General features: G+C 59.9%; 24 protein-coding genes (1 of these 24 running past the window's edge). 12 read left to right on the top strand and 12 right to left on the bottom strand.

Going from position 1 to position 57,671, the window contains the following annotated elements:
* Together EOA13_RS11110 and EOA13_RS11105 are read left to right on the top strand one after the other, a co-directional pair.
* On the top strand, positions 1–10 hold the end of the coding sequence (locus tag EOA13_RS11110) for an ATP-dependent helicase (protein ID WP_164780052.1). It extends 2,093 nt beyond the left edge of the window; 10 of the gene's 2,103 nt are visible here — the last part of the coding sequence; the start codon falls outside the window, past its left edge; its stop codon occupies positions 8–10.
* A gap of 257 nt (positions 11–267) precedes the next feature.
* Entirely contained in the window at positions 268–1,614 is a 1,347-nt protein-coding gene (locus EOA13_RS11105; RefSeq protein WP_127292443.1) for an IS5 family transposase, read from the top strand.
* Between the two features lie 6 nt (positions 1,615–1,620).
* Here EOA13_RS11105 and EOA13_RS11100 read toward each other — a convergent pair whose 3' ends face one another.
* The 5 genes from EOA13_RS11100 to zorA are packed head-to-tail and all read right to left on the bottom strand — an operon-like array spanning position 1,621 to position 9,879.
* The gene (locus EOA13_RS11100) at positions 1,621–2,484 is read right to left on the bottom strand and encodes an ASCH domain-containing protein (RefSeq protein ID WP_164780051.1); all 864 of its coding nucleotides are present in this window, start codon (positions 2,482–2,484) and stop codon (positions 1,621–1,623) included.
* A gap of 31 nt (positions 2,485–2,515) precedes the next feature.
* Entirely contained in the window at positions 2,516–5,500 is a 2,985-nt protein-coding gene (locus tag EOA13_RS11095) for a DEAD/DEAH box helicase (protein WP_127292437.1), read from the bottom strand.
* Positions 5,497–6,882, bottom strand: a complete 1,386-nt coding sequence (locus EOA13_RS11090; protein ID WP_127292435.1) for an EH signature domain-containing protein — start codon at positions 6,880–6,882, stop codon at positions 5,497–5,499. Before EOA13_RS11090 ends, EOA13_RS11095 begins: the two co-directional genes overlap by 4 nt.
* Positions 6,879–7,745: an OmpA family protein gene (locus EOA13_RS11085; protein WP_127292434.1), complete on the bottom strand. Its 867-nt coding sequence runs from the start codon at positions 7,743–7,745 to the stop codon at positions 6,879–6,881. Before EOA13_RS11085 ends, EOA13_RS11090 begins: the two co-directional genes overlap by 4 nt.
* A 10-nt stretch (positions 7,746–7,755) precedes the next feature.
* On the bottom strand, positions 7,756–9,879 hold the full coding sequence (zorA, locus tag EOA13_RS11080) for an anti-phage ZorAB system protein ZorA (RefSeq protein WP_127292432.1): 2,124 nt from the start codon (positions 9,877–9,879) through the stop codon (positions 7,756–7,758).
* 341 nt (positions 9,880–10,220) lie between these two features.
* On the opposite strand from zorA, the gene EOA13_RS11075 reads away from it, so the two are divergent.
* The 9 genes from EOA13_RS11075 to EOA13_RS11035 all read left to right on the top strand — a co-directional run bounded on the left by EOA13_RS11075 (position 10,221) and on the right by EOA13_RS11035 (position 22,178).
* On the top strand, positions 10,221–13,298 hold the full coding sequence (locus EOA13_RS11075) for a DEAD/DEAH box helicase family protein (protein WP_127292431.1): 3,078 nt from the start codon (positions 10,221–10,223) through the stop codon (positions 13,296–13,298).
* A gap of 3 nt (positions 13,299–13,301) precedes the next feature.
* The gene (locus EOA13_RS11070; protein ID WP_206535272.1) at positions 13,302–15,212 is read left to right on the top strand and encodes a DUF262 domain-containing protein; all 1,911 of its coding nucleotides are present in this window, start codon (positions 13,302–13,304) and stop codon (positions 15,210–15,212) included.
* 7 nt (positions 15,213–15,219) lie between these two features.
* Positions 15,220–15,648: a hypothetical protein gene (locus EOA13_RS11065; RefSeq protein ID WP_127292428.1), complete on the top strand. Its 429-nt coding sequence runs from the start codon at positions 15,220–15,222 to the stop codon at positions 15,646–15,648.
* The gene (locus EOA13_RS11060; RefSeq protein WP_127292426.1) at positions 15,645–16,646 is read left to right on the top strand and encodes a hypothetical protein; all 1,002 of its coding nucleotides are present in this window, start codon (positions 15,645–15,647) and stop codon (positions 16,644–16,646) included. Before EOA13_RS11065 ends, EOA13_RS11060 begins: the two co-directional genes overlap by 4 nt.
* Positions 16,643–17,080 (top strand): hypothetical protein, encoded by a 438-nt coding sequence (locus tag EOA13_RS11055; RefSeq protein WP_127292424.1) that lies wholly within the window; start codon positions 16,643–16,645, stop codon positions 17,078–17,080. The genes EOA13_RS11060 and EOA13_RS11055 overlap by 4 nt, the downstream gene beginning before the upstream one ends.
* A gap of 27 nt (positions 17,081–17,107) precedes the next feature.
* Positions 17,108–17,446 (top strand): hypothetical protein, encoded by a 339-nt coding sequence (locus tag EOA13_RS11050; RefSeq protein WP_127292423.1) that lies wholly within the window; start codon positions 17,108–17,110, stop codon positions 17,444–17,446.
* Positions 17,447–17,467: 21 nt separating this feature from the next.
* Positions 17,468–20,443 carry a site-specific DNA-methyltransferase gene (locus tag EOA13_RS11045; protein WP_127292420.1) on the top strand — a complete coding sequence of 992 codons (2,976 nt, stop codon included), beginning with the start codon at positions 17,468–17,470 and terminating at the stop codon, positions 20,441–20,443.
* Between the two features lie 6 nt (positions 20,444–20,449).
* Positions 20,450–20,986: a GIY-YIG nuclease family protein gene (locus EOA13_RS11040; RefSeq protein ID WP_127292418.1), complete on the top strand. Its 537-nt coding sequence runs from the start codon at positions 20,450–20,452 to the stop codon at positions 20,984–20,986.
* A gap of 91 nt (positions 20,987–21,077) precedes the next feature.
* Positions 21,078–22,178: an HNH endonuclease gene (locus tag EOA13_RS11035; protein WP_164780050.1), complete on the top strand. Its 1,101-nt coding sequence runs from the start codon at positions 21,078–21,080 to the stop codon at positions 22,176–22,178.
* A 21-nt stretch (positions 22,179–22,199) separates the two neighbouring features.
* On the opposite strand, the gene EOA13_RS38625 is transcribed toward EOA13_RS11035, so the two are convergent.
* The gene (locus tag EOA13_RS38625; RefSeq protein ID WP_245490357.1) at positions 22,200–22,523 is read right to left on the bottom strand and encodes a hypothetical protein; all 324 of its coding nucleotides are present in this window, start codon (positions 22,521–22,523) and stop codon (positions 22,200–22,202) included.
* Between the two features lie 63 nt (positions 22,524–22,586).
* On the opposite strand from EOA13_RS38625, the gene EOA13_RS11030 reads away from it, so the two are divergent.
* Positions 22,587–24,386, top strand: a complete 1,800-nt coding sequence (locus tag EOA13_RS11030) for a 3'-5' exonuclease (RefSeq protein WP_245490356.1) — start codon at positions 22,587–22,589, stop codon at positions 24,384–24,386.
* An 81-nt stretch (positions 24,387–24,467) separates the two neighbouring features.
* On the opposite strand, the gene EOA13_RS11025 is transcribed toward EOA13_RS11030, so the two are convergent.
* From EOA13_RS11025 to EOA13_RS11000, 6 genes are all read right to left on the bottom strand, one after another.
* Positions 24,468–26,429, bottom strand: coding sequence for a DEAD/DEAH box helicase (locus EOA13_RS11025; RefSeq protein WP_127292410.1), 1,962 nt, complete (start codon positions 26,427–26,429; stop codon positions 24,468–24,470).
* A 37-nt stretch (positions 26,430–26,466) separates the two neighbouring features.
* Positions 26,467–28,614, bottom strand: a complete 2,148-nt coding sequence (locus EOA13_RS11020; RefSeq protein ID WP_127292408.1) for a peptidase M50 — start codon at positions 28,612–28,614, stop codon at positions 26,467–26,469.
* A 21-nt stretch (positions 28,615–28,635) separates the two neighbouring features.
* Positions 28,636–30,522: an HlyD family efflux transporter periplasmic adaptor subunit gene (locus EOA13_RS11015; protein WP_127292405.1), complete on the bottom strand. Its 1,887-nt coding sequence runs from the start codon at positions 30,520–30,522 to the stop codon at positions 28,636–28,638.
* Between the two features lie 31 nt (positions 30,523–30,553).
* Positions 30,554–31,531, bottom strand: a complete 978-nt coding sequence (locus tag EOA13_RS11010) for an efflux RND transporter periplasmic adaptor subunit (protein ID WP_127292402.1) — start codon at positions 31,529–31,531, stop codon at positions 30,554–30,556.
* A complete protein-coding gene (locus tag EOA13_RS11005) occupies positions 31,515–31,817 on the bottom strand; it encodes a DUF3467 domain-containing protein (protein ID WP_127292399.1) in 303 nt (100 codons plus the stop codon). Before EOA13_RS11005 ends, EOA13_RS11010 begins: the two co-directional genes overlap by 17 nt.
* Positions 31,818–31,903: 86 nt before the next feature.
* Positions 31,904–57,568 carry an Ig-like domain-containing protein gene (locus EOA13_RS11000; protein ID WP_206535271.1) on the bottom strand — a complete coding sequence of 8,555 codons (25,665 nt, stop codon included), beginning with the start codon at positions 57,566–57,568 and terminating at the stop codon, positions 31,904–31,906.
* Positions 57,569–57,671: the final 103 nt, after the last annotated feature.

Here is a 57,671-nt window from a genome sequence, read left to right as displayed (position 1 = left end):
TCTCTTGTAGCGATCCGCGTTCAAGCGACCTCAACAGCTTGAAGGATGGCTGCGAATGCGGATTCCGCGCGGAGCGCGGACACAAACCAGTCGGCCGTGAACTATCCGCAAGTCATTGATCTGGCCTCCTGATTAAGGTGGGCAGCGGCTTTGGAATTGCAGGATTTGCGGTGCTTGAGAGCTATTTTCTTGCTTTCGGTTTTGCGATTCCCTTGTGCTGCAGAGCGTGATTCACTCGTTTTGGCGGGGCGAATCGAGAGGATGGCGGTGTCCAGGCCACGCGAGAAGCGCGAGACGGGAGAACAGGACTTGTTCCGCTCCCGGCTCGATCAGATCATCAACCTGAAACACGAGCTGGTGCGGCTGGCGCAGGCGATCGATTGGCCGGTGCTGGAGGAGCGTTTCGGCGCGGTCTATTCGGACGGCCCTGGCATGCCGCCGCTATCGACCCGGCTGATGGCGGGGCTTGCGATCCTCAAGCACACTTTCAACCTGTCGGATGAGGTGCTGTGCGAGCGCTGGGTGGAGAACCCCTATTTCCAGTATCTTTGCGGCGAGGAATTCTTCTGCCATGAACTGCCGTTCGATCGCTCGTCGATGACGCGTTGGCGGGACCGCATGGGCGAGGAGCGGATCGTGGCGCTCTTGCAGGAAAGCCTCAGCATCGCGGTCAAGACCGGGGCGATGAAGCCGGCCGACACGCGCCAGGTGATCGTCGACACCACCGTGCAGCCGAAGAACGTCATGTTCCCGACCGACGCGAAGCTCATCCACCGGGCGCGTGAACGGCTGGTGCGGCTGGCCAGGAAGACGGGGCTCAATTTGCGCCAGACCTATGTGCGGGTCGGCAAGCTGGCGCTGATCAAGCACCAGCGCTATGCCCACGCCAAGCAGTTCAAGCGGGCCAACAAGGCGCTGCGCAGGCTCAAGACCTATCTCGGCCGGACCATTCGCGACATCTCCCGCCAGGTCGCCGACGATGCGGAGCTGGACGCGCTCTTCAAATGGCCGCTCTACCAGGCCTCCACCGTTCTCGAGCAACGTCAGCGCCAGCGCGGCCGCAAGATCTACAGCCTGCACGCGCACGAGGTGGAATGCATCGGCAAGGGCAAGGCGCATGCCCCTTACGAGTTCGGGGTGAAGGTGTCGCTCGCCACCACGCTGAAGCGCTCGAAGGGTGGCCAGTTCGCCCTGCATGCAAAAGCGCTGCCCGGCAATCCCTATGACGGCCACACGCTGGCAAGCGTCATCCCCGATATGGAAGAGACCATCGGCAACGAGATCGGCCGCATCCTCGCCGACGCCGGCTATCGCGGCCACAACGCACCGCAGAGCCACAAGTTCAGGGTCTTCACCAGCGGCCAGAAACGCCGCGTCACCCCGGCCATCAAGCGCCAGATGCGGCGGCGCTCGGCGGTCGAGCCGGTGATCGGCCACATCAAGGCCGAGCACCGGATGGGCCGCAACTACCTCGCCGGCCAGCAGGGCGACGCCCTCAACGCCATCCTGGCCGCCGCCGGCTACAACTTCTCCCTCCTGCTCAGGTGGCTGAAGGCTCTTTTGTGGCTGCTCATCGCCGCCCGCCAAAGTCAGCCGAACGAGATCGAAGCCTGATCCCTCTCATTGTTCACGGCCGACAAACCAGCCATGCGCTTCAGGCTCCTGTCCCTCATATGAGGCGAATGCGCGAAAAGCGCTGTGTCTGAACACATAACGGCCCGATCTACCATTCCTGAATCGCTCAACGCCAGGAATTCCAGCGATTGCGGTTTCAGCCTTCTTGTCCACCTCCGGCGGGAGGAAAACCCTGAATAGCGGTTCGGACTTCGGCATCCGGTCGACGAAGACAAAGCGCTTGCCGCTCCGTGTAGTGACCGACAGTTCAAGCATCTTGGTCTGCGAACTTCTGCGCGGCTTGACGGCGAAGCCGAGCTCTTCAGCCTTTAGCACGAGCTTGGATTCGAGGGCGGGGGAAATTTGCGGTTCCTTGCCAGATGACCTCAGGGAAGAATCGAATTTCTCCTCTGCATATCGGCGAGACGTTGAAGGGGGCAATGCAACGGACACCGCCTGCACTGTCGCGGCGTTCGACCGATTTAAGATAGCCGAATGCTGCTGCACGGCACGCATGGTTTCGACATCCAGATCGACCCAGGTAACGGGTCCGGAGGGACGCGTGAAAGGAACGGGCGCAGAAAACCGGTGGGCGTCCACCAGCACCCATGGTGTCAACCAGCCAGCTTGCGTCACCTCTTGAAATCTGCTCGACGGGACACCGTGAAACTCTATGGAATCTGCCAAGCCGGACGCTGACAATTGCGGCAGGACATCGACGAGTTTAACTACGCCTTCGATTTCTCGGCTGCCTTTACGAATGAGTGCGATCCGCCCGCGGATCGAGGTGGGCTGGGTTCGCAGCTCCCACGTCTTGTGGCCATCAAGGATCAGATCGATCCATGGCTCTCGAACGATGAGCGCTTTCATTTGCTTACTCTGATGTGAGGGATCGGATTGATCAATGCGTCGAGATGGTGGCCCCGAAAAGAGCGCCCAAATCTCCATCCGACACCGGCGGCGCCAGCATGTTGCGCGAAAGCGAACGCTTTCGGCTCAGGAGACGGTCCAGAGTGACATCGAAGGACGCGTCGCCCAATACTGGGTGAATCGCTATCGGCAGATGGATAGTCACCGGCTTGTCCTGCCCGATGCGATAGCAACGGTCATTGCACTGATCCTCAACCGCCGGGTTCCACCAGCGGCTAAGATGAATGACGTGGTTCGCGGCCGTGATGGTGAGGCCGATTCCCGCCGCCTTCGGGGACAGCACCAGTAGATCGAAGCCCTTTCGCGCCTCCTGAAACCGTTTGACATATTCCTGCCGCCGATGGCCGGAAACTTCACCGTTGATGATTGTCGGTTCGGCGTGAAGATCGAAGAGAGTGACGACAACTCCAGCGAAGGCTTTCTGAACGGCACGGTCTTCGATGAAGATCAGCGCCTTATCGCCCCCTGATTTGACTTGCCGCAAGATTTCGATCGCCCGTGTCAGCCGTGCAGATTGCCCGAGCCAAGTCGCTGCCGATTGGGTGTCATATGGATCGACCTCCCTGGCGCCTTCTGGATGCAGGGAAATCCCGCGCAATGCGTGAATCGCCTTAAGCATCGCTCCATGCGAGCGCTCGCCTGCCTGGGCGGAGCGAACGGCATCCATATAGGCCTCCGCTTGCGCGCCGGGCATGTGCGTCTGGTAGGACATGATCTTCTTTTCAGGCAACCCCTCTATGTGGTTTTCCTTCATTCTACGAAGCATCATTGGTGGCCCGTCGGCCTGCGGCTCGTCGAGCTTGTACTTGAGCGCCTTGAGATTGTCCGGCTGGTCCTCGGTATGAGCCTCGGAAAATCTCTTGAGGTCGCCTAGAAATCCGGGCGCCACTCGATCCATGATACACCACAGATCCTCGAGCCGGTTCTCGATGGGCGTTCCCGTCAGCCCCAACACGAAATCGGCGTTCATCGCCTTGGCGGCATGAGTGTTGATCGTGCGCGGATCCTTCACCTTTTGCATTTCGTCGAACACCGCGACCGAATAGCCAACCCGCGCGAAAGCGCGATGATTGTCGGCAAGGGTTTCGTAAGTGGTCAGGATCCAATCGGCGCGCTTCAAGGCGTCTGTGTCGAGGGAGTCCTCGGGAGACCAGGATTCCGATCGGGGCCGCTTCAGCCTCTTCAATCCCGGTCCGAACGCATCCATCCTGTCTCCCAGCGCATCCTGCGCAAGATGCTGTTCTGACTCGGCGATCCAGTTGTTCAGAAGCGCCGTCGGCGCGACGATCAGGATCGGGCCTCGCTGCAGCGGCGTCAGTGGTGCTGCTTGAGATTTCCGGTTCGCCCTGGTCCAGGCCAGGAAGCGTAAAGCTTGAAACGTTTTTCCCAAACCCATGTCGTCGGCCAATAGCACACCCGGTCGCCCCGCCACCCATGCATTGAGCAACCATGACAATCCCGTTTGCTGGTGCGGCTTTGCCCTGGTGCTCCCCATCAGTGCTGATGGCACTTCAAGCGGAATGGATGCAATCCGCCTAGGAGCAGCAAGCACATAGTCGGCGTCTTCCAGATTCTGCCGGATGAGAAGGACGCGCCTGTCGTCTTCTGCCAGTACCTCATCGCTTGCGGTCTGGCCGGGTTCTTCCCCCGTTTGGTCGATGCCGACCGGGGCAGAATCAACTGGCGCAATGTGAGCAAGCGCGCCCTCGACCTCGGATACGGAATAGTCCGTCCCCATAACGGCGACGGTCTCGTGTCCTTCGACCTTGGCGGCCTGAACCTGGTGCGACAGCTGCTCCACGCCCTCCTGGCTGAAGATGAGGGTCTTGTCGCGCAGCTTCAGCGCGAAACCTTCGGGCAGCCACTGACCCGCCTCGTTTTGCAACCAGGGAAGCGCTGGCCTTTCCCACACGCCAAGGCCGAGAACGCGTTCGGAATATTGTTGTGTCTCGACAAAAAGCGACGCGGCGACGGCATCGGCCGCCTCCCCGCCCAGCGCTTCCGAGAGCGCCGGCCGAGGGTTGCGGATAAAGGCCCGTCGCGCTTCCCGTGGAGCGGAGCGCATCTTTCGGACCACATCCAGTGCCTGCTTCAGGTCAGGATCAAGGACGACGAAGACGTTGCGCCCAAGGACGTAGGCATTGTGGGTGCGGCCGCTGGCCTCGTAACGCTCGGAAACGAATTTCTGTTGCAGTTCCGGCGGCAGAAGCGCGTCGGCAATTTCGTCGCGAAGCTTCCCCGTTGGTTCGTCCTCATCGCCTTCGACGGCGGGCGCCACGTCCTCGAGAGTAGCCGCCTTGCCTCGGCTCATCAGGACGGGCGTAAAGTCGGGGCCGTTTGACGTTTCCCTGACATCGAGCGCGAAGGACCCTGCCTGATAGATCGTAAGGCTGGAGAGATATTGGTCGGATTTGACCTCAAGTCCCGTGCTCTCGCGCAACGCTTCCTGTACCGGTTGCCATAGACCGATGCGAACTTCGATCGGTTGCCCTGCGCTCGCATTGTAGGATTCGATGGCCTCCGTCAGCCGGAACAACGCACCGGTCAGCCTTCCGGTGTCTTCACCGACCGTCACGAAAGCTCCGGCGCGGATTCCGAGAACGGGCCGGGTATTCGCGTCGTACCAGCGAACGCGGATTCGTCCGGTCGCCGAATCAATCCTGTCCTCGAAAGAGAGGGTTGCCGAGAGATGGGCCAACGGAGCTATTCCAAGCGTGCCGGCAATCGATGCCGGCAATCCCGTTGCGGCAGCGTGGGACAAAACGACGGAAGCCGGCTCTTGGCGAGCCTCCTGGGTGGCCACAGCCGATAAGATCACGCGCGCCGCGACCGCCTCAGCCCCGTCGAAGGTTTCCCACTGCGTTATCGGGACAGTTCGTCGTCCAAGAAATCCCTTCTGCTGCGCTTCTATATGGACGCCATCCGGTGCAACGCGCGTACGGAAGACAATGCTCATCCGCTAACCTTGTAGCTCGACGAGGGGATGCGAATGCCGTTCATCTGGTGAAGCTTGTTGGCCACTTTTGTTTGCCAGCTACTTGGCCCGTCAAGGGGCCAGTGGGTGACTGCAAAAACAGAATGATGGATCGAATCGCTCGCATTTGAACGGAGACGGTGCGGCCTATAAAGTCCCTCATACAATTGGGGCGCGTCGGCAGCTTCAGCATCATTCCAAATTATGCATTTACCCATATGACTCCATTCAGCAACAACGCCGCGGCCGACGCGTAGGATTAGGACACATTGGCCACTTTGCACGGAGCCATCAAATCTCCCATAGCGGAGCTCCTTTCCAAACGTATGGAAAGCGAGCCGGCTGGCAGCCGTATCAAACACAACCCATGCAGCGTGGATCAAGCCAAGCTGATAAACCGCCTCCCAAAATTTGCGTCGGTAAAGGAACATCCGTTCCAGCGCCACCTGATCAACAATGTCCAAAAACTGTCGCAACGTTTGCTTGGTGAGCCATCTTTTCGCGATGCCTGCCGCCTCTTCCATCCGGGTCCAGTTCCCAGGACGAAGCCGCGGATCATCGAAAAGGGCCAAAAGCAAATCAAGATATTGCTGTTTCAGGTCATCATCAGGTTCCCTGTCACCAAAAGCCAGCAACAAGGCGTTCGCGACTAGCGGTCCATGCGGCTCGAAAATTAGCTTGCGCTTGCCGTTGAGCGCGATGGCTTCAACAAGAGAAAGTCGTTCCACTGTTGATATAGCTTTGGTATTCGCGAGGCGTAGCAACAACTCACCTCCGCATGCTTGAACATAACCCGATAGCGAATCTTGAGCCCTTAACCCGGCTTTGGCGAGAATCTCGGTCGGCGATTTTCGCAGATCGAGTGCACGACCGGCTACGCTAGGAGGTCCCTTCTTCCAATCGAGCAAGGCGAATTCAGTCTGTAGTTCGGCCCAAGGCTTGCCGAGACGTTCGGCGATCCGGCAGAGCGTGGCGGAGGCTTCAGGCATACCAGGGCGTTCTGGCGCGAAGGAGTAGAGGAATGAGGATGCTAGCGCTCGCCCCGGAGGCTTGCGACCGCAACTCTCGATTCCGCCGAGGGCACTGCGCAAAGCGACGGGAACGTCGGCAAGCGGGGTCCGAGTCTGCCAAAGGCACCAGGCGGTGTCCTGCAATTCGCGGCTGGTTAGCGAATCGCCTTCGATGAGCCGCAGCAGAAGCTCACCCGCAATCTTGTCGTAATCTTTTCCATTGCGTTGCAAATCCATGCCGTCGCCACCGATGATACCTTGGGCGGCGCGCACTACGGCGGGTTCGTCTCGCAACTTGGGCGGCATCAACGGACGAGACGCAATCTGGCGGATGGCTTCCTTGAGAAGGCTCACGGCCGACCACCAAGCGCGTCGATCAGCGCCTCGATCTCGCCGCGCATGTCTTCAGTTTGGCCCAGCAACTGCTCCAACCGTTCACGACTGTCGTTTTCCATGACAAAGCGAAGATCAATGCGCCTGTTGGCGGCCCATGCGTCCGGCGTGTCGTCGAAGTTTGCCGGTCGTGTCGACGAATATCCCGATACCGACAAGATTTCTTGGCCTTCTCGGTTGAAGTACGTACGCAATTCCTTGGCGCTGTTGACCAATTGCTGAAACGTCTCCGCGGCGCGCGCTGTCGAGAGACGCCAGTTTTCGAGATCTGGCCCGCTCTTGTCGGTGTGGCCTTCGATAAAGACCGTTTCGATAACCGGTCTATCGTCTTGCACGCAATTCCTCGTGCCATCAGCAACTCTACAGGCGACATAGTTCCTAAGCACGGCGCCCAAGACCTGCGCAATGGCCTCAACGTTGCGCTGCGCTTGGCCTTCCAGCGTCCAGGAACTTGTTCCGAAGAGCACTGCATTTTCGGTGATGCGTAACACGTCGCTTTTCGGACTGATCACCACCTCGATGTTTTTTGCGGCTAGTTGGTCACGAATCTCCGTTAGAAGCCTTCGCCTCACCTCCGACGCCTCATCCATCTTCTTGATGTGGCTCTCGACTTCTTGGCTCAAGATCTCGATCTTCTGGGCGGCGTCCCGTGCCTTATCCAGCGCGGAGGTTTGGTCATCCGTCTTCGTCCGGAAATCGAGAGCAAAAACCATCAGCATGATGATGAAGATGAAGAGCACGCCAACCATCATGTCGGTCATCGAGACGAAGTAGTTTTCGCCTTCTTCGGCGGCTGCGTGATGTTCTTCCTCAACGGCCATCATGGGGCAGACCTCACTCGGCTGCTTGCGGGAGGAGAACGATACGCAGGTTTTCCACTCCCTCACTCAAATCCTTGGTATTTTCGTCGATTCCTGACAGCAATCCATTTAGCTTGCCTATCGCGTCGGCAAAACCCTGATCGACCTGCTGCACTCTCTTGGCGATGATCTCTCCTTGATCCTGCGCAGCCCTCGCAAGGCCTTCGACGGCGCCGGCCAAGCTTTTGTCGACGTTTTCGAAGCGTTCGGCATAAGATGCCCAAGCTGATGCCAGATGATCGTGATGCTGAATCAGCGCGTCGGCCAAGGAGCGCGAGGCGGTCTGGCCCGCCTGCAGAGCAGCTACCGAGGAAGTAACGGCTTCTCCCATTTTGTCGGTCGCGCCCGCGATACGCTCGCCGGACTGGAGCAGCGGTGCGGAAGCCGTGCGAACATCCTGGGCGGTACGCTGGAAAGCGTCGGCCACGGCGCGAGATTGGTCGGTCGTCTCCCGCATTGCATTGCCTTGAGCGACAAGCGTGGTTTCGGTTCCACGCATTGCCACAGCGAAGCGCTCGATCTCTTCGCGGATGGTGGCAAGGGCTCCTCCAAGGCCATCGCGCAATGCCTTGGCGGCTTCTGCAGATGCACCGCCAATAGCTTCCGCTGCGCCTGCCTGAGCCGCCGCGACGCGCTCGCGCGTTTCCTCGAGCTGTTTCGACAAGCCATCCTGGAAGCCACCGAGCCCGTTGTTGAACGTCGATACCTGTGCTTCCAGCCGTTCGAATACTCTCCCCATTGCTTCTTCGAGCCGTGCCGATGCGCCGGATGCCGCTTGGCCAAGGCTCTCGTCGACCTTGCGGTTCGCCTGCTCCATCGTCTCTCGCAGCGCAGCAACGACCTCGACCATTGCGACACGGCTCTGTTCGGAACTTGAACCGAGCTTGTCACCGGCATCCGAGACGAGCCGATTGAGGTTCTCAGCTGCCTCCGACAGTCGTCGGCCGAAATCGGCGCCGCTGCCGTGGATTCCGCGCTGCGCCTCGACCAGCGCGCCTTGCATCGACTGGAGTGTGGAAGCCAATTCGCGCAGTTCAGTTCCGGCGCCCCCCTGCACGCTCTCGCTGAACCGAGTAACAAGTTCTGCGACGCCAGATTGGCTATTAGTGGAAAGCTTTCCAACAGCCTGATCGATGCTTGCCGTCACAGGCGCCATGGCACTCGCAAAGGCAGTCTGGATCTGCGGCGAGAGGTTTTCGCCCATGCGAGCGAAGAAGTCAGCGGAATTAATCTGTTTCAACTCCGTGAGTTGGCCCGCCAGCGTTTCGTTCATCTCCGCAGTAATGGCCTGAGGCGCGGTGTAACGAAGTTTTCGCTCCACCGCTTTGCAGAATTTGTCGAAAACCGATTCGATGACTGAAAGATTGAGCTTGAACCAGAAGGACAAGAAAATCGACGCGCCAAGACCCGCGATCGAAGTCGAGAATTTGAATGTTGCAACCTGGAGCAACTCGCGCGTCGCAACCTGCATGCCTTCTGCATCCACGCTGTTGACGGCAGTTGCAGCTTTGTTGAGTGCGAGCACCAAACCCACAAAAGTCAATAGCAAGCCTATGCCGACAAAATACCCAGGGATGCTGCCGACGAGCTTCAACCCGAGCAGATGCTCACGCGCGACCGACATGTTGACAAAGGCCTGGGGACGCACGGTATTGCGATACACGCCCCCCTCCTCCTTTGGCGGAACAAGGGTCTCATCGAACTCTTTCCAAGCGTGGCCTAAGAGTGGATGCTGTTCAAGCCGCTTGTGCATGGACGGATATGATGTGGCAAAGTCGACCATATCCTTCGTCTTCTGCACGCGGCGCCTTATGCCGAAGATAGAAAGCGAAATCAAAATCGTGTGCATGACAGTGAAAGCGATAGCCAAGGCCGCTGCGAACGCCACCAAACTGCTAGCTATGGCGAACGCGAAACCTTGAGTGCTCACGCCTCTCAGGTCTCTATTTCCCACTTCTATGAGGGTCGCCCAAATCAGATCGACATCCAACCAGGCGAATGTCGAGGCAAGCGTCCATAATACAGCCGCAACAATGACCCAAAAAAAGATAAAGCGGATGGTGCCGTTCCACAGCAGCTTCGATGCGAAAATAGACATTTGAATCCCCGAGCCCTTCGCCTGTCAATACACCCCTCTCTTTAGAAGTTCTAGCTTACCTTGCCATGCTGGGAGTGGAGACACGAAATTTGATCGCGTAGTGCAGGACCCTGGCCCCCTGGCTTTCTGGGCTGCAATTCACTGGCTCACTGGAATGTCTCTTTTTCGCTAATTCGGTAATTCGTGAGGGTCAGCAAAGGATTTCACTGCCTTCGTCAAACGGCTGCCTTCGATCCATTTGCCCATTTGGCAAACGACATATCGGAATAACCACCACCTCAAGGTTGATAAACGAATTTCATCCCGTACAAGATACGCAAGATTCGCTCTGGGGGGCGGCCATGACTAAACCTTTTTACGCGGAGCCGATCCTTAATTCTCCATACTTGCCGCCGACGCGGCATCATGCGCTGGGGGATGACGGTCAACCGTTGGAACATCCGCCGATCGAAGGGCGGAGACGATCGAAATATGTGACGCCGGTGCCAAAGGCGCGGCGCTCGAGGTCGGGTTCGGCGCACGGCCAGACCTCGCTCGGCTTCGATGCCGAGGAAACCAGCGAAAGCGGCTACAACCCCACTCCGATCATCAACGAGATCCGAGGCCACATCGAATCCTGGCGCGCACTGCCGAATCCCAACGACTGGGGCGTGACGCCGGTGACCCAGCGTCTGCTGCAGCATTGGCGGCATCACGAATTCTCCAACCAGCAGCCGTTCTTCTGTCAGACCGAGGCGGTCGAGACTGCGATCTGGCTGGCCGAGGTTGCGCGCGGGCGAAAGCAGTATGCGCACATCTTTCGCCACCTGCAGGAGGCCAATCGCGATGCAAACCCGGAACTCTTTCGCCTTGCCCTGAAGCTAGCGACGGGCGCCGGCAAGACGACTGTCATGGCCATGCTGATCGCCTGGCAGTCGATCAACGCAGCGCGGCAGCCGAACTCGTCGCTCTTCTCGCGAGGGTTTCTGCTGGTGGCGCCCGGCATCACCATCAAGGATCGGCTGCGCGTGCTGAATCCTTCAGACACGGACAATTACTACCGCACGCGCGAGCTGGTTCCGGCCGAACTGATGACCGATCTCGGCAAGGCCAAGATCGTTATCACCAACTACCACGCCTTCCAGCGCCGCAAGGCGCACGACCTCAATCCCGTCGGCGAACGGCTGATGCAGGGGCGCACCGGCCAGCCGATCGAGAAGCAGGAAAGCGAAGGCGAAATGCTCGCCCGCGCTTGCGGCGAGCTCCTTCACCTGAAGAATATCGTCGTCATCAACGACGAGGCCCACCATTGCTACCGCGAGCGGCCAGGCACGGACGAGGAGTCAGAGGCGAAGGGCGAGGAAAAGGAAGAGGCGAAGAAGAACAACGAGGCCGCGCGGCTTTGGATTTCCGGGCTGGAAGCGCTTAAGCGCAAGGTCGGCCTGCGCGCTGTCTACGACCTTTCGGCCACGCCGTTCTTCCTGCGCGGCTCGGGCTACGAGGAAGGCACGCTGTTTCCGTGGGTGGTGTCGGACTTCAGCCTCGTCGACGCGATCGAATGCGGCATCGTCAAACTGCCGCGCGTGCCGGTCTCGGACAACGCCGTTAACGCCGAGGCGCCAGTCTATCGCAATTTGTGGGACCATATCGGCAAAGCCATGCCGAAAAAGGGGGCGGGCAAGTCCGGCGAACTCGACCCCCTTTCGATCCCCGCCCAGCTCCAGACCGCGCTGATCTCCCTCTATAGCCACTACAAGACTGAATATGACGAATGGCAGCGCGCTGGAATTTCGGTGCCGCCGGTCTTCATCGTGGTCTGCAACAACACGGCAAGCTCCAAGCTGGTCTATGAATGGGTCTCTGGATGGCAACGCGAGCGCGAAGGCCAGATGCAAACCATCCATCATGGGCATCTTGAGCTGTTCAGCAATTACGACAAGAACACGGGCGAGCCACTGCCTCGCATGAACACTCTGCTCATCGATTCCCAGCAGATCGAATCCGGCGAGGCGCTGGATGCTAGTTTCCATGAAATGGCAGCGGGCGAAATCGAGCAGTTCCGGCGCGAGAAGCAGGAGCGCGAAGGAGCTGCCGCCGGAAACATTTCCGATAGCGAGCTTCTACGTGAGGTGATGAACACGGTCGGTCAGAAAGGGCGCCTCGGCGAGCAGATCCGCTGCGTCGTTTCCGTCTCCATGCTGACCGAAGGCTGGGACGCCAATACCGTCACGCACATTCTCGGCGTCCGCGCCTTCGGAACCCAGCTTCTGTGTGAGCAGGTGATCGGCCGCGGTCTGAGGCGCCAATCCTACGAACTCGGCGACAATACCGACCCTGCTGGAAACCGACTGTTCGATACCGAATACGCCGACATCCTGGGCATTCCCTTCGACTTCGCCACCGAACCGCAGAAGGTCACGAAGAACCCGCCCAAGCCCGTCACGCGCGTTGCCGCCGTTCGGGAGCGCGAGCGCCTCGCTATCCGCTTTCCCCGCGTCGCGGGTTACCGGACGGAGCTGCCGCCGGATCGCATCTCTGCAACGTTTACACCAGACTCGACATTGACGTTGACGCCGGAGTTGGTCGGCCCCTGCGAGACCCGCCTTGAAGGACTCGTTGGCGAAGGCCACGACATCTCGCCGGATGCGCTTGATGACATGCGGCCGAGCGAAGTGGGGATGCATCTGACCAAGCGGCTGGTGGAACGGTACTTTCGCGACGGCGACCAGGACCCGCCCTACCATCTGTTCAATCTCGTCCAGCCGATCACCCGGCGCTGGATTCAAAACCACCTGAAGACTTCCGGCGGCACCAAGATTGGCATGCTCACCTATGCCGAGATCGCCGAAAAAGCCGCAAGCCTCATCTATTCGGGCATCGTTCGCGAAGCGAGCGCCGACGGTGCGCCGGTCGTAAAGGCGATGCTCGACCCATACAATCCACACGGCTCGACCAATCATGTCGCCTTCAATACCACCAAGACGAATCTGTGGACGACTTCACCCTTGAAGAGCCACATCAACTACGTCGTCTGCGACTCTGACTGGGAGGCGGAGTTCGCCCGCGTCGTCGAGGGTCACCCTTCAACCCTCTCCTACGTCAAGAACCAGGCACTGGGCTTCGAAATTCCCTATCTCAACGGCTCCGTCACGCGCCGCTATCTGCCGGACTTCATTGTCCAGATCGATGACGGGCGCAGTGCGGACGACCCGCTCAACCTCGTCGTCGAAATCAAAGGGTTTCGCGGTCTGGATGCGCGGCTCAAGGCACAGACCATGGAAAATCTCTGGGTGCCGGGCGTGAACAATCTGAAGAATTTTGGACGATGGGCTTTCGCCGAATTCCGCGATGCGTTCGCGATCCAGGAAGAATACGGAAAGCTGATGGATAGCCTCATCGCCTCCAGCACAAACAGGAATCAATTAAGGGAGATCGCGTAAATCATGGCGGGGGCCGCATTCCAGACCAATCCTTATAATCTCCATAACCTCCTCCAGAGCTGTCACAGTGGGGCGCTTCAGCTCCCCGATTTTCAGCGAAGCTGGGTCTGGGACGAAGACCGCATAAAGAGCTTGATCGCCTCCGTATCGCGGGCATTTCCAGTCGGCGCCTTGATGACGCTTGAGACGGGCGGAGAGGTTGACTTCAAGCCACGTCCTGTCGAGGGAGCGCCCGATCAGGCCAAGAATGCTCAGCCCTCATCCCTGCTATTGGACGGGCAGCAACGGATGACGTCGCTTTATCAGGTCACAATTCGCAATTCGGTCGTGGAGACCGTGACACCGAAAAAGAAAAAAGTCCGGCGTTGGTTCTACATCGACATTCTGAAGGCTCTTGATCCAGCGGTCGACCGCGAGGACGCCATTATCGGCGTGCCGGAAGACAAAATCATTCGCGAGAACTTCGGCAAGGAAGTGGTTCTTGACCTTTCGTCCCGCCAGGCCGAGTTCGACAACCTGATGTATCCAGTTGCCATGGTGTTCCACTGGAACGAGTGGCAGATGCAGTTTATCGGACACAGCAACGCCAAAGGCGACTTTCAGGAGAAATGGCCGATCATCAACCGCTTTCACGACGAGATCGTCGCCAATTTCGCCAGCTATCAGGTTCCGGTTATCGCGCTGGGGAAGAACACCTCGAAAGAAGCCGTCTGCGTGGTCTTCGAAAAGGTGAACACTGGTGGGAAGCCGCTCGACGCTTTCGAACTCGTGACGGCCATGTATGCCGCAAGCGGCCACGAGCTTCGCAAGGATTGGTTTGGCGGCGATGGCACAAAGGGGCGACATCGGCTGTTCGCCGAAACCTTGCACCCAGCGGGTCACGAAACCGGCATCATCGCCAACGTCGCCAACACGGATTTCCTGCAGGCAATCTCGCTCTTCCACACGCGCGACCGCCGACGTGCCGCTGAGGCTGCGGGGAAGCATGGCAAGGAATTGCCGCCCGTCACCGGCAATAGACAGGCGCTGCTGAGCTTGCCACTCGAGTCCTACCAAAAATACGAGAAGCAGGTGGAGCGCGGTTTTCTGCAAGCGGCAAAATTCCTGCACATGCTCCATATCTACCGGATCTTCGACCTGCCCTATCAGTCGCAGATCGTGCCGCTCGCTGCGATCCTTGCCGATATCGGGGACGCGTGGGAGCACGAGGCCAATCGGGCCAAGCTGGTTCAGTGGTACTGGAGTGGCGTGTTCGGCGAGCTGTACGGCTCGGCCGTGGACACCCGCATCGCTCGGGATTTCACGGAAGTCCCGGCCTGGCTGAAAGGCGGCGATGCTCCCTCGACTATCAGCGAGACCATGTTCCGTTCGGATCGCCTCAAGACTATGCGCATGCGCCTGTCGGCGGCGTATAAGGGGGTCAACGCCTTGCTGATGAAAGAAAGGGCTCAGGATTTTCGGTCCGGCCAGGAATTCGACCACACCGTCTTCTTTGGCGAGAACGTCGACATCCACCACATCTTTCCGCAGGACTGGTGCCGCCGGCAGTCGATCAAGCCTGATGAATTCGACTCGATCATCAACAAGACGCCTCTTTCGTACAAGACCAACCGGATCATCGGTGGGGTCGCGCCGTCGCAATACCTGACGCGTCTCGAGGCTGGCAGCGAAACGAACCCTCGGATCGAGCCAGCGAAACTAGACGCCTATCTTGCCTCCCATCTGATCCAGCCGGCGCTCTTACGCGCCGACGACTTCAAAGGATTCATGGCCGAACGCCAGAGGCGCCTTCTCGCGTTGATCGAAACCGCAATGGGCAAGGAAGCCTACAAGGGCGACGTTCCCGAGGAAGGTGAGGACGACGAGCGTGACGATGACGGTGTCGAAGCCGAAATGACCATCGCGGCGGAGTGAACGGGCGATGATCTACAATGACCTCAAGACAGATGTGATCAAGCGCTTCTGGCTGCATATGTTCGGCCGTCACAAGGGCGAGATGCTGCATGGCAAGGCGCAGCCTGTCGGCGCGCGCTGGCACACCATGCCGGAACTGGGTCTGGCGATTAGCATCACCACCGGCATCGACTTTGTCCGCGTCTTCGTCCGGACGATGGAAGGCGGGAAAGCGTCGAAGCTGCGCGAGCGCCTGACACACTGGCAGGACGAACTGCTTCCAGCACTTGGCGCTCCTCTGAAAAGCCCAGGCGAGAGCGACAGGTTCTTCTCCATCAGGCTTGATCTCGACATGAACGACGAAGGCAATTGGGACGCCGCGGCCGATTTCCTGTGGGACACCTCGCAGCGCTATGAAAAGGCCCTGCGCGAAACTCTGGGTGGGACCGACGCATGACCGACCCCCGCGAGCCCCACTTCGTGGCACAGGAACGCACGCGTCAGGCGGCTTTCTTTGAAGCGTATCTTCCCGGCGAGGGCGGCTTTGAGGGGAGCGGCTATCGCCTTGCTCCTGCGAACCGCCTTTCGAACCTCAACCCTGCGATCCGCGACATTGCCGCCCGCTATTTCTCTGACAACGCCATCGCCTGGCATCAGCACGCCGCTCATGGGCTTTCCTCGCAAGTCTGCTGTCTGAACTTCCTGATGCCTCTCGCGACGCGCCCGGAATTGTTGGCGCGTCTGGTCCAGCAGGCCATCGGCGGCGAACTTCCGGAAATGCTGGAGGTCGAGAAAGGACCGGACGGCGAACCTTGGTTGGTCGGCTTCGAATGGATCGGCCGCAAGGATCACCTCAACGAATGGCCCCGAACTGGATCGCCGAAGCGCGGCGTCAATGTTACCAGCGCAGATGCCATTGTGCGCTTCCGACAGGCGGGCCGCGTCGAGACCTTGCTGATCGAGTGGAAGTACACTGAATCCTATGGCGCTCCGCCCGAACCAAAGCGCGAAGCGGAGCGTCTTCGCCGATACCAGAACATTGCCTTCGCGCCGTTCGGCCCGTTGCGCAGCAATGCCGACCTGAAACTTCCCGACCTGTTTTGGGAGCCGTTCTACCAGCTCTTTCGTCAGCAAATGCTGGCGTCACGTACGCAGGCAACGAAGGAAGACGGCGCGGAACGCGTCCGCGTGCTGCATATTGCGCCGGCCGGCAATCGGCGGCTTTCGCGTGTCACGTCGCCCGCGCTGCGAGCGCTCGGCGACAATGCCTTCACGGTCTACCGCACCTTGCTGGTCGATCCCGAAGACTTTTTTAGCCGCTCGACCGAAAAGCTATTCAGCCCGCTGATAGCCAATGTGCCCGCAGACGATTCCTGGGCGAACTATCTCAGCAAACGCTATGCCTTCCTGGCCGATACGGCCGCCCCTTCTCCAAGCGAAATGACCCCAGCATGAACACTATTTTCGACATCAGCCCCCGCACCGCCGCCGAATTCGACGACGATTCTTTCTGGAAGGTGCTGGAAGAACGGCACCCGGAGGAACGAGGCAGGCGGGCTGCAAAGTCAAAATTCTACTGGCAGCGCTCGCTGCCACAAGTCGATCTGGTCGTCACCATGTACGTCTCGCCGGACAAGGATCGCTGCGGGGTTTTCCTCGGCCGCAACGAGAAGCTTGGTGCGGTTGACGTCGCGGAGCGAGTGCGTCCGCATGCCGTTCGCCTTTCCGAGATGCTGAAACTCGATCCGGCGGTCAGTTCGGCGGAGTTTCCGTTCATGTCGGAATGGCAGGTCAACTGCTTCGCGGCCGACAATTGGCCAGCCATGAGCGACTGGCTTACCACGGAGGCATCGCGTTTCGAGCGCGCTTTGGTCGGGCTCGCCGTCTAAAAACGTTGACAAGCAAAGGGGGAATGCATGGCAAACTACAAGGACGGCGTGATCCGTGACGGGTCCTCTATCGGGCTGGGCAATGCTCTTGGAAACCTCAAGAACGGAATTATTCGAAATGGCTCCTCGCCCGGTTTGGGATCCGCCCTTGGCAACGTCAAGGATGGGGTTATTCGAACCGGTTCCTCCGTTGGGCTGGGATCAGCGATCGGGAATGTGAAAGCCGGTGTGGTTAGGGATGGTTCCAGCGCCGGATTGGGAAAAATTGTCGGGAAGGTCTCAGATTTCACCATCAAGGGGATCGAGCGTGAGCGCGACGACGAGATCGTTGCCGTCTATCACTTCCTCATAAAGAAATTTCTCTGACGATCCTGATTGGACTGCCCGATGGCAAAGACGCCGACGCAGAAGAATATCGACGCGCTGACCCATGACCAGGCGCGGCGGATCAACAATCCGACCGCCGAAATGGCCTCGCTGTTCGAGCAGCAGGAAGAGATCCTGGGCAGCGCGGATCATTCCATTTCGCTGCCGCGCGCGCGGCCGCTGGCCAACGGCGAAACCAGGCAACGCGACGGCGATCTCGACCCGCAGATCATCTGGAATGGCGTCAAGATCAGGATCACGAAGGACCAGATGCGTAAGCTCGCCGAGACCGGCGAGATCGAGATCGGCGACGCCCAACTCGTCTGGAAGGGCAAGGATTCGCAGGACTGGTCCGACCTCGTCGTCAATGCGCCACCGATCTATCGTCAGGAAGCGATCCACCCGAGGCACCTGATCGACGATCTCAGGCGCAGATCCGACAGGGCACGTGAAGAAAAGACCGACGCCCCAACCTTCTTTTCAGACTTCAACGGCATCACCGATCCGGAGGCGCGCGCCGAATTCTACCAGCATCCGCAGCACTGGACGAACCGCTTCATTCTCGGCGATTCTTTGCAGGTGATGGCGAGCCTTGCCGAGCGCGAGGCGATGCGCGGCAAGGTGCAGTGCATCTATTTCGACCCGCCATACGGGATAAAATTCAATTCCAACTGGCAAGTCTCGACGCTGTCGCGCGACGTGAAAGACGGCAAGGCGACCGACGTTTCGCGCGAGCCGGAACAGGTCAAAGCCTTTCGCGATACCTGGAAGGACGGCATCCACTCCTACCTCACCTATCTGCGCGACCGGGTGACGGTCGCGCGCGAGCTGCTGTCGGAAAGCGGCTCGGTCTTCGTCCAGATCGGCGACGAGAACGTGCATCGCGTGCGAGCGCTTATGGATGAGGTGTTTGGTGAGGAGAATTACCAAAGCACTATTTATTTCGTCACAACTGGAGGCCTCGCAACTGACGGGCTCAGCAGAGTCGGCGACTACGTCATTTGGTATGCGAAGAACAGCAGGCAAAAGAAGTTTAGACCCCTCTATCATAAGAAGCGTGGAGCCGACGAGGACGGTAGCGCCTACAAAAGCGTTGAAGTTGGGATCGGCAATCGAAGGCGGCTGTCGGCCATCGAAATCGCGAACTTGGACGCACTGCCTTCATCCGCCCGGATATTCAGAATTAGCGATCTATGCGGGCAAGGTGCTGCAAAGGTGCCTACGCCCTTTGATTTTCAAGGACGCACATATCACCCGACCAAAAGTAGCCACTGGAAGCCTAGGTATCCTGATGGGCTGCGGCGGGCCGCTCAAGCCGATCGGATATATGGAACGGACAATACACTCAACTACGTTCGCTTCTTGGATGATTACCCCGTTTCGCCCTATTCAAATTTTTGGGACGATACGGGGCATTCCGGTTTCGCCTACGACAAGTTGTATGTTGTGCAGACCGGCACCAAAGTAATCGAACGTTGCATCCTGATGACCACCGACCCAGGCGACCTGGTGCTCGACCCGACCTGCGGCTCCGGCACAACGGCGACGGTCGCCGAGCAATGGGGCCGGCGGTGGATCACCATCGACACGTCTCGCGTGGCGCTTGCGCTCGCCCGCACGCGGCTGATGTCGGCGCGCTATCCCTACTACCATCTTGCCGACAGCACGGAAGGCCGCGCGCAGGAGCAGAAGGTGTCCGGTAAGATCCGGCCGCAAGGAACGAACTCGGGCGACATCCGCCAGGGTTTCGTCTACGAGCGCGCGCCGCACATCACGCTGAAATCCATCGCCAACAATGCCGAGATCGATGTGATCTGGGAGAAGTGGCAGGCAGTTCTGGAGGCGCTGCGGACTGAGCTGAACGCGAAGCTGTCGACCGGGTTCGAAGAGTGGCAGATCCCGCGCGATCTCGACGGGTGGTTGGACACCAAAGAAGGCGCCGCCAAGGCCGCGCTAGTCAGCGCCCGCGTGCGCGAGTTGCACAAGTGCTGGTGGGAGGGCCGCATCGCCCGCCAAAAGGAAATTGACGCCTCGATCGCCAAGGCGGCAGATGTCGAGATGCTCTACGATCGTCCCTATGAGGACAAGTCGAAGGTGCGCGTCGCCGGACCGTTCACGGTCGAGAGCCTGTCGCCGCATCGCGTCGTCACCGCCCGTGACGACACGCTTTCCAGCGAAATCCGCGCCGGAGAAGGCGGCATGCAGCCCGACCCGAAAAATGTCCCGGGGGCCGATTTCGGCCAGATGGTGCTCGACCATCTGCGCAGCGCCGGCGTGCATCAACAGGAGAAGCGCGACACGATCCATTTCAATTCGGTCGAACCCTGGCCGGGCAATTTCCTTGCCGCGGAAGGCCGCTACAATGACGGTGATGGCCGAGAAAAACGCGCGGGAATCCTGATCGGTCCGGAATTCGGCACGCTGACGCGTAGCCAGATCACGGCCGCCGCCCGCGAGGCTTCCGATGCCCGCTTCGACGCGCTGATCGCCTGCGCCTTCAACTTCGAAGCCCAGGCGAGCGACCTGAACAGGCTCGGCCCGCTGGCCGTCCTGAAGGCGCGCATGAATCCCGACCTGCACATGGCTGAGGATTTGAAGAACACGGGCAAGGGCAACCTCTTCGTCGTATTCGGCGAGCCGGATGTCGACCTGATCGAGACGGCGCAGGGCGAATTGCAGGTGAAGGTCAACGGCATCGACATCTTCGATCCCTCGACCGGCGAAATCCGCTCCGACGACGTCAAGGGCATCGCCGCCTGGTTCATCGACACCGACTACAACGAAGAGAGCTTCTTCGTCCGCCACGCCTATTTCCTCGGCGCCAACGATCCCTACAAATCGCTGAAGACGGCACTGAAGGCCGAGATCGACGAGGAAGCCTGGCAAACACTCTATTCCGATATATCCCGGCCATTCCCGCGGCCGAGCACAGGAAGAATCGCGGTGAAGGTGATCAATCATTTTGGTGATGAAGTGCTGAAAGTGTTTGGGGTGTGAGGTGCGATGGAAGAGAGCGGACGCTTGATCCGAAATTACGGTCTCTTCTGGCGCAAGCACGAAGTGGACTGGAAGCAGCGACGGCACGGACGGCTTATTGGACTCGGCGTGCGCAAGATAAACGGCGGCCGTGTGGATTTCTCCCAGCAACGAGGCATCTACGCTCTCTACGATGACACCTTCCGGCTGATTTATGTGGGTCAGGCCGGCGGCAAGGACCGACGCCTCTATCCTCGGCTCCGCAAGCACGCGCATAGCGTTCTTTCTGAACGATGGACACGATTTTCATGGTTCGGAATCTGCGATGTCGATTGGGAGACCGCGGTTGATATTCGCGGCTTACGCGAGGTTCCCGATGAGATTCGGACCGATCGCGTCAACGTGCTCAATCATCTCGAAGCCATCCTCATCATGGCGGGCGAACCTATCAAAAACTTGAAGGGTGGCATCTTTGGCAAGGATGTTACGCACTTCCGACAAGTGCCGTTGAATCGCCAGCACCAAAAACCGGATGAAGAGGACTTTTCGGAGGAAGAAGAATAGTCTGCTCATTCATTGCTGAATTGCCATGGATTGCGGTCAAGGTGATCGGGGACGAAGTTCTGAAGGCGTTTGGGGTATAGGCGGGGGAATCATGGCGCTTTATTTGCTGAAGCCGGTAGTGTGGAATTCTAACGCCTATCTCCAACCCAGTGGAGCAAGAGTTCATTCCGGCTATCCCAAAGAAAATGGATATGGGCACGAGGAGTGGAATAACTCAAAACAATTAGAGTTCACCGAGGATGGCAAACGATGCAAAGCCTTCCACACGGAGGGCTTTGGGAATCAGCCTCTCGAGGCACATGATGGCCGAGTTTTTGTTTTCATGATTGCCGCGCATTCGGGGCGACAATTTCTCATTGCAGTCGCAGGAAATGCGACATCTCTTCTCGACGAGACGCAAAAAAAGCGACGCCTTTCAATAGTGAAGAGGCTCGGAATTGGCGACCAATTTCGTCAGGACGCCTGGTCGGTCGCGCGTGTGAGGAAGTTGTTCCGGGATGATGAAGACCGGTTCACGCGGCATTGGAAGGACGAAATCCACTGGGTGCCCAACTGGATATGCCCTGCAGAATCCTACGTGCCATTTGCGGAACCGCTCCAACTAGATCCCCAGTCAATTTCCGGAAAGAGTTCATTGGTCAGAATGTTCGGGTCTTATCAGGAGATCTCGCGCCAAACCGCACTTCGAATCCTTGACCTGTCGCCCACAAATTTGTCGGCTCAGCAGCTGAAACGGAACTGCACAGATGAGTCCGATATTCAAGAAGATCTCGCAGATCTAGACAAAACTGGACCCGCCGCTTCAACAACGAGAGCTGCGTTGATCGACGCCAGGCTTGGGCAAGGGAGATTCCGAAATGAAACGCTCGCCTTCTGGGATGGGAAGTGCGCCATCACTGGCTGCGGTGTAGGTGAAGTCATTCGCGCTTCGCATCTAAAGCCTTGGCGCGACTCGAGCAACAAGGAAAGGCTCGACCCGCGAAACGGACTGCCCCTCGTTGCACATCTCGACGCTTTGTTCGACCGAGGTTTGATCTCATTCGGCGAGGCCGGTGATTTACTGATATCGGGCCTAGTTTCGGATGACGAGCGATGCATACTGCATCTATCGGACGGTTTGCAGAAACCGCCGCATAGCGGGACTGCCCCATATTTAAAATGGCATCGCGACTATGTTTTTCGAGCGGGTTGAGATCGAAAGTTTGAGATGCTCCTAGGCGCGAAGCACAGCGACAAAGTTCGTATACGCGCGGAAGTATCCCGTACGCTCGTCATCACCGATCAGAGACGTTAGTCCATGGCCACCATTCTCGCCGACAGTTTCACGTCGTCCCTCGCCAAGCTCTCCAATGACGAGCAGAAGCAGGCGAAACTGACGGCGTTCGACCTGCAGGCGAATCCCGATCAGCCGGGTCTTCAGTTCCACCGGATCGACAAATCGAAGGATCCGAATTTCTGGTCGGTGCGGGTTTCCCGCGACATCCGCATCATCGTGCACAAGGCTGGCGGAAGCTTGATGCTCGCCTATGTCGGCCATCACGAAGACGCCTATTCCTGGGCGGAACGACGGCGCATCGAGACTCATCCGACGACTGGTGCGGTGCAGATCGTCGAGGTGCGAGAACTGGTCGAGCAGATCGCGCCGCCCTCAACGACCGCGTTTAAACAGGCCGACCTGCCCTTCGATGTCGCCCCTACAGAAGAAGAACCCGCTGCATCCGCCGCACCGATCTTCGAAAAACTGGCGCAGGACGAGCTGCTCTCCGTCGGCGTTCCAGCCGACTGGCTTTCCGACGTCGCCGTGGCTACCGAAGATTCCTTTTTCACGCTTGCTGCCCGCCTGCCACAGGAGGCGGCCGAGGCACTGCTCGAATACGCCGCGACTGGAATCTTGAAACCCGCAGCGGCACCCGTCGAAGACCCGATGGCGCATCCAGACACGATGCGCCGCTTCCGCGTTCTAGAAGGACTTGAGGAACTGCAGGCTGCCCTCGACGCGCCGTTTGAGAAATGGGCGGTTTTCCTGCACCCTCTCCAGCGCGGCGTCGTCGAGCGCGACTATTCCGGCCCAGCGCGCGTCGCCGGATCGGCCGGCACGGGCAAGACGGTCGTCGCGCTTCACCGGGTAATGCGGATTCTTCGCCTCGATGCAGATGCTCGCGTGCTCTTGACCACCTTCTCCGATCCGCTGGCAGCCGCACTCCAGCGTAAGCTGGCGGTGCTCTCCGGCGGTCGCGCCGAAATTGAGAACCGCGTCACTGTCGCCTCCTTCCGCAGGATCGCAGAGGAACTGTTTGCGCTCTCTACGGGGCGCAAGGCGCATATTGCAAGGCGCGATACGGTACGCGGGATGATCGAGAAAGCGGCGGACGATGCGGGCGTGCGGGAATTCTCCCTGCGGTTCCTGATCTCCGAATGGGAGAACGTGATCGACGCCTGGCGGATCGGCAGCGCCGATGCCTACGCCGAGGTGCCGCGCATGGGTCGCAAGAATCGCCTGGGTCAGAGGCAACGCGAGGTGCTGTGGCAGGTCTTCTTGCACGTTCACGATGCCCTCAGGCAGCAGGCGCTGTTCACGCCCGCTTCGCTGTTCGCCGCCGTGACAGAGACCTATTCCGAAAGAACCGAAAAACCCTTCACCCACATTGTCGTCGACGAGGCACAGGATCTCGGCGTGCCGGAACTACGCTTCCTCGCGGCTGTCGCACCCGACAGGCCTGACGCGCTCTTCTTTGCCGGCGACATAGGCCAGCGGATCTTCCAGCAGCCGTTTTCCTGGAAAGGACTGGGAATCGACGTGCGCGGCCGTTCATCCACTTTGAAGGTCAACTACCGCACATCGCAGCAGATCCGGGCGATGGCCGATCGGCTCATCCCGAAGACGATCCGCGATATCGACGGGCTCGAGGAAGACCGCCGGGGCACTGTATCCGTCTTCGAAGGGCTGGAGCCGACGGTCGAGATCGCCAATGATCAAGATGCTGAGCGAAAGGCGGCTACCGCCTTCATCCGCGAGGCGCTCGACGACGGCATGACTGCAGATCAGATCGCTATTTTCGTCCGTTCGGCCGCCGAGCTTCCGCGCGCTCGTGCCATCGCCGAAGCTGCAGCGTTGCCGTACCGGACGATCTCTTCCGGAAAACCTGGCGAAGACGCAGCGGCGCTGGTCGGGACCATGCACTTGGCCAAGGGGCTGGAGTTCCGGGCTGTGTTGGTCGTCGCCTGTGACGAGGGCGTTTTGCCGCTCGCGGCCCGGGTCGCGGACGTCGCCGACGAGTTCGAACTCGACGAAGTCATCGCGACGGAGCGGCAACTCCTCTATGTGGCCGCGACGCGGGCGCGGGATCGCCTGTTTGTGTCCGGTGTTGCGCCAGGGACCGAGTTTCTGGACGACATCTAGCCCCAAGTCCATCTACGATCCTACTGCTGAACCGGCAACTACAGATCCGCTTACGCCCAAGGAATGCAAATTCCGAACCGGCTATTCTGGATCCCCGGCGAACGCCAGCGCCTTCTCCAGCTTAGCGTCCTGCTTCATGGTTAGCCTGCGAGCGGTTAGATTTCTGTTTTCCGCAGAACGCTGTGCAGACCAGCGCAACAGACGACAGAAGGGTTCAGACGCCAAATCCGGTCTGCCTAGAGCAATCGCGTACAGAATTCGAGCAAGGACTCTGGCGTAGCGGCGAAACAATTCGTCCTCCAGGGAGACGATAGCCTCGAAACTGCCTGGGTCGCCCTGACGTGCGCATCGCCCGAAGAGCTGACGATCGATGCGGGCAGATTCGTGGAATTCCGTCAAAACGACATGTAATCCGCTACTTTGGACGATGCTCTGCGAGAGCCGAATGTCAGTTCCTCGACCGGCCATGTTTGTGGCTACGGTGATGCGCCCTGCTTCTCCAGCAGCCGCAATGACGGCGGCCTCCTCCGCGTCCTGACGGGCATTCAGTACAGTGTGGCAAAGTCCATGCGAACTGAGCAATGCACTGAGCTGCTCAGACGCTTCGACCGATCGAGTTCCAATAAGGACTGGTCTACCGAGCTTACTTAACTCGCGCACATGGTCGGCGACTTTGCGCCACTTTTCCTCTGCGGTCCGGCAGAGGTGTGATCCCAAGTTCTGTCGCCGGACCTGTCGATGCGTCGGAATTCTGACGACCTCAAGCCCATATACTTCCTGCAACTCCGTCGAGATCTCCGAAGCTGTCCCCGTCATCCCGGCCAGCCACAAATATCGCCTGAAGAACCGCTGATACGTAATTTGAGCAAGTGTTTCTCGGCGGCCCGTTGTCTTACAGCCCTCTTTCGTCTCTACAAGCTGGTGCAGGCCGCGTTCCCAGGATCGATCCGCCATGACCCGCCCGGTGTACTCGTCGACAATCTGTACTTTCCCCTCTGTCACAATGTAGTGGACATCCCGTTTGAAGAGGTGAAGGGCGGACAGGGCCTGCTCCACCAGTTCTAGGCGCACCCTTCGTGACGCCCAAAGCCCGCCCACGGGCGAGGCCTCAGCGACGGCGACCGTGGCCCGCCCCCGCTCGGTCAGCCGGACTGCCCTCTCGGTGCCCAACAACCGATAGTGCTCACCGGCCGTGAGATCTTTGGCCAGATCCAACGCTGCCTTGTAAATCTGGGTCGCAGTCGGATCGTCAGTCTCGCGCGAAATTATGAGGGGTGTCCTGGCTTCGTCCACCAACACGCTGTCGGCCTCATCGACAATTGCAAAATGCAAACCACGCAACAGGAGTTGGGAACCCTGCTGTCCGTCGCCGATCGTCTTGTCTAGCAAGACACGAGCACCACTTCGACGCCCGCGCAACGCGATCGTATCCCGCAGGTAGTCGAAGGTAAGCTCCTTGTTGGTGCAGTAGGTGACGTCGCATGCGTACGCAGCGCGACGAACCGACGGATCTTGCCCATGCAGCACCAGCCCTACGGTTAGTCCAAGGTTCTCATAGACGGGCCTGAGTTGATCAGCATCCCGCTGTGCAAGGTAGTCGTTCACTGTGACGACGTGGACTGGAACTCCAGCAAGCGCCGCTGTAGCCGCCGGCAAGAGCGCGGTGAGCGTCTTGCCTTCACCCGTTTCCATTTCCGCGAGTCGGCCTTTTAGAAGTGCAAACCCGCCGATAAGTTGCACCGGATGATAATGCATGCCGAGGAGACGCTGCGAGCATTCTCCTATCAGCGCAAATGAGCGAGCGACGACGCTTTCTGCTAGTCCTTCACGCGAGAGGGCCAGCTTGATCTCTTCAGCGGCTAAGCCAATGCTGTGGTCGGCGAGCGTTCGATACTCTTTCCCAAACCTTTCGACGTCTTCCAGAAATGTTCTGAAGCCGCTCAACGTCATACTTGGTCGGCGCTTCACCTTTGCCTGGACTCTGGTGAGAGCATCGTCGAGAGAGCTCGCGGACTCCCGCCGTCTTTCGGGAAACGGCACCATTCGGAGGTCAGCGATCCTCCAAGGCCTGATCGTGTCCTCACGCATGGAACTGGGACAGAAAGAGCTGCCGCAGTCGGCGCGCCATCTGCAGGCCAACCGGTTCCCATTCGTGCTCGAACCGAACATAGACGCGGCTCCCAAAAGCTGGTGGGAGAACGTCAGCGGAGGTCTTCAGATCGAATTGGAACCAGCGTCTTAGGGAGTTGAGACCCTCGGCGTCACGCGGATCAACGGCAATGGCGCCACCACCGCCTGATGTCAGAGCCTTACTCGGAAGCTTGTCGTAGGCGGCAGGCACTTCACGCAGAATTTCCGCCGGAAGCGCCGCGCCACTCTGTCCCGGCATGCGCACAGTGACCCGAAGCAATCGCTCTCGCACCAGATCGATATCATCCTGAGAGACCACAACGCGGATGATACTCGCCGCAGTTGGCGTTACATAACCGAGGACAGATCCCTGGCGGAAGAAGCGCTCAGGCATGTCCTGGCTCTGTTCAACGACAAGGACTCCTGCGGCGGTGCTGGTTGCCACAAGGTGGAGAAACCGATCCTGGGTCCTATCAAGTTCAGCCTGGGCCTCCTCCAGTTCCTTCCGTGTCACCTCGGCCTGCGAACGATCGGCAAAACGTTCCGCACGGAACTGAAGGTCAAGTTCCCTGACGCGGACCTTTAGGATTGAACGCTGCATCTCCAGAACCGGATCGACACTTTCGAACAGGGGCTGGCCCGGTTCGACTGGTGAGCCAGGTTGGCGCTTCAGTTCGCGTAGGAATCCATCAGCGCCGGCGCGGACGTAGGCTTCCTCCGGTAGCCAGATCACCCCTTGTGACATCGTCTGGTGCGGCGCCGGTACAGCAAAGAGGAGCGCTGTTCCAGCGAGCAAGGTGAGGGACGTGACTATGACTGCCCGCGCCCGATGACGGCGCAAACGAGGGCTGGCGATGACGTGCCACAACATCTTGGCGGCGGGCAGTGCTATACCCGAAACGATTCCCCACAGTGCCACAAGTACGCCAAGGATCAGGTAGTGCGTTGCGACAAACAGCGAAATGCCCAACAGGATGAGCATTCGATAGATGAATGACGCGGGCGCGAAAGCAAGCAACCAGATTCGTTCTCCCGGCCCGAGCGGAAGCGCGCGCTCCTTCTCGACACCGAAGGCATAACGCTCGACCAGGCGGCCCCAAAATTCGGATGAACGCTGTGCGAGATTGGGCATCTCGACAAGATCGGCCAGTACGAAGTAGCCGTCGAACTTGAGCAGCGGGTTTCCGTTCACCAGCACGGTCGAAACGCCGGCAACGAGCATCACGTCGAAGGCTATTGCCCGCACGACGCCGGTCTCCACAGTCAACCACACATAGAGCCCAATGGCCGCAAGTAGCGTTTCAACCAGGATTCCGGCCCCGGCCACAGCTGCACGCTGATACTTGCTGCGAAATCCGGCCGATGCCGAAGCATTCACATAGGGCACGGGAAAGAAAACCAGGAACATCAGCCCCATTTCATGGACTTCGCCACCGAAGGCCCGCGTCGTCAGACCGTGCCCCAGTTCATGCAGCACTTTGACGGCAGGATAGACGAGAGCAATCAAAAGCAGGCCTTGCGCCGCGAAGACCCGGTCCGAGATATTTTCCGTCAGAGTGTGTGAGTGAAGGCTCGCCAAGTACAGCGCAGGTGCAACAACGACAACCCACAGAACCAGGCCGGTCTTCCCAAAAAGCCCGCGGCAAAACGGCAGTGCTCCCTTTAGGAAGCGATCGGGATCAAAGAGTGGTAGAGTCAGGGAGAGCGGGCTCTTGAGATTGCGCTTCAACAGCGCCTGACTTTGCTTGGAGAACCGATCGAAAGCTTCTAGTGCGTCCGGCTGAGTGCAGTGGCGAATGAGATCCGCGCTATGAAGCTGCGTCAGCAGTCCAATGATCTCATCCTGGCTCGGCGCGCTGTCGCCGAACATATCCACCATACTGTTCCAGACGGCGTCGACGGTTTGCCGCCCGTCGAGATTGGCAATGAAATAGTATGCGACCGGCGTGAATCGGTGGGACTTGCCGCTGGCGGCGTCCTGAACAACGTACCAGGCGCTGCCGCGATAGCGATGACGATGGATGCGCGCGTGAAGCCGAAGCATCGGCTTCAGGCCGCAAACCCTATACCAGTTTGAGCTCAGGAACGGTTCAACCATCACGTGCTCCCAGGTCCGGCATTAGGGGATCCAAGCCCAGATAAGGAGCCTGGTACGTTCGATCAGGTTCCGTCCCAACACCCAAAGGAGCCGGCGCTCGCCAATTTGGATCTTACCGATGCCCTCCATACCCGGCCGGAGAGGAAGGTCGTTGGAGAGCAGGTCCGCTTCAACACGAAAGAAGTTGCGACCGTCCTCGGCGGTCGCCACTGAAGTCAGCCGGGCGATACGGAATGGGACTGTCTGGCCGGCAGCCCCAGTGAGGGCGAGGGTACCCTTTTGTCCAATGGCAATGTGCCGGATGTCCTCCTCGTCGACATGCAACACGACCCGATACGAACTCAACGGCGCGACCTCGAACAAGACCTTGCCTTGCTGCACAGGTGCGCCGAGCATCTGACTTAGATCCCCGGAGACAACGAAGCCGTCGACCGCGGCAACAATCCTGCTGCGCGCCAGTTTGTCCCTGGCGAGGCTCGCTTGGGCCTCTGCCTGATCAATCTGCGCCTGCAGCACCTGCATATTTAGCCTGTCATGCTTCGCCTGCGCGTCTCTATGTTTCTGCTGGAGTTTGCGAACTTCCATCTCCCACCGCGTGCTCTCCAGCACGAGATCGCGATCGTCGAGGGAAGCAAGAACGTCACCTTGGTGTACGATGTCGCCAGGTCGCACATTTGCCCGGGCGATGAACCCGTCAAAGGGCGCTACGGCGGCTCGCTGTATCGAGCCCTCCAGTACGGATTTGGCTGATACCCGAAATTCCGTGTTGGCAAACGCGAGAAACCCGAACAAAGCGAGCGCCGACAGGACTGCGAGCTTGAGCGCGGGTCGGCGCGGTCCGAAGATCGCCGTAACGGTCGACCGAGCGTTTGTGGCAACTCTGCCAGCGATCCAGCGCTCGGACCCTCGCTGTAGTTCCAGCACAGGGCCTGCAAGGGTTCCAAGGAGTTGGAGGGTCTGGACCGCCTCGGGGTCAAAAGGATCGCTGGCCTGACGCTCCAGCGTCATCACGCCGATCGGTCCGTTGGCGGCTGAGAGCAGCACCGACAGAACGCTCCTGATCCGACCCGAGCAGGCAAGCTCCTTGTGAGCTACCGTGATCCGGCGTTCGGTTCCGGCCACCACGGGATAGGAGACTGGTTGTCTCTGATCGAACGCCTCGTCCATGGCGTTTTCCAGCGTATCGACCAACTGCGACTTCCGTTGAAACCAAGCCGAATGCGACATCGCCCGCATCCGGATTCCGCGCCGCTCGTGGAACCCGAGTGAAACGCGCTCGCAACCGAAGCGCGCCGCAACCTCGTTCGTCAGAGCCAGCGCCGCGGTCTGGAGCCTGGAATGTTCCTCGACGACTGCAAGCATGTGGAGGGTAGCATTTGCGCGAGCGAGCAGCCCTATCTCGCCTGTGGCCCGCTGCCGCAGCAACGCCGCTTCGAGCCATCCGGTCCCCCATTGCAACTGCCGGAAAACGGTCTTGAGATCGAATCCCGCATGGGAGACAACGTCAAGCACGACGACGCCTACCGCGTTTCCCTGCACGTCGATTGGAAATGCGACATGCACACGCGCGGTAGGCCCCGTAATTGCCGGGATTGATCGTACGACACCACGGCGTTCTCGGATTGCCTGCTCTGCTCCAGGGCTCAGGTACGAGACATCCTTTTCGGCGTCCGGCCAAATGGCGGCGGGCCGGTACGAACCTTCTGGGCTCTGAAGCAGAAGCAGGCCAGCCCCCGTTTGCTGGATCTGGCTGCACTGGAGAGCCAGCCAACAAGTGCAAAACGTTGCCAGGTTGTCGGCTGTCGCGAGGGATGCCCAAAGCGCGGCATCTTCCGCCGCCGATACTTTGCCAGAATCCGCGGTGCGGTCTCTCGTCGCGTCCTTTTCGGATTGATCAAGGGTCTCCATCGATCACCTCGAGATCCGTGCACCCTCTGGCCTAGTCGATTTCATAACGCCGGCCAAAACTCTGTCCTGTTCCAAGCATTCGCGCTTTTCCATCTGCGCCCGTCGCGCGCGCTAATCCCGCATCGTGCCGCTGGGTTGCAACGCGTGTGCGAAACCTGATCGTGCAACGCACGCCTGCCGGCACCCTCCCGTCAGGGTTGTCGAGTGTAAGCCTCACGCCGAAAGTTGCGCTGGGGGCATCGATGAACCGGTCGACCACCGACACCTTGGCGGTAAGACTGCCTCCGACGGGACCTTCCGGAAAAGAAACTTCGGCAAGATCGCCGATCTGGATCCGCCCGTAGCGTCCAAGCGGCAGATACGCCTCCACAAACAGCGGATCGGTCTGAAGGATAGTCAGCACATGAGCCTGGTCGTGAAGGTACGCTCCTGCCGAGAGAGCGCGCTCTATGACAACACCGTTGTAAGGGCTGCGTATCATACGCTGCTCCAACAGCGCCTCTGAACGCCTCAACTCGAGCTGCGCCATGCGGAGGCTGAGTTCGGCCTCGCGCAGTTCCTGCTCCGCTTGTTTCAGGTCGGAGTCGCTTTCGTCGCGGCTCGCCTCGGACGCTGCCTTCACCTCGGCGAGCCTCGTTATCCGCTTGGACTTCTTCGTGAGGTATTCCAGTCGAGATCTTTTGGAGAGCACCTCATGGTCGTTTTCTGCCCGAGCGCGGGCCACCTCGAGCGAAGCTCGTTCGACACCCGAGTCGAGCTCGGCCACGATTTGACCTGCTGTAACGGCGTCGCCACGATCGGCAAGCACGTCTTTCACGAGCCCTGAAACGGACGCGCCGAGCTCGACCCTCGCGCTGGGCTCAATCAGACAATCGGCATCGAAGGCAGCTGGGCTCTCTTGTGCAAGAGTGGGCTTCGAAGGAACGGCGAAGGCAAGCGCCGCAAAGGCGCCTATCACCAAGGCGCGAAGAGATGGGTGCGATAATCGCAGCCTAGCGCAGTTCGCCATGACGATTTTCGTGCTCCTGGATGAGCTTCGTGATGAGCTCCTGCAAGCGCTTCGGCGCGAATGGACTCAGAATAATGCGGTGGTGCAACTCGATCTCAAGATCTCGCTGCTGAAGATCCCAATTCTGGTTGATGCCAAAATTGAGGACCACCTCTTCTCGCGTGCTGGTGGCGTTGCAGACATTGCAATAGGTGCTTTTCAAGTTCGCCGTGTTCAAACGTACAGGAGGCTGCGTCTTGCCCGCTGTAGTCGTTTCTGAGCCGTTCTCTGGCTTGCCACTCGCCATCCCGTCACCCCTTCTCCCTACCTGCAATCTTTCGTTCTTCGCCGAAGTCTGCCAAGCCAGTCCCAATGCTGGCTCGCCACGCTCGGCTAATTTCTTTTGCCCGGCCCTGTGGATGCCGAAACCCGGATGCCGGCGTTCGGGTTCTGAGCCGCAAGTGCCTGCGCGACGAATGGGAACTTCCATGCCACCTGATCCGTCGACAGCGACCACTTGTCGTTTGCGAATGCCGTTATCGGCATCGTCAGATCGAGAGCGAAATCGCGATCGCCCGGCGAGGCTCGTCTCACAGCGCCGGCAAATTGCCAGTCCGGAACTTCCGACTGTGAAGCCTCAGTTCTCTCCTCCGGAGCGCGGGCAAGAGGGGCCGAGTTTTTGTTGATCGCAAGCGTGGGTTCTACTGCCTCTCCGAGCGTCACCTGCGCCTGAGATGTCGTCGTGTTGGCTGAAGTCGGGGTCGGGCTAAGAGGCAAAGCGCCTAGTGCTGAGAACTCGCTCTGCAGCCCGGACCCAGTGCTATGGAACTGAACCTGGATGCCAGCGGGAATCGATGGGATCTCCGCTTGGTCGCGACCCGCTATCTCCGACTGCAGAATGTTGGCGTCCTGGTTGGTCACCGCCCCGCTGAGGTCGAAATCCGCAATCGAGACCGGATCGATCAAGGACCAGGCCGAGAAGCCCTGCCCAGGATTTGCGGCCGCGCCGGAGATCAGCTTCACATCGGCCTTGGTGTATGCCGCATCTCTGTTTGCGTCGCCGATATAGCCCACAACCTGTAGGGCATCGTCGCTGGTCGTTGTTGTCGCCTTGCCGTTTACGCTTGCAACCGCAACATGCAGGACCTGGGTATCTCCATAGATCGCTGTGCTGGGCACCGACGCAATGAGGGAGACGATGTTCAGGGTGCCGCTTCGCAGCGCGCTACTGCTGGAAACGGTCACGGTGGCCTGCTTCGTCCCATCAGGCTTCAGGGTGCTGCCAAATGTGAGTTTCGTGCCTTTGGGAAGGTCGGCTCCGGCCGTTGCTCCAGTTATGGTGAGCATGGTCGGATCATAGTCCACAGTGAACACCAGCGACTTGACGCCACCGAGGCTGCTGAAACTCACAGGCAGTCCCTTCGCGCGGGCGGGAACATCCACTTTCTGGCCCGGACCGCGCATGAAGTCGAACAGGCTGATAACGCCGTTTCCTACGCTCTTGACGTCGAACGTAGCGATGAAATCGTCGCCAGGCGTTCCATCGCGATTACCATCCAGATCGTCGCGGCTGTCATGCAGGGCGTTCTCACTGCTTCGCAGCATGACTCGATAGTGGTCGAACGGAAGGATGCCACCGACATTGAGATCGGGTAGCTGTGCTGTAACCGGATCCTTAGCCGTGGGCTCCTGGCTGTGCTTTAACATCGATTCTGGGCTGGCGTTCTGGCTACCATATTGCCGGATTGCCCCCGTCCGCAGGAAGGTGAAGCCAGCGAGGTCATTGTCGATGACGATCGAGCCGTCGATGCGACCGACCCCCTGCCCGATCAGCATGACGTCGGTGGGACCGCGTGCGTTTCCCTCGCCTGGATAGATATTGAACGTCGACGGGTCGAAGGCGTGATTGAAGCGTACCCGGAAGCCTGTCGCCGTCGGCGTGAAGCTTTGCACCACCAACCAGTCAGTGTCGACCACAACAGTGGTGCCGGAGGAAGCGCTGAACGTGCCGTCCTCGTTCGTGGCGCTGGCGAGGATGGTGAAGTCGCCGCGCGCGTCATAGACATGCGTTGCGGTCGTGGCGCTTCCGGCTAGGGAATCGATCACCCCATCGCCCCAGTCGACCCTCCAGAGGGTGATTGTGTCATCACCAGGATCAGTCGCCCCAAGCGTGATAACGTAGGGGTCACCCACGATAGCATGTGCTGGACCGATGACCGTGATTGTCGGCGCAACATCAGCAACGTGGATCGCAAAGCCCTGCTCACTAGTTGCGCCCTGCGCATCCGTGACGCGCAGGGTCACATTGTTCGTGGCATCACCGTCGAGCGCCGTCCACCTGAACGCACCGGTGTCTGGGTCGATTGTCGCGCCGGCCGGGGCAGTGACAAGCGAGAAGACGAGCTTGTCGCCTCTGTCCGGATCACGCGCGACTGGCACGAAGGCGACCGTCTCTCCCTCTTTCGGCGAGAGGTCAGGCAACGCGGCGAGCGTCGGCCCGTCATTGAGACCTGCTATCGCGATGGTCACGCGAGCCGTGGACAGCGCGCCAGAGCCATCCTTTACCGTGTAAGTGAAGCTGTCGCTGGCCGTTTCGCCCGCCGCAAGCGCCGCAAACCCGCCGCTCGGATCGTAGTCGTAGCTGCCGTCGGCCCTTACGGTCAGACGGGCCCCCGAAATCAGAACGATCGTCTGTCCGATCGCCTGCTCGGACCCGTTCACCGCGACGATAGTGAACGTGTCGCCACTGTCCGGATCGGTATCGTTGGCGAGAATGCCCTCTGCTGCCAAGATACCCAGTGCAGTGTTCTGGTCAGTCGCCGCTGCGTCGTCGAGCGCCTTTGGCGCGTCGTTCTGTCCGGTGATCGCCACGGTCACGGTTGCGGTCGAGGTTACGCCTGCAGTATCGCGCACCGTATAGGTGAAGACGTCCTGGGCCTTTGCGCCCACGGCGAGATGATCGAAGGCGCCGTTCGGGTCGTACGTGAATGTTCCGTCGGCATTGGGGACGACGCTGCCGACGGTCCCGGTGGTGTCGAGGCTGATGCTGTGGGTGTCGCCCTGGTCGACATCCGAGAAGAGCGGCGCCAGCAGCACTGCCGGGCCGTCCTCCATGGCATCGCCGGCTACATCCTGCGCCACCGGCGCATCGTTCACCGGCGTGACTGCCAGGTTGAAGGTGTCGGAGGCCGACAGTTCGCCGTCGCTCGCTGTAACCTTGAGGCCAAGGACCCCGTTGAAGTTCAGCGGCGGCGTGCCCGAGAAGGTCAGCGTCGAGGCATCGAAGGAGAGCCAGCCTGGCAGCGGCTCACCGGTGGCGAGCGTCGCTGAAAGGGTAAGAGCATCGCCGTCCGGATCCTCGAAGACGAGCGCAGGAAGCGTGAAGGTCCACGGTGCATCCTCAGGCGAGGCCTGGTCCGCGATTTCCGCTGCCAGTACCGGCGCGTTGTTGTCGGGCACCACTTCGATGCGGACGGTCGCGATGTTGCTGGTAAGAACTCCGTCGCTTGCCTGGTAAGTGAAGCTGTCGGCGCCGATGAAATTGGCTTTCGGTGCATAGGTGAAGCTGCCGTCCGGATTGAGCGTCAGCGTGCCGTTGGTCGGGCCGGCGACGAGAACCGGCGTCAGGCTATCGCCGTCGACATCGGTGTCGTTAGCAAGGACCAACACTACCAGGCTGCCGTCCTCGGCAACGTATGCGATGTCATCGGCGGCCATAGGTGCATCGTTCACCGGCGTGACTGTCAGCGTGACGGTCGCGATATTGCTCTCGGCAGTGCCGTCGGACGCCTTGTAGGTGAAGCTGTCGATGCCGAAGAAATTGGCGTTCGGTGCATAAGTGAAGCTGCCGTCTGGATTGAGCGTCAGCGTGCCGTTGGCTGGTCCAGTGACCAGGACCGGGGTCAGGCCGTCACCGTCGACATCGCTGTCGTTGCCAAGCACTGGCACGACAATCGTCCCATCCTCGGCAACGCTTGCGATGTCATCAGCGGCGCCAGGTGCATCGTTTACCGGCGTCACTGTCAGCGTGACTGTCGCGACGTTGCTTTGTGCGAAGCCATCGCTGACCCGGTAGGTGAAGCTGTCGGCACCGAAGAAATTCAGCTTCGGAGCGTAGGTGAAGCTGCCGCCGGGGTTCAGGGTCACGGTGCCGTTTGCCGGTTCCGTCACGACCGATGGCGTCAGGGTATCGCCGTCTTCGTCGGTATCGTTGGCGAGAACGGCAATCACAACGCTGCCGTCTTCGGCGACCGTCGCTTCATCGTCGGACGCGATCGGTGCATGGTTCCCCGGCTGACCTTCGGTGACGAACTCGACGTCGTCGATGATGACCTGGCTGCCGAGCGCACCAAAGCCGAGCAGGTCGAAATAGAGCTTCAGCGGCGTATCGGCCGCAATTCCGGTGAGGTCGAATTCCACCGTGACCGGAGCGTCAGGGGGCAGCTTTCCATTCTGGTCGAGGCCGGTGAGTCTGATCCGCGAAGAGGCGAAGACGGTGCCGTCGGACTGGATATTGAGCGCCGCGTCGGTCTTGGAGAGCCCGTCTGCTGCGATCGGTTTTCCGTCCGACCCGATAAGCGCGAACTCAAAAGCATCGCCGGGGCTCCGCGAGTTGTCACCGAAGTGGGCGCCCTTTAGTTTGAAGCGCAGCGCCAGCGCGTTTTGCGGAATACTGAACTCCTGGGTGGCCCGTGCACCGACCCTGTCGGCCTCGTTCAAGGTGAGGACACCGGATCCGATCCCGGCACCTCCCGTAACAATCCAGCCGGCACCCGAAGTGTCCGGGTCAGAAACGCCAAACGACCCGTTGATGATGCCGGCCTGCGGCGTGCCTGCCGGACCGGCCAGATCAGCGAAAAGCGCGCTCAGGTGATACTCGGCCTCGATCGCGTTCGTGATATTTTCTGGCGCTGCCGCGAGCGCGGCTTTCAGGGCCTCGATGTCGGCGGCCGAAGGTAGGCGCCGCACGCCGACGGGGAGCGTGGCGGCCATCAGATCGTTTGGATCAGAGGAATGGGAGAGTCCTAGGACATGGCCGATTTCGTGCAGGGCGACGGTCAGCAGGTCGATGTGGCTGGCAGCATCCGAGTCAGGTTTAGCCAAGAAAACATAGGGATTGGCTGTAGGCACAAACTCGCTGTTGTCAGATTGCGTCCCATCGACAAACCAGCCGAGCCCCGCCGCGTCATCGTCAAAAGTAACAGAGGAGCCTTCAGTTTGGGCAAGCCGGCCGGGCAGTAGGTTAGAAATGGACCACTGATCTATGTTTGGAACGTCGCGCGCGTACTCGCCCCACCCGGCGCCTACAAGCACGCTGATTTCGGAGCTAAACCGGTTGAACGACTGCTGCCCACCATCATTGGCGTACGATTGCGATGCCTGCGGTTCGGTGGACAGCGATACCGTAGCCCCCAGGGGTGGCAGAGGGTCCAGTTTCTGTGGCCCTCGAAACACTATATGGAAATGACTTGCATGCCCTTTAGCATGACTATGTGCAATCCCAAGATCATCCAAAACCTGATCTATCCACGGATAATATGTTTTCCCATCATCACCTATCAAGACACGAAGAAAGGTATCTTTATATAGGGCTGAAGACGCTCCTAATTCAGTAAACTTTCCAGTAGTACCGTATATTGCAGCGATTTTACTTATAACATCCTTTTCTGAACCATTTAACGGTGAACTAATCCCCAAATAAAACGATAATACGTTAGCAAAAAGGTTCGGGTCATTGCCCTTATTGCTGAGTTCCGCGTCAGAAAACTGATATCGTCTGGTGTTGATTTTTTCTGGCAGCACCGTCGACTGATTATTGAGTTTGCCCGAACCCGTATAGGGAATGCGAACGTCCGCAGCCAGGCCCGCCTTGTGAGTCGCGTGAACCTCATCGTTGCTTGACGCGAACGTGTCGGAGTAGGCGTTACTCGCACCTGTCATAACTATCGGCGAAATACCGACAGCAGAGTGCAAAATAGCCGCAACCCAACTCGTCGCAAACCGTTCTGGCTGATTGAGCGGATTTGTAAACGTCACGTTGTTGCCATCATTTACTCTGTAAACCTTGAACGCTGATCCATTTTGTACGGAATATTCGTACAAATCGACCCATCTAGGTGCATTCTGCGCGTTTAGCCAATCTATCGCTCTGACTTTTCCTTCCACCGCCCTGCTAATGATACCGTCGACATTCGACTTCTCCGTGGAATATTGACCAGACAATGCAAGCGAATTGTAGTTAAGGAACGGCGACATCGTCCTTTCAGAAACGGTAACCTTCTCTATCTGACCGAACGGAGTCGTCACGACGCTAGGTTGAGAAATCGTCGGAGTCTGAAGAGAGGCTTGGAACAGACGAATTGCCTCTACCTCTAGAGCATCCGCAAGGAAGCCAATCGGCTTAACTTCCACTCCGTTGTCTGAAATTACTCCGTCCACCTCGAGATCGGTGAAGGTATCCTTAAATCGTACCTTGTTACCCTCCAGTGTGTAGGAATCGCCGCCCCACCCTGGGAAGCCAAGAAATTTTAGGCGCTGCGATACTCGAATCACGTCCAACGGATTGTTGTCAGCGGTTTGGACATCGCCCACGGAGCCAGCAATTCCAAACCGCGACATTCCGGTCTGAACTTTGATCGCAATCTCGTAGGTCTCAGGGGTCTGGCTCCCGGTGAAGAACACCTTTACAAATATGCGATCCGAAACATCTGCGATGCGGTCCCATTTTCCGCTTCGGATCATGGCAAGCTGATGATCAGTAATTGTTGGACGGTAGTAGATGATCCCCGTCTTGGAAAATTTTCCACCGGAGTCGACGAATTGACTTTGCCACTCTTGCCTTGTCAATTCGTCGTTGATCAAAGTGAGCGCCGAAAGTGGATTAACCCTCATGGATCCGAAGGTATCTTGTCGAATGGCGGCTACGTTGGAATCGTCTGATGAGAACTCAAAGCTCGCTATCTGCTTAGTTGCATGAGACGAAATAATCGTACGGAGATCTAGCTCGGTAATATCGCCTAGAAGTACTGGGCCATCTAAAACTATTTCTTTCTGCCCCTTCGCTCCAACCGCCATTCCTACGAGCGAACCCGCTCTGACCACCGGCCCTAGACCTAGGGCGTTCACAGTCTGTGCCAAATGCGGTTGTTCAGCCTGGAGAGGTTGCAACGGGCTATTCTGTCCCGCCAGCACGTCTAGCGGAGTGAACGCGCGTTCTCCTTCGGTTCCCCCTTCGGCAGCAGAAATCAGCCTTTCGACGTCGTACTCATAGGTTTGTCCGATCCCTCGTAGTTCCACGAACAGCGTCTTCCCATCCGCTGAAAGCGCCAGCGTGTTAGCGAAGCCGTCCTCGATCGCCTCGGTGGCGCCGAGGTAGACTGGATTCGGCCCGAATGGATCCTTGATCAACCCAATCTTGGATCCTGCTATGCGGGTGCTCTGCGTGCCTGGCACGTAGAACGCTCCCGATCCGGGCGACAGACCACCGAACGGATCGAGGTTCGCGTCTGTGCCCGGGTCAATTGTTCCAGACGTGCTCGTGCTCTGGTCGAGCGCCTGGATGGGCAAATGCCAGTCGCTGACAAAAGCGTAGGCGCCGTCGTTGGTGATCGCAATCCCGCGCGCATTGCGGATCATCAAATCCCAATGCTGCGTGGTCGTGCCGAGCTTCAGGCTGACCACTGAGTTATTGATCGTCGCCTTGAAGTTGAGGGGATCGTCGTTCGTGACGTAGATCGTGCCGAAGCCGCGATTGATGTCTAGGAAATTCGTGAAGGCCATACGGTTTGGATCACCGGCCGCCACGATGGTGTTTGGCTGGGTACCGGCGTCGAGTTCGCCGATGACCTGATTCCACCTGCGTGGGTTCGCGGCGCCCGAACCGAAAGGCTCATCGAACGGATCGACGTTGATGACTGCTATGTGACCTGGCGTGCGCTCGCCGGTGAAATACCCGCCGTAGGTCGTTGTCTGCGGCTCCGCGACATAGAGGCGCGTCCCGTCCGAGTTGACGGCCATGCCCAGCACGCCCCTGGTCGCCTTGGGCAAGTCTATCGTCGACACAACCTTGTCGAAGGTCTTCGAGGTCGGGTTGACGTCGATGACATAGAGCTTGTTCGATACGCCTCCGGCGTACAGGTAGAAGCCGTTGACGGCGATCGAGGTAACGATCGGCAGGGCTCCGTGATCGACGGGCTTTCCGTCGGCATCAAACGATATGATGCGAGTCAGGCCGTCGATCTTGGATGTAGTCGGATCCAAATCAACTTCGTGGAGACCTACCGTATCGATCACGGCAACGCCTCCGCTCCAAAGCGCCACATACGCTCGGGTTCCGTCCTCGGTCAGTGCGACCGGGTTCGGCGCGGCGGTCGTCAGAGCGCCCGGCAAGTCGATGCGTTTTACGATCTCTTGTTTTTGGGTGTCATAGACAACGAACTGGGCGTTTCCGTCGTTGGGATCAATCGAATAGACCCTGTTCTGTGCGGTCTCCGCAAAACTTGAGCCGCTCTCCAGTTCGATCGGCGTCGACCGGTCGACGCCTGCGGCATCGAACTCATAGCCCGGTACCTTGCGGACGAGCGAGATGTCGGCAAGGCCGAGGATGATGCCTGCCGGCACGTCGGCCATAGCTGTTCCACCCGAAATCGTTGCCAGCACGTCGACTGGGGCCGCGTCACCCATCACATACCGGACATAGAGTTGGCCCGGCCCATCGAGATTGGTTGCCGTCACGATGACCTTGTCATCGGCAAACATCACTGGCGCCAATCCCATGACAGGTGTTTGCGCATCGCCGAGAGGAGCCGGCGGCGTCACCGTAAGCGTGGCGGTGTTGCCCCCCGCAACCGCGACGAACTCTGCGGTGCCGGTGCTGATCGCGCCGTCCGAATAGGTCAGGATATCCACCGGAATAGCCGCGCCGGGATCGACGGGCATGGTGAGGGGAACATCTCCCAGCAGCCTCATTCCGTAGGAGACGCCACCGTCGTTTATGATCCCAAAGGAGGCCGCATCGGACGTCGATGTCAGAGAGACATAGGTGTTCTGCGATCCGGCAACGACAATATACGTGCCGCCAAGCACCAACCCGGGATAAGGTGGAGAATTCGTGCGGATGAACCCGTCATCGCCGACGGTACCGAACTCGGCGAGCAGCCACAGCGTCCTCGTGCTCCCGTCCGGAAGCGGCAGCTCTGCCTTGCGGAAGAAATAGACGATCTCGCCCGCCTGGGCGCCGGCCGGCGCCTGCACGGCGATCTGGGCCGGCTCGTCAAGGGTCGCACCGCCGAGATCGAGATTGAAGCTTGCGAGAAGGTCGAATGCCGGTGGCACCGGCAGTGGAAGATCGGCCTCGGCAACCGCATTGATCGCGACGGTTTCTGCTTCGGACAGTACACCGGGACCGATGGTGACGAAACTTCCACCTGATCCCGCAACGACACCGCCTTCAGGACCAAGTGCGGTCGGCCCGCTGCTGGGCTGCTGGACGAGCACCGGGATGTCCGTTTGCCCGCCGGCATTGATGATGCTGACCGTCGCAACACCCTCGAGTTGACTGTGCACAAGCCCGTTCGCGTCGACCTGAACGACCGAGGTATTGCTCGTGAAGTACAGGGTTCCGTCCTCTGATCGCGTGATCTCAAGGCCGTCACCATCCCAGACCAGCAATTGCCGCACCCCGGTGCCTGGCATGAAGGCAAGCGAACCGGGGTAGGTAAGGATCGACGGAACCGCCTGACCCTCGTCCTCACCCAGCGTCGGGTCGAAAATATTTGCCGCCCGAACGGCCGAGATGCCATGGCTCGCCGCTGCTATTACCGTCCAACCGGCGGAGACGCCGACCACGTTTCCGGCGACGTCGACGGAAGCGATGGAAGGATCGAGCGATGTGAAGCTGAGGTACGATGAATCAAGCCTCACATTGGTCTCGTCGGCAAAGTCGCCGGTGATCTGCAGCTTCTGCCTGAGGCCGGGCAAGAGCTCGATCGAAGGCAGATTGATGCGAAGAAGTTTGGCATCCGAAATGTTCACCGTGATCGTCGCGACGCCGGACATGTTGTATCCGTCGTCTGCAACGATCTGGAAGCTCGCTGCGCCCGTGTAGCCGGCCTCGGGCGTGAACAGGACCGAGAGGCCGTCGCTCAGGATCCTGGCGGTGCCGTGCGCTGCGCCGACCACTCGATAGAAGGTTTGGTCGCCCTCCGGGTCGGCGGCGACAGCGCCAACATCCGCCGTCAGCGTGAGATCCTGATGCGTATTGAAGGTGCCTGTCGCTGCAACCGGTCCGCGGTTCGGTTGGTAGCCCAGGTTCTGGAACAGCAGTTGCGCGTCGGTACTGTCGACCCTACCGTCCTGGTTTGCATCTGCGGCGGGCGTGTAGCCTGACTGGCCGGCGCTCGTGCCCTTGGCGGCAAAGGTCAGGGCGGCATCGGTTCCATCCACCTTGCCATCCCGGTTGGCATCGCCAGCAACGAAAAGCTCGAGACTGTAGGCGCCGGCGCTCTGGGCATCAGCGCCGCGGACGGTCAGCAGCTTCAGCCCGGCCTGGTCGATCTTGTACAGCGCGAAGGCGCCATTTGCATCCGCCCGGCTGGCGACAAGAGTTGCCCCCTCAAGCTCCGGAACAGCAAACGTTGCACCGCCAGAAGTGGGCTTAAGGATCACGCCGAGGTAGAGGGAGCCGCCATCGGTGGACGCGAGCTCGGACGGCCGGATCGTAAAGGTCAGCCTGTTCGTGCCGCCTTGTGCCAAGGTTTCATGGGCGGCGTCTGCGAGATAGCCGGTTGCGACACCGAGATCAGCGGTGACCGGAAGCTCCGCTCCCGCCGCATCGATTGCCACGCCCGGCTGCCCGGCGTCGCCGCTCACCAGTGTGAGCCGGTGATCTGCGTCGTAACCGTATCGCCTCGACGTCGCGGTGATCAAATCGCGCACCAGCGTGAGATTGCCTTGCGCATCATAGAGATACGCGAACGAGCGGCCGTCGGTCGTGATGGCTCGTGTGATGCCATGCTCCCCGCCGATGAACGAAATTCCATCGCCGTTCGCGGCAAAGATGCCGCTGTCGGCAACGGACAACGTCGCGCCGTCAGTGAAGTGGATCGAGGTCACGCCGGCCTGGGAGTCGACGGCATAGGCGGTCCCATCCGGCCCAACGAGCTCGTATTCGCCACGGCTGTCGAGTCCGGCCGGGTTGTAGGGCCTGCCGGTCGCTAGATCGTAGAACCGGTCACCGACGCGCGAGAGTTGCGTCGCGGTCGCCTGCAAGGTCCACGTCACGCCCGCGTCAGCGCGGAAGGAAGGCGTGTAGTAGACGAGCCCCGGAATGCGGTGCTCCTGAGCTTCGAATGTGAAGCCGACCCGCTCTCCGGTCGGCAGCGTCATGTAGACACGCGTGCCGTTCCTGAAGGCGCCATACGAACCAAAGGCCTCGCGCCCGGTCGGCGCAACATCTGTTTCGACCGTTACATCCTTCAGAGCAAGTTGCCAGCCATGGCCGAAGCTGCCCGCCTGTGCGCGAGCAAGGGGATCGTAGTGCCGGACCAGAGCAATCTCGTGTCCGGCGAGCGAGATGGTGAGGTCAGTCTCGGCACGCGGCAGCGCTTTGACACTGTCGATCTCGATCTGTGCCTCGGCGCGCGCGGAGCGGCCGGCCACGTCGGCCGCCGTGAGACGCAGACTGTAGACGCCGTTCGCATACAGAGCAGGGTCGAGTTGTGCGAGCCCGCCATTCGTGATCGCGCCAGCCCCGGTAGCCAGGGTCATCCACTCGCCCGATCCAAAATGCGCGATCTCGAGTTGCCAGCGATCCAGATTGGTGTCGATCACGGACCCGACCACATCCGCCTTCGCGTCAAAGCGCCGACCCAAGAGGCCAGCCGCGAGGGAAACCTGCGGGGCCAGTATGTCGGCCGGGTCACGCACTTTGAGGATCGCTGAGCGCGTGCCGACAAGTCCGTCTGCGTCGGTGGCGGTCGCCACGATCTCGCTCAGGCCCGGCAGCCCGGCCGTGATGCGGGCGCGCCCCTGGCCGTCGAGCGCTAGCAGGTCGCCGTTGTAACGCACCTCCAGCTTGGTGATGTCGGCGAAGCCCGTCGCGATGACGTGGACCAGTATTTCCTGACCGGGCACCACCGGGAAACTCGGCGTCTGCTCGATGACGATGCGCGGGAGTTCTGGTGCGGTGGTGGCGCGGAGCACGACCGGTTCGAGCACGGTCTCTTGCGCATCAGACACAGTCGCGAGAACAAGATAGTCGCCGGTCTGGCCAGGACCCGGCGTCCAGCGGATCTCGCCTGTCGTCTCGTTGAGGGTGGCGCCTTCGGGCAGGCCGGTGGCGTCATAGGTCAACGTGTTCTGCGTATCCGGGTCTGTCCCTGCAAGCCGGAAGACCAACTCGGTGCCGAGCACTACCTGATGGTCGGAGGACTTCAGGACTGGCGTTCGGTTCGTGTCTGCAATGCCGACCTGGACATCGAGCGTGGAGAGCGCGCCCGACGGATCGGTGGCGCCAAAACGGATCGTGTAGTCACCCGCCTGGCTGTAGCCTGGCGTCCAGGTAAACTTGCCCGTCTTGCGGTCGAAGCGAGCACCCTGTGGCAGAGGCGACAACACGGAATAGACGGTGGGATCCTGATCTACGTCTCCCGAGAGCACCGTGAAGGCCATCTCAGCGCCTTCCCGGCCCGCCTGCGGGAACATCGCCACGAGCTCGGGTGCCCGGTTCAAGTTCTGCACCCTGAGCGTGATCGTCTCGGAGCTCGCCTTGTTGCCGTCCGAAGCAGTGAATGTGATTCCGGCATAGTCGCCGGCTGCGAAGTAGTTGGGCGTCCAGGACAGCAGTCCGGTTTTCGCGTTGAAGGAAGCCCCTGTCGGGAGATTGGTGACCGAGAAGGTTATCGCGTCGTTGTCAGGATCGATCGCCTGGAGCGAAAGGGCGAAAACCTCACCTTCCTTCAGGGTGCGGTCGCCGATGGGCAGGAGGACAGGCGCGGCATTGCTGGCGCGCACCACGAGGTGGATCAATTGGCTGTCGGACAGCGCCGCATAAGCGCCGGCGTTTCCGTCATCCGTGACGAGGAACGTGATCGTCCGCTCACCAATGTCGGCCGCGGCGGGCGTCCAGTCGACGCGGGCCGTGCCGTAGGTCGCGAGCGGCGTGATGGTCATGCCGGCCGGCATGTTCTGGCCGGAGAAGATCAAGCCGGCCTGGTCCGGATCGCGAGCGCGCAGGACGAAGCTCAGCGGCTGTCCGGCGACCGCAACCTTGTCACCGATGACATCGAACAACGGCCGCTCGTTCGGCGCCACCACGGTGGTGATGAAGCTCACCGCCGTCGTGCGAATATCGGCCTTGCCTTCAGTACCACCGTCGTCGGTGGCGCGGACGGTGATGAGATAGTTGCCCCGGTCGTGGTCGCCGGGCGCGAAGCGGATGATGCCCTTGTTGGCTTCTGTCTTCACAAAGGTCGCGAGGCCACCTATGGCGGTCAGCTCGATCGGCGTAGTGTCGACGGCCGGTCCGCCAGCCGTCGGCTGCCGGCTCAGGTAGACCGACCATGTCAGCGGGTCACCGTCCGGATCGGACACCTCCACCGGAATCTCGAGGATCTCGCCGCGGTTAACGCTTTGGTTGACTGGTGTCGGCACCGACGGGGCGCGGTTGGCATTGACGATATCGATGACGACATCGCGCACCGTCACGGCCGGTGTGAGCCCATCTCCCGTGTCATTCGCCGTGAAGCGAACGGTGTAATGTCCGGCCTGCGTATAGCCCGGTATCCAGCCGAAGATGCCGGTGACAGGATCGAAGCTTGCACCTTGCGGCAGGTTCTCGACGCCATAGGACACGGTGGGTGCCGTGCCATCAAGCGGCGTCAGGCTGGCGTCCGCCTTGCGATCTTGCGGTACGAAACCAGGATTGTCAGGATCGAACGCGAAGGCGCGGAAGAAGAGCGGCTGGTTCTCCAGCAATCGGAACGGGCCGAGTTCGTCGAATACCGGCGCGCCGTTGGCATTCGCGACCGTGAAGGTCGTGCTGATCTCCGTAGTGTTGATCCCATCACTGACACGGAACGGGATCACATAGGTGCCAGCCTGGGTGAAGGACGGCGTCCATTCGAAGGCGCCTGTGTTCGGATCGAGGAAGGCGCCACCCGGAAGCAGTGCGCTGGAGAAGATGAGCGCATCGCCTTCCGCATCGTTCGCGCGCAGCCGGATTCGGATTGGATCTCCTTCCCGAACAACGCGATCCTGAACCGGCGCAAGGCTAGGCGCCTGGTTGGTAGGCTCCACCAGCAACGCGAACGTCCGCGAGACGGTGTTTACACCGTCGGTCACTCCAAAAACCACGCCTTCATAGGTGCCGGCTTGGCCCCAGCCTGGTGTCCACTGCAGCAGTCCGGTTTCGCCGTTCAGCGACACGCCAGCCGGAAGCTGGTCCGCGAAATACTGGAGATAGTCGCCGTCGGGATCGAAGGCCGCCAACCCAACGGCAAAGTTCTCTCCCTCGCGAACCCTGAGTTCTTCGGGCAGCTCCTGGACGACGGGCGCCTGGTTCCCGCCATCAACCTGGATGGCGTAGGCCTGTGTCGCGTAGCTGCCGCGGTTGTCGTAGGCGCGCAGCACGACGCTGACCTGAGCCGGGCTGTCGACCGTCGGCGACCAGGTCAGTAGGCCTGTGTTGGACAGGCCCATCCCTTCGGGGCCGTCAAGCAGGAGATAGGTGAACGGATTTCCGTCCAAGTCATGCCCAGCCAGTTGATAGGAATAGGCTTGCCCTGCGGTCGCTGTGGTGACGGGTGCGGAATCGATGACGGGCGCTCGATTCGCGGCGGGAACTGCGAAAACACCGTGGCCGATGGAGAGATGCTGCAGGGCGGAGTTTCCGATCGTGACAGTCTGCACGGTCGTGGACTGTCCGGGGGCAAGCCGGCCGTCAGCGAGAGCCTCGCCCAGATTGATGTACCAGAGTCCGCCACCCTGGAACGACGCGCCGGCAGGCTGACCCAGGAAATATTGCGCTGGGTCAAGAACCAGTGTGAGCGGCGCCAGAATGTCGGCGTCGCTGATGTTGGTGACCTTCACGTCATAGGAAACTGTGCCGTCGGCCCGGCTGGAGCGCACAGCGCTAAACTCGATGGTGACGAGCGCCGAAAGGTCGGTGATGGCGGTGAAGTCGCTTGTGAAGGCGGATCCCAATTCGGCATCCTGAATGCTCTTCAGATGCTCGCCCACGGTGAGCGTGTAATCGCCGAATTCGAGTGGATCGAAGGAGAGGCGAACAGTGCGGGTTGCCACGTCATAGGTCGCACCCTTGAGCGCAACAGGCTCGCCGGTGCTTTTCACGAGCGTGTAGTTTGCGAGGTTCAGAACCGAACCGGAACCGAGGCCGTCGCCCGCCAGCATGTCCTGGTCGAAGGTTACCGTCATCCCCGCGAAGGGGAGTGGCACTGCGGATCCGTCCGGCGGATTCACGAATGCTACCTTCGGCGCCACGATCGGACTGACGACATCGATCTGATGCGACTGCGCGATCAGGAGGCGGCCATCCGCCGTCGTCGCAAGCGTTTCGCCCCACGTCCCGTTAAGGGCGATAGGAACATGTTGGAGTGTAGCGAGGTCAACCGCGATCAACTGCGAGCCGCGGGATTGGCCGTCGGCGAGATTGTTCGAGATGAAAAGGAGACCTTCGAGCTTCGTGCCAGCCTTGCCGAAAGCAATGGAATCAACCTCGCTGTCAAAAGACAGGACTCGTGTGGCGCGCCCCTTGGGGTCAAAGGTCACGACATCGCCCCTTTCGGGCCAGGTGGTGCCCCAGAGCTTGCCGTCCGGTGCGAATGCGAGATCGTCGACGCGAACGGAACTAAAGGCCGTGAAGGTGTGCTTCACGGCGTCGAAGATCTCGATGCCGCGTCCCGACGACACATAAATCTTCCCGGTGGCCCGATCGACTGCCAGTGCCTGCGTGATGCTGTCGCCGAAGCGGGCCTGGATTTGACCCGTCGCTGCGTCCAGGAGAAGGAGTGCGCCGCCGCCAGTGGTGGCCCACAGCTGCCCCTGAGCGTCGAAGGCAAGGTCGAATATTGGCTCGTCCAGCGTCGCCAGCGGCTGCCCGGCATCGCCACCGTTGTGATCGAATTTGTAAAGCGAGCCACGGTTTGCACCACCGCTTGCGTAGACGCTGCCGTCCGCCGCCACCACGATGGCGAGGGCACCTATCCCGGCATGGCTTTGCGGGATTGCCGACGCGAACACCTGCGCGCCAAAGGGACGGATCGTCGTGCCGAATTCCGACAAGTCAGCCAGTGGCGTCGGCGCTGGAATGGCCTGCTGTGCCTGCAGGAAAAGTGGATTGGTGGAGGGTGTCGGCGATGGCGCCGGAGCCTCGCCGAGATCTTCGCTTGTGCTTCCCACGTTCGGCACGTTGCCGAGGTCCGGCCCAGAGCCGTCGTCAGGTGCCAGAATGCCCAAAGGCGGTTCCTCGGTGTTGCCCGCATTGTCCGTCGCGAGCGCAAGGAACTCGTAGCCGTGACCGTTCTCTCCCTGGAAGATTCCGAAGGTCTCCGTTGTCTGGCGCTGCCAGATTTGGAAGTCGCCTCCGTCCTCCGCGACGTAGACGGTGACATGCTTGACGCCTGATCCGCCGGCGTCGTCCGTTGCTGTCCAGCGCACTTCGTAATTGGCGCCTTGTATGAGCTTCGCGGTCAGAGTCGACGTCGGGGCTGCGGCGTCCAGAGTCTGGGTAAGTTCGATCGTCTCCTGGGGAGCCATCGTATTGAAGAGCACCCGCGCCTGGGCGCTGATGGCAGCGCCGGTCAGTGCGCCATCCTTCGGACGGATTGTATAGCTGACCGTGCCCAGCCCTGCCCCTTGTGCATTGTTTGCGGGTAGCAGACCCCGGGAGGTATCCTGGATTACTTCCCCCGTCTCAGGATCAATGGCCTGCAGCAGCCAAGTCGCCGTTGCTGCGCTGATGTCGATGCCGGCGGAGACGCGCAGAATGAAACCCTTGGACCGCGTGAAGTCGAAGTCACCTTGGAACAGGGAGCGGCCTTCCGGAATATGGACGTTGATGTCCCCGATCTTCAGATCGCCTAGCCGGAAGGAATAAGGGTCGAGGTCCGCGTCGAGCTTGGTAACGATGCGGATCTCGCCGGGACGCGCCGAAGCGTTTTGCGGATTCTCGAAACGGATCGAATACGGAAGAGCTGCTCCCGCCGGCAGGAACTGCTCGGTGCCAATGCCTTGCGGCCCGGTGATGGATGCCAGCTCGCCGACGGCCGCCGCCTGTTGGTAGTAGCGCGAGAAATCAAGCGGCGACAGTTCGCTCGAACCTGCCACCGAGCCGAATTCTGGCAGCGCCACCGTGCTCCCGCCGGCCCCGCGTTGGTCGAACCCGATCCACGGTACGAAGACGTTGAAATTCTCGAAATATGTCCTCTGTGAAAGCCCCAGATCGAAGTCCGAATATTTCGAGAGCGCTGGTACCGGGATTTCGAGGGTATAGCAGTCGTTCTTGCGCAACTCCCAATGGTCGATCGGCGCCAGCGTGCCCGGTTGGTCGCCGTACCATTTGTGGACCTGCTCGAAGAACGAGACGAGATTGCCATCGCTGCGGATCTCCTCGCCGGCCGTGCCGAACAGCACCCCTGTCGTCAGCACCGCCAAAACGCTCTGGATAACCGGATCCTGATTAATCGGCGGAGCTTCGTCGACGGGCCGCAAAATGCCCGCAAGTTCCAGCGCCGCAAGGTAGCTGGCTTCCCAGGTCTTTGCGTCCGCGGCGAGGTTGATGAGTGCCGCATTCGCGGTTGGATCGGCCAGCACTTTCGTCCTGAGGTTCGCCGCTTCGGTCTTCTGCTCGGCGATGAACTCGTCGCGGGTCATTGGCGTAGCCGCGGCTACGACGTTGAATCGGAACGGGATAAAGAGCGTGCGACACGCGTCCGGAATTGCGCCGAGTTGCAGGTAGAGGTCGTAGAGGCCCGGATAGATCTCATCGAGCGCCGTCGGACCTGCGTCCAGCTTGCCAGCCAGGGCTGGGATCTCCGCGTATACCCGCTGCTTGAACTCGTCCCAGGCGCGATCATGCATTTCGCGCAGGCCTGGATAGGTCGAAACGTTGAAACTCAGTCCAGTAAAGGCCCCGGCCGGCATATCGTAGAGGTAACCGGGGGCGAGAATCGTGCCACTCGTGTTGAATTCCGATTCAAGGCTCGCCCAAGGCACGTCCTCACCGGTCTCCGGCTGGGAGCCGCCGCGCAGGTTCGTCTGGAATGTCACATAGGGAAGATTGTAGATGACCGAATTCGTCTGTAGCTCAGGGATGCCGTACGAGAAGTGCAGATACGGTGTGTCGACATTCGTGAGCGACTGGAAGGCGATTCCATAGGTGCCGGTATCTCCAGCCAGCAGAACACGCGGGCCGCCAAGTCCGATGGTCACATCCGGTTCCAGCGCCCGCTCGATCAGATACCGGTACGGCTCGATGGCCGTTGTTCCATCGGGGTTGATTACTTTTACGTCATAAAGGCCGTGGGGCGCGTCGGTGAAATCGAAGGTCGCCTTGATGTGCGTGGAATCCAGCACCTCGTAACGAACCGGCTCGTATTCCGCTATGCCGGGGCGCACGAGCTTCACGATGGCGTTCGGAGCGAACTTCGCGCCGAAGACGTCGAACGTCACCCAGCGACTGTCTCCACCTCGATCGACTTCGACTCGGCTGATTGCGAAGGGTGCAACCTCGGCCAGCAAGGTCACAGCTGTGTTTTCGGACGGCTCCTGATGGCCGCGGATCAGAACGTAGTATTCTCCTGCTTTTGTCGCCGGAATTATCGCCGTTTGATTTGCCTGCAGTGGATCTTGGTAAATCGCGTCGAACAGGAAACCCGTGGGCACGTCACCGTAGCGAAGGAACAATTCGTTGGACGCGTTCGAACCCGAACCCGTCAAGCGAACTTTTAGGGTCTCTCCCTGCGGCACAGTTATCCGATAGAGGCGCACCTGGCCCGTGCTAAGGGTAGTCTGCAACGGCACGCCGATGTGCATCTCGTCAACACTGACACTCAGCGCATTGACCGATGGAGCAGCATTATTCTTCTCGCTTTCAGCATTGAACGGGCCTTCGTAAACCTCGTTGTAGATGTCTGAGCGGACTATAAGGCGGTACTGGCCGGCCTTGGCTGGCGGCAGTGCCGCGGTGAGGTTCGACGTATAGGTGTCGTCTGTAAGGAGCGAGCCTGTAAAAGACACGCGCCCGAGGATACGGTCGTTGATGTCCCAGATTGCATCATCGGAAAGATAGACGCCGTCAGTCCAAGTCCCCTCCGCCGGATTGACGCCCTGGTTCCTGACTGTCCAGCTGATCTGAAGCGTTTCGCCAACCTTCGCTACAGATGGGGTTGCGACATTGTTGTCGACGACAAGGTCGGACGGCGGCGGCAATTCGAAGATGAGAGGCTGGTCGCTTGATTTCGCGTTGTTCGTCTCAAGGTTCGCTTCGAAAACCGAGCTGCGGCCAGTTGCGCTGACTGGATCGGTGACGACGAAAAGGTAATAAGGTCCATCGAGTCCCACCGGCGCTCTGATCGACTTCGCCACTGTGTAGCTCTGGCCCGCGGCGAGCCCGCCCGTATGCTCGTATGCTCCGATGAAGCGGTCACTCTCGAGATCGAGATGCTGGTCACGCGAGAGATAGACGAGATCTGTCCAGTGATCTTGCGAGTCGCGTACATCGCCGCTCCCGGCGTTGAGGACAGTGAAGCTGAAATCGAACGGCTGACCTGCTGTCACATGTTGGGGAGCAGTGACCGATGAGACCGTGAGATCCGGCGGGACACGCAGCGTAATGGGAAGAGGTTTTCCAGTCGCGTTGTTGCCCTCGCCCTGGAACTCGGGGACAATATCACCTCCGGTCTGAAGGCCCGGCAGATCCGCCGCAATCGTGCTGGCGGCCTGTGTTGACATCGCCCGTTGGGATCGGGCATCGGTTTCGACGATAAGATAGAAATCGCCGTCAATGAACTCGGGAAGGTCGACGTCCAGCAAACCCGTGTAGGCCGCCCCAATGGCAAGCTTTCCCTTGTGCTGGACGCTTCCGAGTTCATAGTCGCCGGTGTCGAGTGAGCCGTCTCGCGAGAGAAAGACACGATCCACCCACGCATCCTGGCGCGTTTCGCGGGTACCTGCATTGAGCACCTGCCACGAAACGGTGACCCGGTCCCCTGAGATCGCGGCAGCAGGAACCGTGAGGTTACTAACCTGAAGGTCCGGCTCGCGGTATGTGACCGAGATATCTTGTCTTGAAATATTGTTTGTATTGTTTGCGCTCTCGAATACTGACTCCAGGTAGTGCTCGCGTATTTTGGCGTCACCTCCCTTTGCCTCGTCAAACTCCTCCTTGGGAACGCTACCCGCTGGTACCACGTCCGTCAGAACGAAGATGTAGAATGGGCCGTCGATGCCGGGCGGGAGAACGACCTCAGCACTGACGTTGTAGCTTTCGCCCGCCCGCAAGCCGCCTTGGTTGCTATGAACGGAGGTGGCAAGCAACTGGGTCCGCGGCGGAGTAATGGCTCCGGATGAGTTTTGAATATTCGGGTTCCAGACAGGGTCTCGGGAGAAGAATACGGAATCAATCCAATAGGCCGTACCCGGCCAGACATCCGCGCCTTCATTCGTCACGGTCCAGTTGATCGTCGTCTTCTCGCCGGAGAAGTTTTGGGCAGGAACCTCGATGCGCGTAACTTTTAGGTCAGCTGGATGCCGAACGACCTCTGAGTCGCCTACGGCGCTGTTGTTAAGTTCGTTCGTTTCAGGAACAGCGCCCGTGCTGTCCGGGTAACCCGAATCGACGTCGACAATCAGATAACGACCCTGAATGGCAGGTGAGAGATCATAGGTTCGCTCGCTCGCAGCCGTTTCGCCGACGGCCAATCCTCCTGTGCGATAAAACGACTCTAGGAGCCACTCCTTCGCTCCGACTTCACCGAGAGTCGGGCGGTCGGATATCCATATCCTCTCAACCCAGCCAACATCGCCAGTATCCCCTGGACCGGCATTTCCTACCGTCCACTTGACTGTATACTGGCCCCCAGCATTGACCGGCGTCGGTCCGCTGACCGACAGCACCTTAAGGTCCGGCCGCTTCGTGATGGTTTCCGGACCGAGGATCTGAATCAGCCGTGCCTTGTAGTTGTTGTTGTCGAATTCGTTCGGATCATCGGGGTTGACGTTGACAGCAAGCGTGTCTTCCAGGACGACGTCGTAGGCATCGCTCCAGGGTGTGATGAAGTAGGTGCCTGACTCGAGACCGTCGGGCAGCGTCACCTTCAGGATCTGGTCATAGCTTTGTCCGACCGGCAGCGCGCCGCTATGCTGGATGCTCCCGAGCAGGATGCCACCGTTCTTGCTCGGGCTCGGACGCGTACGGTCCTTCGTCAACCAGACCGAGTCGAACCACGTATCCTTGTCCGTGGTGGAGGAACCCTTGTTCGTAACGGTGAAGCGGACCTCAATCTGCGAGCCTGCCACGGCCTGGACGGGCGCTACAACACTCCCGGTGACCAGGTCCGACAGGGGTTCGGGCTCGACGAAGAAGGCGAACGCACGCGTGTTGTTGCCGTCGTTCGGATACTCCTCGACTTGATCGGTCGAGTCTGTACGCACGATCAGATAGGCATCACGGCGAAAACGTATCGGAATCTCAATCGGTCCAGTCTCTTTCGTGTACCGCCCACCGGGGTCGAGTGCGAGAAGGTTGTCGTACGTGCCAACCAGCATGTCCCCCGCGTCGATCTGGTTGTCGAGGGAGAGATAAACCGAATCCTTCCACCGCGACGTCGTCGGCACCGTCCCCTGGTTGATGATCGTGAATTTGATCGAGGCAGTTCCGCCAGCCGGCACGCGAGCCGGCACGATGGCTGTCTCAACCTGCAGATCAGCTCTCGGCTTTAACTGGACGGCAAGCGTACCGTCATCGCCCGTATTGTTGTTGGTCGCTGCTGCGCCGTGCTCGTAGAGGAAGTAGCTGGGTTCCGGAAGGGCGGCCTCGTCTGTGGTTGGCAACAGCGCATTGGTGACGATGAAGGCGCGATAGAGGCCTTCGATCTTGTCGGGCAGGCGGAATTGTTCTGTGCGCGTGTACGATTTGCCTGGCGCGAGCTCTCCGCTAAAGGTGAAAGTTCCGACTTGGAGGTCGGGTAAGTTCGTGCCCGCCTGAGGACGAAGCACGACACGGTCGCTCCACGTCCCTTTGGCGACGCCCTGACCGGAATTGGTGACGGTCCAGGAAACGTCGATCGTATCTCCTTCGATAGTGGAAGCGGGAACCTTGACGTCGGTAACGGTCAGATCCGGGCTCGGCGCCAGGGCGACCTCGATAGTATCGGACGTCCTCGTATTGTTGCCTGTGAAGACGAATTCGTAAACACCACCGGTGGTGGCGACGAGCCTGTAGGGTCCCGAGAGACCGTTCGGCAGCACGATCTGTGCCGACCGCGTGTAGCTCGCATCGTTGGCAAGAATTCCCAGATGGTCAAACCGCGCATCCGCGACAGCCTGTCCGGAGGCGTCGATGAGCGTGATCGTATCCGTCCATTGGTCACGATCCGTCACTCCTATGCCCTGGTTCTTTACGGTCCAGCTGACATTGAGCCGACCGCCGCTCGTCGCCGAGGCGTCCGCGACCAAGTCCGTGACCGTCAGATCCGCGTAGGGTATCGGCACCACGTCTACGGGATGTCCCGGCGTTGCCACGTTGTTTGCTTCCGATCCGTTCTCGAAAACTTCTGACTCGGAGTCGGTACGAACAAACAGCGTGAAACGTTCGGACAATGCGGCGGGCAGAATAATCTGCTCGCTACGATCATAACTGCCGCCAACAACCACGGCGCCATCGTGACTGAATTCTGCCAGGACCATGTCGTCACTGTTGCCGAGGATGTCGTCTCGCGAACCAATGATCGTATCGGTCCACGCCAGGGTTTGGCCGACGCCTGTTCCTTGGTTGGTGACAGTCCATCCGATCGTGACGCGGGCTGGATCGCCCACGGTGAGTGCTGGCGCGGTGACGCTACCAACCGAGAGATCGGCATAGGGTGCCAAAGTGACATGCAGAAAACTGCTGGCCTGGTTGTTAGCTTCTGCCTGGGGCTCGCGGACGGCGTCAGGCTGGTCCGCAACGACAATCAGCTTGTAGTCGCCCGACGCAGACAGTGGCACCGAGACTGTCGCTTCGCCCAGATACTCCCCCTCAATATCAAGCCCGCCCACATGAGGCACGTCCGCAAGCTTTATGTCCCCTGCATCTATGACATCATCACGCGACAGGTAGATCGCGTCGGTCCAACTGCCCAGGGCGGCCCCGGTGCCGTTGTTACGGACGTTCCAGCGCACCTGCATGACACTGCCCGACACGATTGTGGCGGGAGCCTGGACATTCGAAGTGGTGAGGTCGGGATGACTTAGTGCGAGTGACGAGCCCAACGCGTTGTTGGTCTCGCGTTCAACCTCGTACACTTCTTGGTCGGCATCAGTGATGACCAGGATCCGGTAGGCATCATCCACAACATCCGGGAGCGTGACGTCGACCGTCCCGCCGTAACTAGCCCCAGTTGCGAGATCAAATACTCGACGGACCTCACCGATCACTATGGCCGTGGCCAGTGTTCCGTCTTTCGACAGGTAGATCCTATCGGTCCACGGCGCACGGGCGCCACCTTCCCCGTCGTTGCGAACAGTCCAGGTGACTGTCAGGTGTTGACCCGGTACTCCCGACGCTGGCGCAACAACGCCGGTTACCACCAGATCGGCTGCTGGCGCCACGGACACCGCGACCGTCGTGAGAGAACGGCCAACATTATTGGCGGTGGCATCGCGTTCGTAGACGCGGGCCTCCGCGTCCGTGATCACAAGGAGGTGGAAGGTGCCTTGGAGTCCATCGGGAAGACGGACGGTCGTGCGGCCGGCATACGTGCCGTCCTTGGCCAGAGCGCCAGTGTGCACGACATTGGCGAGAATGCGATCCGAGGAGTCGACGACTTCATCGGTCGAAAGCACGATCCGATCGGTCCAAGTGGTGACGTCTGTCGTGTCATCGCCCTGATTTCTGACTCTCCAGGATAGGTCGATCAGTTCCCCGCTGCGGCCGGTAAGCGGTCCGACGACCGCCTCAACGACCAGATCCGCCGCTGGCGATTGCAGGTCGATGGTCACGGGAACCGCAACATTGTTACTCAAGGTGTCCGGCTCGGTAACCGCGCCTGTGGCATCGGTGCGGATGGTCAGCAAGAAGGTTCCATCAAGGCGCTGCGGCAACGTGATCGTCTCCTGACGCGTGTAACTGGCGTCTGGAGCGAGCGCGCCCGTCCGAGTAAAGCTCGCGACCTCTACGTCGTCCTCGTTTCCCCATACGGAATCCCGGCTGAGGATGATCGTGTCCTTCCAACTCGAGACACCGGTATCGACTGGTCCGTTGTTGGTGACGGTCCAGCCCATCGTGACCGCACCGCCTCCCTGCCCGGAACTTGGGGCCGATACGTTCGAGGCTTCCAGATCAGGATAGAGCCTCGGCTGTGAAATGACTTCGAGAACTGCGCTGTTGTTTGCCTCAGCGTCGACCCCTTCGGCGGCTTCGATGATCGCGCCGATGCCGTTCTGGTTGCTGTCGGCGGTGACATGGATTTCGAGCGTACCGGCACCGCGCAAACCGTGCGGTAACTGCAGCGTGACACTGCGCGGCCGTGTCTGGCCAGCTCCGAGCGGTACGTTTCCTGGAGCAGTTGGATCATAGAAGACGGCGGTGTTTAGAACAGTTTCGCCCGTTGCGGTGTTAACGATCGCGATCTGTGTGAACCAGCCGGTCGCAACAGGAAGGGCGCCGGTATTGGCGTCCGACCACTCGATCGTGAGAGGGCCGCCCGCCTGAACCTCCGCGTTCGTGACGTGTAGATCGAGAATTTCCAGATCTGGTGCGGACGCAATGGCGACTTGGGCAGTATTGTTCGATTCAGCTGTGCCCAACGCGTTGCCTTCCGACACCTGATTTGCCGAGTCGGTTGCGATCTCAAAGATGAACTCGCCGGAGCCCGCAAGGCCGGATGGCCAGACAAAGCTGTACTCGCGAGAGTGGCTCTCGCCAGGCGCAAGCCCTTCGAGACCGGTATCGAAGGCGATGCTATCCAGACGAATGATCTGTCCGGTCGACAGATTCCGAACGCGAATCTGTTCCGTCCAGGAGCCCGATACGGCGAGGTTTCCAATGTTCCGTATGTTCCAGGTAAGACCTACGCTGCTGCCGGGCAGCCAGCCCGTTGCGGGGCTTACGACAATGTCGGTGACTTCGAGATCGGGGGCGAGAGCGGCCTCTTGATTTGGGATTGGGATGGGTGCCGAGACAGGCACGTGGAAGATGCTGAATGTGTACGACGCAGGCCCAGAACCGTAGACGTAGCCCTCGATCGCCAGCGTGTAAGTCCCGGTGAACGCCAGCGCCTGGACATCTTGGTCGCCAAAACCGTTGAACCAGACCTGCCGGCCGAACGGATCAATGAGGCGCCAATAGACGGTGCCACCGCTGTTGTTCTGTTGGTCGAAGAAGAACTTCTCGCCGGCCTGTGCATCGAAGTGGTAGAGCGCCGTCTCCGTGCCGGTCGGCAGCGTGCCCGACACCGGCGTGCCCGAGACGACCGGCACAGCCCTCGCGACATCAAGCAGCCGGAAGCTGTAGGGGCCGGTCGTGTCGAGATTGCCGTCGACAACGAGGGTATAACTGCCCGCCGACAGATCGAGCACCGGATTGCTGGAGAAATAACTCCCATCCGAATAGTTGAAGTATCGAGCGCTCACCTCCTCGCCGCGCGGTCCGATCAGGCTCCAAGTCAGGTTCTGCTGCGGATCATTGGTCAGGTTGTCGAAATAGAGCCGCCCAGCGTTCGCCAGATCGAAGGTGTAGCCGTTTTGCTGGCCGGCATGCGCGATCGCTCCGTCAACCGTCGCGCCGACCGTCAGCGCGGCTGTTGTGTCCTCGACCTTGTGGACCGCAAAGCTTAAGTCCACCGGGCTCGCGTTGGATACATAACCCTCGATCGCCAGCGTGTAGCTGCCCGTGAACGCCAGCGCCTGGACATCCTGGTCCCCAAAACCATTGACCCAGACCTGT

It is taken from the genome of Mesorhizobium sp. M7A.F.Ca.US.011.01.1.1, assembly GCF_003998295.1.
In the GTDB taxonomy this organism is placed as follows: domain Bacteria; phylum Pseudomonadota; class Alphaproteobacteria; order Rhizobiales; family Rhizobiaceae; genus Mesorhizobium.
This window is presented reverse-complemented; position numbering and strand designations above follow the sequence as displayed.

Bases quoted from the DNA above. Each gene is read 5' to 3' on its own strand.
- EOA13_RS11100 (WP_164780051.1), bottom strand. From the start codon at position 2,484: ATGAAAGCGCTCATCGTTCGAGAGCCATGGATCGATCTGATCCTTGAT.
- EOA13_RS11095 (WP_127292437.1), bottom strand. From the start codon at position 5,500: ATGAGCATTGTCTTCCGTACGCGCGTTGCACCGGATGGCGTCCATATA.
- EOA13_RS11085 (WP_127292434.1), bottom strand. From the start codon at position 7,745: ATGATGGCCGTTGAGGAAGAACATCACGCAGCCGCCGAAGAAGGCGAA.
- zorA (WP_127292432.1), bottom strand. From the start codon at position 9,879: ATGTCTATTTTCGCATCGAAGCTGCTGTGGAACGGCACCATCCGCTTT.
- EOA13_RS11075 (WP_127292431.1), top strand. From the start codon at position 10,221: ATGACTAAACCTTTTTACGCGGAGCCGATCCTTAATTCTCCATACTTG.
- EOA13_RS11070 (WP_206535272.1), top strand. From the start codon at position 13,302: ATGGCGGGGGCCGCATTCCAGACCAATCCTTATAATCTCCATAACCTC.
- EOA13_RS11065 (WP_127292428.1), top strand. From the start codon at position 15,220: ATGATCTACAATGACCTCAAGACAGATGTGATCAAGCGCTTCTGGCTG.
- EOA13_RS11060 (WP_127292426.1), top strand. From the start codon at position 15,645: ATGACCGACCCCCGCGAGCCCCACTTCGTGGCACAGGAACGCACGCGT.
- EOA13_RS11055 (WP_127292424.1), top strand. From the start codon at position 16,643: ATGAACACTATTTTCGACATCAGCCCCCGCACCGCCGCCGAATTCGAC.
- EOA13_RS11050 (WP_127292423.1), top strand. From the start codon at position 17,108: ATGGCAAACTACAAGGACGGCGTGATCCGTGACGGGTCCTCTATCGGG.
- EOA13_RS11045 (WP_127292420.1), top strand. From the start codon at position 17,468: ATGGCAAAGACGCCGACGCAGAAGAATATCGACGCGCTGACCCATGAC.
- EOA13_RS11040 (WP_127292418.1), top strand. From the start codon at position 20,450: ATGGAAGAGAGCGGACGCTTGATCCGAAATTACGGTCTCTTCTGGCGC.
- EOA13_RS11035 (WP_164780050.1), top strand. From the start codon at position 21,078: ATGGCGCTTTATTTGCTGAAGCCGGTAGTGTGGAATTCTAACGCCTAT.
- EOA13_RS38625 (WP_245490357.1), bottom strand. From the start codon at position 22,523: ATGGCCGACATAGGCGAGCATCAAGCTTCCGCCAGCCTTGTGCACGAT.
- EOA13_RS11025 (WP_127292410.1), bottom strand. From the start codon at position 26,429: ATGGTGCCGTTTCCCGAAAGACGGCGGGAGTCCGCGAGCTCTCTCGAC.
- EOA13_RS11020 (WP_127292408.1), bottom strand. From the start codon at position 28,614: ATGGTTGAACCGTTCCTGAGCTCAAACTGGTATAGGGTTTGCGGCCTG.
- EOA13_RS11015 (WP_127292405.1), bottom strand. From the start codon at position 30,522: ATGGAGACCCTTGATCAATCCGAAAAGGACGCGACGAGAGACCGCACC.
- EOA13_RS11010 (WP_127292402.1), bottom strand. From the start codon at position 31,531: ATGGCGAACTGCGCTAGGCTGCGATTATCGCACCCATCTCTTCGCGCC.
- EOA13_RS11005 (WP_127292399.1), bottom strand. From the start codon at position 31,817: ATGGCGAGTGGCAAGCCAGAGAACGGCTCAGAAACGACTACAGCGGGC.